This window comes from Streptomyces sp. NPDC028722 (assembly GCF_040637655.1).
In the GTDB taxonomy this organism is placed as follows: Bacteria; Actinomycetota; Actinomycetes; order Streptomycetales; family Streptomycetaceae; genus Streptomyces.
The window spans coordinates 285,217-341,090 of record NZ_JBEZWU010000004.1 but is presented as its reverse complement, the minus strand read 5'-3'; the positions used below and the strand labels follow the sequence as shown (position 1 = coordinate 341,090).

The window sequence follows — 55,874 nt, the reverse complement described above, 5'->3', positions numbered from 1 at the left end:
TGGTTGTAGAGCGAAGGCCCGCTCACCCCCAGCTCGGCGGCGAGCCGGCGGGTGGAGACGGCGGCCAGGCCCTCCCGGTCCACGAGGTCCCGGGCCGTCTCGACGATCCGGTCGGGGCTGAGGAGGGGCTTGCGCGGTCGGGCCATGGCGCACATAGTAGGGCTGCGATCAGAAACTAGCAGTGCTAATTTAAATGTACGGCTTTCAAGATACGTCTGGTGTGGGGTGATCTCGTGGTGAACCTGGGACTCAGCGAGGAGCAGACGGCCGTACGGCAGCTCGCCCGGGACTTCGTGGAGCGCGACATCGCCCCGCACGTCGTCGCCTGGGACCGGGCCGAGGAGGTCGACCGGGGCATCGTGAAGAAGCTCGGCGAGATCGGCTTCCTCGGCCTGACCATCGACGAGGAGTACGGCGGCTCGGGCGGCGACCATCTGGCGTACTGCCTGGTCACGGAGGAGCTGGGGCGCGGTGACTCCTCGGTCCGCGGGATCGTGTCCGTCTCCCTCGGGCTCGTCGCCAAGACGATCGCCGCCTGGGGGAGCGAGGAGCACAAGCGGCGCTGGCTGCCCGGGCTCACCTCCGGCGCGTACGTCGGCTGCTTCGGCCTGACCGAGCCGGGCACCGGATCCGACGCGGGCAGCCTCACCACCCGGGCCGTCCGCGACGGCGGTGACTACGTCATCAACGGCACCAAGATGTTCATCACCAACGGCACCTGGGCCGACGTCGTCCTGCTCTTCGCCCGCTCCACCGACGCCCCCGGCCACAAGGGCGTCTCCGCCTTCCTCGTGCCCGCCGACACGCCCGGCCTGACCCGCCGTACCGTCCACGGCAAGCTCGGCCTGCGCGGTCAGGCCACCGCCGAACTCGTCCTCCAGGACGTGCGCGTCCCGGCGTCCGCCCTGCTGGGCGAGGAGGGCAGGGGCTTTACCGTGGCCATGTCCGCGCTCGCCAAGGGCCGGATGTCGGTGGCCGCGGGCTGCGTCGGCATCGCCCAGGCCGCCCTGGACGCGGCCGTGCGGTACGCCGGCGAGCGCGAGCAGTTCGGCAAGCCGATCGCCCGCCACCAGCTGGTGCAGGAGCTGATCAGCGACATCGCCGTCGACGTGGACGCGGCCCGGCTGCTGACCTGGCGGGTCGCCGACCTCGTCGACCGCGGCGAACCGTTCGCCGTCGAGTCCTCCAAGGCCAAGCTGTTCGCGTCCGAGGCCGCCGTGCGCGCCGCCAACAACGCCCTCCAGGTGTTCGGCGGCTACGGCTACATAGACGAGTACCCGGTCGGCAAACTCCTGCGCGACGCCCGGGTGATGACCCTCTACGAGGGCACCAGCCAGATCCAGAAGCTCCTCATCGGGCGTGCCCTGACCGGTGTCTCGGCGTTCTGAGTACGCCCCTGAGTATCCCGGCGGATGTCGCGCCGGCCGCGTCCGCCGATGCTGTGTCCCATGAGTGACACACCGGTCAAACAGCAGAGCACGGCCGCCTTCCACGGCCAGGCCGTCGCCTCCTTCGCCGTCGCCCTGGCGGCCACCGCCATCGGCGTCTACCGGCTGGACGCCGGCGCCTGGGTCCGCGGCTTCCTCGCGATCGCCGTCCTCTACCTCGTCACCTCCGCCTTCACCCTCGCCAAGGTCGTCGGGGACCGCCAGGAGGCCGGGTACCTCGTCAGCCGCGTCGACCAGGCGCGCCTGGAGAAGCTGCTCGCCGAACACGACCCCTTCGACAAGCCCTGAGGTTCCGCAGGCCCCGGTGACCTGGCCGGGCGGCTACGCTAAGCGCCCGCTCACCGTCGGCGGTATGGTGGTGCTCCTGTCACGAGAGGGGCGAACCAGCGATGAGTACGGCGGAGGAGACGACCGGCGGCGAAGTGGAGCCGTGGGAAGAGGTCACCCCGGACGCGGCCCGGCGGCTGCTCGTCGCCGCCGTGGAGGCCTTCGCCGAGCGGGGCTACCACGCGACGACGACCCGTGACATCGCGAGCCGCGCCGGCATGAGCCCGGCCGCGCTCTACATCCACTACAAGACCAAGGAAGAGCTGCTCCACCGGATCAGCCGGATAGGCCACGACAAGGCCCTCGACATCCTGCGCACGGCGGCCCGCCGCGAGGGCCGCGCGTCCGAGCGGCTGGCCGACGCGGTCAGCTCCTTCGTCCGCTGGCACGCCGGCCGGCGGACCACCGCGCGGGTCGTGCAGTACGAACTCGACGCCCTCGGCCCCGACGCCCGCGCCGAGATCGTCGCCCTGCGCCGCCAGGTGGACGCCGAGGTGCGCGGGATCATCGAGGACGGCGTGGCGTCGGGCGAGTTCGACGTGCCGGACGTGAAGGGCACCACGCTCGCCGTGCTGTCACTGTGCATCGACGTGGCCCGGTGGTTCACCGTGAACGGCCCGCGCACCCCCGAGGAGGTCGGCGCGCTCTACGCCGACCTCGTGCTGCGGATGGTGGGGGCGAGGTAGTCCGCCCCCCCGGGTCAGAGGTAGTACCGGGACACCGACTCCGCGACGCACACCGGCTTGTCGCCGCCCTCGCGCTCCACGGTGAACGCGACCGTCACCTGCACCCCGCCGGTGACGTCCTCCACGCCGGTGATCGTCCCGGTGGCGCGCAGCCGGGAGCCGACCGGCACCGGGGCGGGGAAGCGGACCTTGTTCGTCCCGTAGTTGACGCCCATCTTCACGCCGTCGACCCTGATGAGCTGCGGCCCGAACAGCGGCAGCAGCGACAGGGTGAGGTAGCCGTGGGCGATCGTGGTCCCGAACGGCCCGGCGGCGGCCTTCTCCGGGTCCACGTGGATCCACTGGTGGTCCCCGGTCGCCTCGGCGAACAGGTCGATCCGCTTCTGGTCGACCTCCACCCAGTCGGTGTGTCCCAGCTGCTCGCCCACGGCCGCCCGCAGCTCGTCGGGGGAGGTGAAGATCCTCGGTTCTGCCATGTTCCCGGCCTCTCGCTCGCGTCTCTAAGCAACTGCTTAGCATGGTCGGGTGGGAGGACGATGTCAACGGACGGCCCGGCCGGCCGGGTGGGTAATCTCTGGGGAGTGCCCCAGATTCCGGAGAAGATCCACGAGCTGACCGTCGGCCAGTTGTCCGCCCGCAGCGGCGCCGCGGTCTCCGCCCTGCACTTCTACGAGGCCAAGGGCCTGATCTCCAGCCGGCGCACCCCGGGCAACCAGCGCCGGTACAGCCGCGACACCCTGCGCCGCGTCGCGTTCGTCCGCGCGGCCCAGCGGGTCGGCATCCCCCTGGCCACGATCCGCGAGGCGCTCTCCGGACTGCCGGAGGAAAGGACGCCGACCAGGGAGGACTGGGCGCGGCTGTCGGAGAAATGGCGCTCGGAACTGGAAGAGCGGATCCAGCGGCTGAACCGCCTGCGGGACCATCTCGCCGACTGCATCGGGTGCGGATGCCTGTCCCTGGAGAACTGCGTCCTGTCCAACCCGGACGACGTCTTCGGCGACCGCCTGACGGGCTCCCGGCTCCTCGCCGAGGACCGCTGACCGGCACACCCCTACCGGGACAGCGCCGCCGCGACCAACTGGGCGTTGGATTCCGCCGGTCGGCCGTCCGGCAGGAACAGGGTGTCCTCCAGGCCGACGCGGGTGGCGAGACGCAGCCGCCGGGCCAGCCGGAGCACCGGCCAGGTGCCGCCCTCCTCGCCGTGCAGCAGCACCGGGCGGCCGTGCGCCCTGCCCAACTCGGCCAGCAGCGCCCGCGCCGACGCCTCGGCGGTCGCCGGGTCCGCGTCGGTCACCTCGGCCAGCACCCGCAGCACCCGCGGCCCGAGCCGCGAGACCGCGAACCGGCGTGCGCCCCCGGTACCGGACCAGATGCCCGCCTCCACACCGACCCCCCGGTCGAGCAGTTCCCGTGCGACCTCCTCGGCGCCGTCCTCGTGCCAGTTGACCGAGGCGAAGTCGGGCAGCACCGGCCAGGCGCGCACCCGGGCGCGGCGGGCGGCCGGATCCGGTTCCGCCCAGGCGCCGGTGGTCACCCCGACCGGCACCCGCACCCGCGCCCGTATCGCCTCCAGCGCCGGCGTGAGGACGCGCGGGGAGAGGCTGTCCCGCCCGCACGGTGCCCTGGGATGGACATGGACCGAGGAGGCACCGGCCGCCACCGCCTCCGCGGCGGCACACGCCAGCCCCTCGGGGGACATCGGGACCCTCGCGCCGTCGACGGCCGAGCGGCGCCCGTTGAGACATACCTGAATCACGATCCGATGATGCCGGACGCCGCCGGCGACGGCCCCGGTCCCCGGGCCGGCCGCCTCGCGGAAGGGGTGCGGCATCCCCTGCGCACCCCGCACCGGGTGCCCGCCCGCCGCTCGGACCGCGCCCGGTGACACCCCACCGCTCAGGCCGACATGAGCAGGCGCTCCCGCCTGGCGTACTCCAGGGCCCGCGAGTTGAGCACGGGACGGGGCACGAGGATGCCGCAGTCCGCGCAGACCGGGCCGGACGACGGCTCGTGGTCCAGGCCGTACCTCCAGACCAGGCGTTCGCCGTCACACACCGGGCAGGACGAGCCCGGTGCCCGCTCCAGCGCGGCGATCAGCCGGCGCAGCACCACCGCCAGCGGTTCACCGGGGTGGACCCGTGGGTCGTCGCACCAGGCGACCCCGAAGCCGCCCCAGGTCAGCCGGTGCCAGTCGTCGACACTGCCCGGCCGGCGCAGCCCGTCGTGCTTCTCCTTCTTGCGTCGCTCCGTGAAGTCGGTCTCGTAGGCGAGCCAGACGTCACGGGCCTCCTCCAACTCCTCCAGCGCGGCCACGAGCCGCGCCGGATCGGGGGAGCGGTCCTCCGGGCCGAAGCCCGCCCGGGAGCACAGATGGTCCCAGGTCGCGCGATGCCCGTAAGGGGCGAACTTCTCGAGGCACTTGCGCAGTGAGTACCGCCGCAGCGCCAGATCACAGCGCGGATCGCGTACTTGTCTCGCCAGACTCCGGAAACCTGCCATCGTCCTGCACCTCCGTCACACCTGCACCTGCACTTCGGTCACTTCGGCGTCGTCGTCGCACGGACGTCGCCGAATAGACGTATCGACAGGCGATTCGGCTCCATCTCTTCTCCGGTTCTCCTCGCGGACTCCCGAAAGTGACGCATGTTCACCTTTGAACCTGGGGATACCGCCGGTAACGTTCGGCCACCCCCTGTCGCTAGGAGCTGCCATGCCACGGCGAAGTCCACGTACTGCCCCTGACAGACTGAGAACGTCCCGACGCCTTCACGGGTTCCTGAAGACCGCGTCCGTATGCGCCCTGGTCGCCGGTCTCCTCGTTCCCTTCACTCGGACAGCGGCGGCGGCGGCCGACGCGAGCGCCCCGAACGACTACTGCGGCGGCCAGTGTTCGGACATCGTGCCGCCCGGCGAGAACGGCAACGCGACCCTCGCCCAGATCCTGCTCAACCAGGCCTTCGGCACCCAGCCGTCGCACGCCGAGGACCAGCTCGGCCCCTACGCCGGCCTGGCCACCGGCTACAAGGGCCTGACCGACGCCACCATCAACACCTTCTTCAACGACGCCTCGTTCGGCGTCCCCTCCGGCCAGGTCGCCTCCAGCGAGAAGCCGGCCGGCCGAGGCGACGTGACGATCGTGCGCGACAAGAAGGCCGGCGTGCCGCACATCACCGGCACCACCCGGTACGGCACCGAGTTCGGCGCCGGTTACGCGGCGGCCGAGGACCGGCTGTGGCTGATGGACGTCTTCCGGCACGTGGGCCGCGGCCGGCTGACCTCCTTCGCGGGTGGCGCCCCCGCCAACCAGGGCCTGGAACAGCAGTTCTACCGCGAGGCGCCCTACACCGAGGCCGACCTCCAGGCGCAGATCGACAACGCGGTCGCGAAGAACGGCGCGCGCGGCCGGCAGGCCCTCGACGACGTCAACGCCTACCTCGCCGGGATCAACGCCTACATCGACGCCTCCGACAGCGGCCGTTACTTCCCCGGCGAGTACGTCCTGACCGGCCACAAGGACTCGATCACCAACGCCGGCACGATAGACCACTTCAAGGTCACCGACATGGTGGCCCTCGCCTCCGTCGTCGGCTCGCTGTTCGGCTCCGGCGGGGGCGGCGAGGTCGCCAATGCCCGGTCCCTGCTGGCCGCCCAGGCCAAATACGGCGTCGAGGAGGGCACCCGGGTCTGGGAGTCCTTCCGCGAACGCAACGACCCCGAGGCCGCCCTCACCGTCCACGACGGCCGCAGCTTCCCGTACGCCGCCAAGCCCGCCGACGCGCAGGGCGGGGCGCTGCCCGACGCCGGCTCGGTCACCGAGGAACCGCTCGTGTACGACCGCACGGGCAGCGCGGCCACGGCGAGTGCCGAGAAGATGTCCGCCACGGCCGCCGGGACGGCGCTCGGCTCGGCCCGCCGGGGCATGTCCAACGCCCTCGTGGTGAGCGGCGCACACACCGCGAGCGGCCACCCGGTCGCCGTGTTCGGCCCGCAGACCGGCTACTTCGCGCCACAGCTGCTCATGCTCCAGGAGATACAGGGCCCGGGCATCAGCGCCCGCGGCGCGTCCTTCGCCGGGCTGGGCATGTACGTGGAACTCGGCCGCGGCCAGGACTACTCCTGGAGCGCCACCACGTCCGGCCAGGACATCATCGACACCTACGCCGTCGAACTGTGCCAGGACGACCACCACTACCTGTACCACGGCACCTGCACCGCCATGGACCAGGTCGAGCAGAAGAACGCCTGGTCGCCCACGGTGGCCGACGGCACGGCCGCGGGATCGTACACCATGCGCGTGTGGCGCACGAAGTACGGTCCGGTGACCTACCGGGCGACCGTCGGCGGCAAGAAGGTCGCCTACACCTCCCTGCGCTCCTCCTACCTGCACGAGGCCGACTCGATCATCGGCTTCCAGATGCTCAACGACCCCGACTACGTCAAGGGGCCCCAGGACTTCCAGAGCGCCGCGCAGCACATCAACTTCACCTTCAACTGGTTCTACGCCGACTCCCGGCACACCGCCTACTACAACAGCGGTGACAACCCGGTCCGGGCGGACGGCGTCGACGCCGAGTTCCCCGTCTGGGGCCGGCCGGCGTACGAGTGGCGGAACTGGGACCCGGCCACCAACACGGCCGACTACACCCCGGCCGCCGCGCACCCCAACTCCGTCGACCAGGACTACTACATCTCCTGGAACAACAAGCAGGCCGAGGACTACACGACCGCGTCCTGGGGCGACGGCTCCGTGCACCGCGGCAACCTGCTGGACGACCGCGTCAAGAAGCTCGTCGCGGCCGGCGGGGTGACCCGGACGAAACTGGTGCAGGCCATGGCCGACGCGGGCCTCGCCGACCTGCGCGCCGAGGACGTGCTGCCCGAGCTGCTGAAGGTGGTCGACTCCGCGCCGGTGAGCGACCCCACGGCCGCCGCGGCGGTGGGCAAGCTCAAGGCCTGGGTGGCCGCGGGCGCCAAGCGCACCGAGACCTCGGCCGGTTCCAGAACGTACGCCGACGCCGACGCGATCCGCTTCCTGGACGCCTGGTGGCCGCTGCTGGTGAAGGCGGAGTTCGAGCCGGGGCTCGGCAGCGACCTGTACAGCGCGATCACCGGCAACCTGCCGGTCGACGAGGCGCCGTCCGCCGGACACGGTCCGACCGGCTCGCACGCCGGAAGCTCCTTCCAGTACGGATGGTGGAGCTATGTCGACAAGGACATCCGCGCGGTGCTCGGTGAGCCCGTGCGGGGCGGCCTCGCGCACACGTACTGCGGCGGCGGCAGCCTCGGCGCCTGCCGGGACGCCCTGCTCGGCACGCTGAAGCAGGCGGCCGGCCTGACCGCAGCGCAGGTCTACCCGGGCGACGACCAGTGCTCGGCCGGTGACCAGTGGTGCGCCGACTCGATAGCCCAGCGCACCCTGGGCGGCATCAAGCACGGCAGGATCAGCTGGCAGAACCGGCCGACGTTCCAGCAGGTCGTGGAGTACACCTCGCACCGCTGAGGTGACACGGGCGGCGGGTCAGCCGATGCGGCCCGCCGCCACCACCAGCCGCGCCAGTTCGGGGTGCACGATGTCGCTGTGCGCCCCGGTCGGCGCGCCCCCGCGCCGCACCACGGACGCCGCGTCGACGTTCACGCACCCCGACGCGGGCAGCGCACCTCCCAGGGCCGCCGCCAGGTCCAGCCGGGCGGTGCCCGGCACCCCCTGCGCCCCGTCGTGACCCAGGGCGCCCCACCGCGGCCCCAGCACGGCCGCGATCTCGCTGCCCACGCAGGAACGGTCGTCGCCGGCCAGCCGGGAGGCCAGCGGGTAGAACGTGCCCAGAGCCGTGTCGAAGCGCGAGTAGCAGCACACCAGCGGGCCGTCGACGCGCCGCTGCCGGTCCCTGAGCGTCCCCGACCGGTCCGGGGCGTGCGGCAGCCGGGCGGTGAACGCGTAGTGCGAGAAGGCCCCTTGGAGCAGGGTCACCGACTTGACGGTGTCCACCCCCTCGGGCAGCCCGCGCAGCGCGAACGCCACCAGCCGGCCGCCGAAGCTGTGCCCGACCAGGTGCACCCGCACGTCGGGCGCCCCCGCCGCCAGCCGCCCGAGCAGCGGCCCGAGCCCCCGTTCGCCGACCGTCCCGGCCCTCCCCTTCATCTGGTGGTACGTCAGTTGCCGCAGCAGTTCCTTGGCACCGTCCCACGGGTTCGGCAGGCTGAACCGTGCGGCGCCTCCCGCCGGGTCGAGCGCCGCCAGCGCCTCGGCGAACTGCTCGCACGCGGCCACCGGCTCCCCGCCGGACACGGCCGGTTCGCCGCCCTCGTCGGTGTCGGCGGTCCCCGCCGGCTCCCCGTCCGGCAGCAGCCGCGCCAGCCGGCAGAACTCCGTCAGTCCCGCGGCGCCGTCCGGCCGTTCGTCGAGCATCCGGGCCAGCCGGTCGACCACCGCCGCCCGGCCGGGGTAGGTCCGCGACAGCGCCCGCCGGGTGTCCTCGTCCAGTCCCCGGCACGGCGCCGCCGCCTCCGCGGCCGCGACGGACGCCGGGAAGTCCGGGATCGGCTCGTCGCTGAACCGCATCGACGGCCAGATCACGCCGGCGTACCCGAGCCGGGCCTTCGGCGCGAGCCGCGGGAACGGGGCGAAGAAGCGGCGGTACAGCGCGGTCGCGCCCGAGCGGTCGTTGTTCCAGCCGTGCGAGAAGACGACCAGGTCACGCACGCCGTGCTCGGTGATCTGCGTCAGCAGCCGGTCGCGTTCGGAGCCGTCCCCGTCCCCGTCCGCGTCGAAGGTCAGCTCCCAGTAGGGAGTCACGCCCGTCCCAGGATCCGTCATGCCAGGCTCCCTCGTCCCGCACCACGGTGTGATGCGTCCGTATCGTCCTGCGGGGACGAGGGGTTGGCCATACGGCGCGGCTCACTTGTAGAGGAGGTAGTTCCTCCGGGTGCGCCGGAACGCGGCCAGCTCGTCCTGCCATGCCCCCGTCACCTCGTCGGTGCCGGCACCCGCGTCGATCATCGTGCGCACCCGGGCCGAACCGGTCAGCTTGTCGATCCAGTCGTCGGACCGCCAGGCGAAGCCGTCCCAGACCTTCCTGGCGGTCACGAGCAGCGCGACCCCGGTGCGTACGGGGTCGTAGGCGGCCCGGTCGGTCACATGGATCTGCACCCCGCCGACCGTCCTGCCCTGGAACTTGGAGAACGTGGGCGTGAAGTAGGCCTCCCGGAACCGCACGCCCGGCAGCCCGAGCCCGTTCACGGCGGCGGCCCAGCGCCCGTCGACGCCCTCGGCGCCCAGGAGTTCGAACGGCCGGGTCGTGCCGCGCCCCTCGGAGAGATTGGTGCCCTCGAACATGCAGGTGCCGGAGTACACCAGCGCCGTGTCCGGGGTCGGCATGTTGGGGCTCGGCGGCACCCAGGGCAGGCCGCAGTCGTCGTAGAACGCGTCGCGCCGCCAGCCCGACATGCGGACGGTCTCCAGGCCCACGGGGGTGGCCAGGAACTCCCCGTCGAACAGGCGGGCCAGCTCCGCGACGGTCATCCCGTGCGCCTGCGCGATCGGCTGCCGGCCGACGAAGGTGGCGAACTCCCGGTGCAGGACGGGTCCGTGGGCCTCGCGGCCGGTCACCGGGTTCGGGCGGTCCAGGACGACGAACCGCAGGCCGGCGAGCTGGGCCGCCTCCATGCAGTCGTACAGGGTCCAGACGTACGTGTAGAACCGGGCGCCGACGTCCTGGATGTCGAAGACGACCGTGTCGACACCGGAGGCGGTGAAGACGTCGGCGAGTGCCCGGCCGCTCTTGAGGTAGGTGTCGTAGACCGGGAGGCCGGTCGCGGGATCGTCGTGGCGGCCCTCGGAGCCGCCCGCCTGCGCGGTGCCCCGGAAGCCGTGTTCCGGGCCGAAGACCGCGGTCAGCGCGACGCGGGGGTCGGCGTGCAGGACGTCGACGATGTGGCGGGCGTCCCGGGTGATGCCGGTGGGGTTGGTGACGACGCCGACGCGCCGGCCCTCCAGCAGGGCGTACCCGTCGGCCGCGAGTCTGTCGAAACCGGTGCGTACGCGCTCGCCGTGCCGGGCGGCGCCGGGGACGGCCGCGGGTGCGCCGGGCCGGGGTACGGCGGGGACGGCCGCCACCGCCGCCGATCCGAGCAGATTCCGTCGGGACAGGTGCATGGGATGGCCTCCGTGGGGATGGAAGGTACCGGCAGGTCCGTGGTCGCTCGCGCGGTTCCCCGCGTCCCCCGAGGGTGGCGCAGTCACCCTTTCCCTTATACATACCGACTGGTTAGTCTGTCCCGGAAGAGCCGCGCGCGCCGCGCGAAAGTCGTGTCGAAGGAGACCGATGGTGGAAGCCGTGCAGGATGCGGGAGTGATCGTCACCGGAGCGGGCGGTGGGATCGGGGCCGCCCTGGCCCGGCGGTTCGCCGCCGAGGGCGCCCGGGTCGTGGTCAACGACCTGGACGCAGGCAAGGCCGAGGCCGTGGCCGGGGAGATCGGCGGGATCGCCGTGCCCGGCGACGCCTCGACGATCGTCGGCCCGGCCCGCGAGGCGCTCGGCGGCACGGTCGACGTCTACTGCGCCAACGCCGGTGTCGCCTTCGAGGACGGCGACCTCGGCGGCACCCTGGACGAGCACTCCTGGGCGACGTCCTGGGACGTCAACCTGATGGCCCACGTCCGCGCGGCCCACGCCCTGCTGCCCGGCTGGGTGGAGCGCGGCGGCGGCCGGTTCGTGTCCACCGTCTCCGCCGCCGGGCTGCTGACGATGATCGGCGCGCCCTCCTACAGCGTGACCAAGCACGGCGCCTACGCCTTCGCCGAGTGGCTGTCGCTGACGTACCGCCACCGGGGGATCAAGGTCCACGCCATCTGTCCGCAGGGCGTCCGCACCGACATGCTGTCCGCGACCGGCAGCGCGGGTGACCTGGTGCTCCAGCCCACCGCGATCGAACCGGAGGACGTGGCCGAGGCGCTGTTCCGGGGCATCGCGGAGGACCGCTTCCTGATCCTGCCGCACCCCGAGGTCGCCGGTTTCTACCAGGCGCGGGCCGGCGACCCCGACCGCTGGCTCGCCACCATGAACCACATCCAGCAGAAGTGGGAGGCCGGCCGGTGACCGCCTCCATCTACGCCGCCCGCCCCTGGCTGGCGCTGCTCGACGAGGCCCAGCGCGCCCCGGTCACCCCCGCCGACTCACTCGTGCACGCGCTGCGCGAGGCCGTGGCCGCGGCACCGGACCGCACCTTCCTCGCCTACTTCGACGCCCGCCTGAGCTACCGGGAGGCCGACGAGCTGAGCGACGGCGTCGCCGCCCACCTCGCCGCCCGCGGCCTGACCCGCGGCGACCGGGTGGCCGTCCTCCTCCAGAACTCCCCGCACTTCGTGCTCGCCGTCCTCGGCGCCTGGAAGGCGGGCGCGACCGTCGTCCCCGTGAACCCCATGTACAAGGCGGGCGAGGTGGGGCACGTCCTGCGGGACGGCGAGGTGGCCGCGCTGATCTGCTCCGACCGGGCCTGGGACGCGTACCTGCGCGACACGGCCGCGGGCTCGCCGGTGCGGATCGTCCTCACCGCGTGCGAGCGGGACTTCCAGACGCGCGACGACCCGCGCGTCCTGTCCTTCGAGCGGCTGCCCCCGGCCGCGGACGCCGACGACCTGGTCACCGTGGCCCGCCGCGGCGGCCCGGCCCCCGAGGACCGCGCGCCGCGCCCGGACGACATCGCGCTGATCAGCTACACCTCGGGCACCAGCGGCACCCCCAAGGGCGCCACCAACACGCACGCCAACATCATGCACAACTCCGAGCGGCAGGCCACCGGGCTCGGCCTGCCCCAGCCGCCCGTCTACCACGCCCTCGCGCCGCTGTTCCACATCACCGGCATGGTCTGCCAGTTCGGCGCCTGCCTGAACAGCGCGGGCACCCTGGTCCTGACCTACCGTTTCGAGCCCGGCGTCGTCCTGGAGGCCTTCGCCGAGCACCGCCCGCACTACACGGTCGGCCCCTCCACCGCCTTCATGGCGCTCGCCGCCCACCCCGGCGTCACCCGCGAGCACTTCGCCTCCTTCACCAACATCTCCTCCGGCGGCGCCCCCGTGCCGCCGGCCCTGGTGGAGAGGTTCCGCGAGCGCTTCGGGCCGTACATCCGCGTCGGCTACGGCCTCACCGAGTGCACCGCCCCCTGCGCCTCCGTCCCGCCCGGCCTGGAGGCGCCCGTGGACCCGGTCTCCGGGACGCTGTCCGTCGGCCTGCCCGGCGCGGACACCGTGGTGCGCATCCTGGACGAGCAGGGCGCGGAGGTGCCCTTCGGGGAACAGGGCGAGATCGTCGTACGGGGCCCCCAGGTGGTCCCCGGCTACTGGCGGCGCCCCGACGCCACCGCCGAGACCTTCCCCGGCGGCGAGCTGCGCACCGGCGACATCGGGTTCATGGACGAACAGGGCTGGCTCTACGTCGTCGACCGCAAGAAGGACATGATCAACGCCTCCGGCTTCAAGGTGTGGCCGCGCGAGGTCGAGGACGTCCTGTACACCCATCCGGCGGTGCGCGAGGCGGCTGTCGTCGGCGTCCCCGACGGGTACCGTGGCGAGACCGTCAAGGCCTATATCAGTCTGCGTCCGGGAGCCGAGGCGGACCCGGACGAACTCGCGGGGTACTGCAAGGAGAGACTGGCCGCCTACAAGTACCCGCGTCAGGTGGAGATCCTGCCCGAACTGCCCAAGACGGCGAGTGGGAAGATCCTCCGTCGGGAACTGCGTTCCCGCACCGACGACTAGCAGCAGACCGGAAGGCAGGTGGCGGCAGTGCCCAGGACGACGGACGGTGACGGTACACCCGTCCCGCAGCGGCTGCTGGCCGCCGCCACCCGGCTCTTCGCCGACCGCGGTTACGACCGCACCTCCGTGCAGGAGATCGTGGAGGCGGCCGGCGTCACCAAGGGGGCGCTGTACCACTACTTCGGCTCCAAGGACGACCTGCTGCACGAGGTGTACGCGCGCGTGCTGCGCGTCCAGCAGGAGCGGCTGGACCACTTCGCGGGCCTGGACGCGCCCGTGGAGAAGCGGCTCAGGGACGCGGCGGCCGACGTGGTCGTCACCACGATCGACAACCTCGACGACGCGATGATCTTCTTCCGCTCCATGCACCACCTGAGCCCGGAGAAGAACAAGCAGGTCCGCGCCGAGCGCCGGCGCTACCACGAGCGGTTCCGCGCGCTCATCGAGGAGGGCCAGAAGGCGGGGGTCTTCTCCACCGCGACCCCGGCCGACCTGGTGGTGGACTACCACTTCGGCTCCGTCCACCACCTGTCGACGTGGTACCGCCCCGGCGGCCCCCTCACCCCCCAGGAGGTCGCCGACCACCTCGCCGACCTCCTGCTGCGGGCACTGCGCCCGTAGGCCGGCCGGCGCCCGCCGGCTAGTCGATGATCTCCCGGAAGAACAGGACGGCCGTGGCGGACGTGCCGCTGCCCACGCTCACCGCCACCGGCCAGGCGTTGCCGGCCAGCGCCGCCAGGACGGTGGCCCCGATGCCGGCCAGCGCGGCCAGCAGGAACACCATGGCGGCGCGCTGCGTCAGGAGCGGCCCGGCCCGCTCCGGCCGTGTCCGGTCCCGCCGCGGCCGGTCCCGTTCGGGCGACGGCCGGCCGGCCGGGGGCACCCCGGTGCTCCTCACCGGGCGTCGCCGGCCCGCACGGGCACCGGGTCATGGGACAGCGGGTCCACGCCGTCCCGCTCCGTCAGCTGCCACGGGTCCTGCGCCGGACGGACGACGCCGAACGCGACGCCGCCGTCCGCGCCCGCCCGGACGCCGTACACGGCGGGCTCGGGGAGGCTGTTGTACTTGAACGGCGTCGAGAAGTAGTAGGCGCCGGTGTCCGGCACCACCACGAGGTCGCCCGGTTCCAGCGGGGGCAGCGCGCGGTCGCGGGCCAGCAGGTCGCCGGCGAAGCAGGCGGGCCCCGCGATGTCCTGGCGTACGGGCCGCCCCTGCTTGGCCGTGCCGGACGGGTCGTGCGCCTCGACGCGCAGCGGCCAGGCGTCGGGACCGAACACCGTCCGGGTGGCGACCTGGACACCGGCGTGGGTCACCGCGATCGGCCGGCCCCCCGCGCTCTTGGTGTACTCGACGTAGGCGGCCATGAAGCCGTTCTTGGCGAGGAGGGACCGGCCGAACTCGGTGACGACCTCGTACCGGCCCTCGAAGAGCCGCGGGGCGTGCGCCCTCAGCTGCTCGACGTACATCCCGAACGTGGGGGTGACCTCGTCGTCGGCGAAGTTGACGGGGAGCCCGCCGCCGATGTCGATGCCCGCGATCCTGCCCTCCCCGAACGCGGCCGTCACCTGGTCGGCGAACTCGACGGCCTGCGCCACCCCGCGGGCCATCAGGTCCAGGGGGCAGCCCTGGGAACCGGTGTGCGTGTGCACCCAGGTCAGCCACGGGTACGTGTCGAAGGCCCGCATCAGCCGCTCCCGGTTGCCCGGATCCGTCAGCGGGACGCCGAACTTGGAGGTGCTCGTGGCGGTGCTCATCGCGGCGATGGCACCCCCGCCGACCTGGCAGTTGAGGCGCACCCCGATCCGGGGGGCCGGAACCCGGCCGCCTAGCAGCCGGTCGATGCGCTCCAGTTCCTGGAAGCTGTCCGCGTTGACGGCCACCCCCAGGTCCAGCGCCCGCTCCAGCTCCGCCCGGGTCTTGGCGGGGGAGTCGAAGACGATCCGTTCGGCCGGGAACCCGGCCGCCAGCGCCCGGGCCAGCTCACCGGCGGTCGCGACCTCGCAGCCCATGCCGTGCCCCGCCAGTTCCGCCAGGACGGGCACGAGGCAGTTGGCCTTCGCGGCGAACGTGTGCAGGACACCGGGGATCTCGGGGGAGCCGGGGAAGGCGTCGTGCAGGGCCTGGACGGTGGCCGCGACGCCGTCGAGGTCGACGAAGGCGGCCAGCAGGGACTGCTCCGGGTCCAGCAGCCTCTGCCGCACGGCCTCCTGGAGAACACGTTCGCGCCGTACGGCGTCGAGGGGCACAGCGGTCATGGTGAACCTTCCGGTGTGGGACGAGGCGGCCGGGGCCGATTCCCCGGGCGTGTTTCCAGGTTGCGGGCCGCCTACCCGCACCGTCATCGTCGGTTGTTCAAAGGCTCGCCCCCCGCGCCGCCGGCCGCACCGGGGGGCCGGCCCCGGCCTGCCGCGCCGTTGTGCGCGGCGACGAGGACGGCGCCCCGCGTTGGTGCGGGCGCACAAAACACGCTTGCGGGCACACCCTCACGACCCGGCCCCCGCCTCCCCGTCCGGGTCCCCGAGCCGTAATTGCAGCTGTGCCAGCAGGCGGGCGTCCGGACTGCCGAGATCCAGGTCCGAGACCGTGGTGATCCGGCCCAGCCGGTACCGCAGGCTGTTGGGGTGGACCGAGAGCGCGTGCGCCGCCGCGGACACGTCTCCGAAGTGGTCGAGGTAGGCCCGCAGCGACTTCACGAGGTGGCCTCCGCCCGGTCCGGCGTCGGAGGCGGCCAGCCGCGCCACCGAGGTCCCCGGCGGCAGCTCCAGGTCCCGCAGGGCCTCCAGCACCCGGAGCACGCCGATCGTGTCGGCCACGTCCGCCACCCGGGCGACGGTACGGGCGCCCCCGGTCCGGATCAGGGCCCTCAGGGCCTGTTCGGCGCTGCGGCGCGACTCGGCGGCCCGCGCCAGCGCCGGCACCACCTCGCCCAGCCCGGCGCGCACCGGCGTGCCCGCCGTGGCCGACAGCCGCTCGGCCAGCGACGTCCCCAGCCTCGTCAGCTGCTCACGGGCCCCCTCCGGATCCTGGTCCAGCGCGGTCACCAGCACCAGGGCCCTGCCGCCGGCCGGGACCACCACGACCCGGTGGCCGAGCGCCGCGCAGTGCAGGGCGAGCGGACCGTACAGCCGTGACGGGTCATCGGGCGGGGCCTGCCCGGACGCGCTCGCGCCGCGGCCCACCGCCAGCACGGCGCAGGGCTCCAGCGAGGGCAGCGACGCCCGCGCGGCCAGCACCTCGGCCGAGCCGCGGTCCTCCAGCAGCGCCCGCGCCGCGTCCTCCACCAGCCGGCTGTCCGCACCGCGCGTGCGATGGTGCAGCAGATGGGCGGCGGCCTCCCGGGACGCCGCGCGCAGGGCCTGCGACGCGTCCGGGGACAGGGGCCGGCCGCCGACCGCGGCCACCCAGACGGACCCCAGCACTTCGGTGCCCGCGCGGACGGCGCACACCAGGCGCTCGGGGCTGTCACCCTGAGCCCTGCGGTGCAGCACGTCGTCCGCCGTCCACAGGGCACGGAAGAAGCCGGTGTCCCGCATGGCCGCCACGCGCCAGGGGGGAACGCGCCGTCCGAGGATGGTCAGCCGGCGCATCTCGTCCACGTTCTCCTCGGTCGAGGAGAACGCCAGCACCCGGGACTCGGTGTCCTCGATGGTCACCGAGCCGCCGACCAGCGCGGCCACCGCGTCGGCCAGCGCGTCGAGGTCCCCCAGGGCCGGTCCCGGGGCGGCCGCCGACGGCGCGGCCCCCGCCGCGGCCAGCCCGGCCCGCAGCACCACGACCAGTTCGTCCCACCGGTACCAGGTGCGGAAGAACACCGCCGTACCGGCCTCCCGGGCCGCCGCCCGCAGGACTCCGGCGGCACCCTCGGGGCGGTCCGGGCCGAAGACCACACCGGCGGCCCCGGCGTCGCCGGCCCGGCGCAGGACGTCCACCGCCTGGGGCGAGCCGGCCCCGACTCCGACCGCGAGCACCAGCTCCCGCGGCCGGATCGCGGGATCCAGCACGTCCAGTACGGCGACACCGCCGACGGCGGTGTCCAGCCCGCCGGGGGCCGTGTCCAGCTCCAGGGCCCCGGGCCCCACCACCGACAGCAACCGCTCCAGGGTCACCTTGTGCTCCGCCGCCGCGCCCCACCCCGGCCGCTCCCGCGCATCGCCCACGCTTCCCCCCTCGCCCCACCGCCCGGCCGTGGCCCGGCCGCGTCCGGAACAGGTACGACACCACAGCCCGCGCCCGCGCTCAACAGCGCACGGAGATACGGGGGAGCACGGAGTACCGCCGGTGCGGCGGCGGGGGAGGGGACCGGCGCGGGACGGCCGCACCGGCCGGGACGGTCAGCTGTACTTCTTCAGTTCCCTGCGGGCCAGCGAGCGCTGGTGCACCTCGTCCGGGCCGTCGGCGAGCATCAGGGTGCGGGCGCTCGCGTACAGCTCGGCCAGCGGAAGGTCCTGGCTCACCCCGCCCGCGCCGTGCAGCTGGATCGCGCGGTCGAGGATGCCGACCACCGCGCGCGGCGTGGCGATCTTGATGGCCTGGATCTCGGTGTGGGCGCCCCGGTTGCCGACGGTGTCCATCAGCCAGGCCGTCTTCAGCACCAGCAGCCGCAACTGCTCGACGGTCACCCGGGCGTCGGCGATCCAGTTCTGGACCACCCCCTGCTGGGCCAGCGTCTTGCCGAACGCGGTACGGGACACGGCCCGCCGGCACATCAGCTCGATCGCCCGCTCGGCCATGCCGATCAGCCGCATGCAGTGGTGGATCCGGCCGGGGCCGAGCCGGGCCTGGGCGATGGCGAAGCCGCCGCCCTCCTCGCCGACGAGGTTGGCCACCGGCACGCGCGCGTGGTCGAAGACGACCTCGGCGTGGCCGCCGTGGGAGTGGTCCTCGTACCCGAACACCCGCATGGCGCGCCGCACGGTGACGCCCGGGGTGTCGCGCGGGACCAGGACCATGGACTGCTGGCGGCGGATGTCCGCCCCGTCCGGGTCGGTCTTGCCCATGACGATGAAGACGGCGCAGTCCGGGTTCATCGCCCCGGAGATGTACCACTTGCGGCCGGTGATGACGTACTCGTCGCCGTCCCGTTCGATGTGCGTGGTGATGTTCGTGGCGTCGGAGGAGGCCACCTCCGGCTCGGTCATCGCGAACGCCGACCGGATCTCACCGGCGAGCAGCGGCTCCAGCCACTGCTTCTTCTGCTCCGCGCTGCCGAACTGCGCGAGCACCTCCATGTTGCCGGTGTCGGGCGCGGCGCAGTTCGTCGCGGTGGGCGCGAGGTGCGGGGAGCGGCCGGTGATCTCGGCGAGCGGCGCGTACTGGAGGTTGGTCAGCCCGGCACCGTACTCGGTGTCCGGCAGGAACAGGTTCCACAGACCCTGCCTGCGGGCCTCGGCCTTCAGCTCCTCGACCACGGCCGGGGTGTCCCAGGGGGACGCCAGCCGGGCCCGCTGCTCCTCGGCCACGGCCTCGGCCGGGTGGACGTGCTCGTCCATGAAGGCGAGGAGCCTGGCGCGCAGCTCCTCGGTGCGCGTGTCGAACGCGAAGTCCATACCGGTCAGCCTTCCTGAAGAGTGGTGAGTCCGTGGTCGACGAAGACGGGGACGAGCTCGCCGATGCGGTCGAAGCCGCGGCCCACCGTCTGGCCCAGCGTGTACCGGTAGTGGATGCCCTCCAGGATCACGGCGAGCTTGAACCAGGCGAACGCCGTGTACCAGGAGACGGCGGAGACGTCGCGCCCCGAGCGCGCGGCGTACCGCTCGATCAGCTCCTGCGGGGAGGGGTGTCCCGCCGCCTCGGCGGTGGTGGAGACGGGGGACTGCGGCATGCCGAGCGGCCGGCTGTACATCACCAGCAGGCCCAGGTCGGTCAGCGGGTCCCCGAGCGTGGACATCTCCCAGTCGAGGATCGCCCTGATGCGGTCGTCGTCGCCGATCAGGACGTTGTCCAGGCGGTAGTCGCCGTGGACGACGGCCGGGGCGGGGGAGACCGGCAGCGCCCGCCCGAGGGCGGCGTGCAGCTCGTCGATGCCGGGCAGGTCGCGGTTGCGGGAGGCGTCCAGCTGCTTGCCCCAGCGGCGCAGCTGCCGGTCCAGGAAGCCTTCCGGGCGCCCGAAGTCGGCGAGGCCCACCTCGGCCGGGTCCACCGCGTGCAGCTCGACCAGCGTGTCCACGAGGGACAGCACCGCCGCGCGGGTGCGCTCCGCGCCGAGCGGGGCGAGCTGCTGGGCGGTGCGGTACGGGGTGCCCTCGACGAACTCCATGACGTAGAACGGCGCGCCCAGCACGTCCTCGTCCTCGCACAGCAGCACCGGCCGCGGCACCGGCACCCGGGTGGGGTGCAGGGCGCTGATCACCCGGTGTTCGCGCCGCATGTCGTGCGCGGTGGCCAGCACATGGCCGAGCGGGGGCCGGCGTACGACCCACCGCGAGGTGCCGTCGGAGAGCGCGTAGGTGAGGTTCGACCGTCCGCCCTCGATCAGCCGGCCGGTCAGGGGGCCGCTGACCAGACCGGGGCGCTCGCGGTCGAGCAGGACGCGCAGCCGGTCCAGGTCGAGTCCGGGCGGGTGGTCGGCGCTCATACATCACTCCTACGCACGGTGGACACTACCCGACACATGATGCCGACCGGTCGGTATGTCGTCCAGTGCGAGGGTCGGACGTGACGTAAAACGTGACGGGAGCCACGATAGGCCGTCCGCTCCCCGGACCGGGGCATCCCGGTTGCGCGGGGCCCGCGCACCCCGGAGGGTCGAGGGCATGAAGGGCATCAGCTACCGCCGTTACGGCGGACCCGAGGTGCTGGAGTACGGCGAGGTGCGCGACCCGAAGGTCGGCCCCGACCAGGTGCTGGTCCAGGTGCGCGCGGCGGCCGTCAACCCGGTCGACTGGAAGTGCCGCGAGGGGCATCTCGACGCCCTCCTGGACGCCGTCTTCCCGGTGATCCCCGGCTGGGACGTCAGCGGAGTGGTCGTGCGGCCGGGCGCCGCGGTCACGGAGTTCGGCGCCGGCGACGAGGTCATCGGCTACGTCCGTGAGGACTTCCTGTCCCGGGGCACCTTCGCCGAGTACGTGGCCGCGCCCGTGCGCACCCTGGCCCGCAAGCCGCGCACCCTGTCCTTCGAGGAGGCCGCCGGACTGCCCCTGGCCGGGCTCACCGCCTACCAGGTCCTGGTCAAGGTGCTGGAGGTGAAGCGCGGCGAGACCGTCCTGGTGCACGCGGCGGCCGGCGGCGTCGGCTCACTCGCGGTCCAGCTCGCCGCCCACACCGGCGCCCGGGTGATCGGCACCGCCGGCGAGCACAACCACGACTTCGTCCGCGGCCTCGGCGGCGAGCCGGTGACGTACGGCGAGGGCCTGGCCGAACGGGTGCGCGGACTCGCCCCCGAAGGTGTGGACGCGGTCTTCGACACCATCGGCGGCGACACCCTGAGGACCTCCGCCAACCTGCTCGCTCCCGAGGGCCGGCTGGCGTCCATCGCCGACCCGGCGGTGGTGGGCTACGGCGGCCGGTACGCCTTCGTCCGCCCGGACACCGAGGACCTCACCGCGCTCGCCGCGCTGGCCGATCGGGGAGTTCTCTCCGTCCACGTCCAGGAGACGTTCCCGCTGGAGCGCGCGGCGGACGCCCACCGGCTGAGCGAGCGGGGCCGCACCCGCGGCAAGATCGTGGTCACCGTCGGCCAGGACACCGGCGCGGGCCGCGCCTAGGGCATCCGTTCGGACGTGCCGGGCTCGCGGGCCCTGGCACCGCGCGTCGCCGCGTGGTCGTCGGAAAACCCTAGCGGACGGGGCCGAGCACCAGTACGGCCGCGCACGCGGCCGTCGCCACCGCGCACAGCACCGCCGCCGCCGCGTGGCGGGGGGTGAGCGCGGGCGGCGGGGTGCCGGCGGACAGCGCGCGGATGCGCTGGTGGGCCACCCACAGGAAGGCCAGCCACAGCCCGCAGCACACCGCGCACACGACGAGCGCGCCGGCGCCGGCGCCGCCGTGCAGCGCCGACTTCACGGCGAACACGGCGGCCACGGCCGCCGACAGCGTCGTACGCCGCCAGGCCAGCCGGGTGCGCTCGGGCTGGAGCCCCGGATCCCGGCCTGCCGGGGCCGCCCCCGCGGCCGCCGTCACGCCTCCCACCCGACCAGCACCACCACGACCATCGCCACGGCCACCACCGCGACGACCAGGCTCAGCAGCGCCGGGAACCGGGAGGCGGGCAGGTCCTCGCCGCGCCGCATCGCCCGCTCGCAGCGCACCCAGTGGTTCACCGCCCGCAGCGAACACAGCACCCCGGCGCCCAGCAGGGCGAGCGCGAGACCGGCCCGCCACGCCCAGCGCAGGTCCGGCAGGAACTGGTCCACCGCGAATCCGCCGCCGATCAGCGCGAGCGCGGTCCGCAGCCAGGCGAGGAAGGTGCGCTCGTTGGCCAGCGAGAACCGGTAGTCGGGCGTGCCGCCCTCGTCCCGCACCTGCTCCGGCGCGAACCACAGCCGGATGTTCCGTACGAACTCGATCACATGGCCGACCCTACCGGCGGCTCACCGGCCCGCCCGGAACGCCTTCAGACGCTCGTACGCGGCGAGCCCGTCCGGCACCCACTCCCACTCGGTGAGCCGCCGCCCGACCTCCTCCTCGGTGAGGAAAGCGTGCCACTGGACCTCCTCCGCCTGAGGCCGTACGGGCAGGTCGCAGCGCACCTCGTACACCGCGGACCACCAGCTCCCGCCGGCGCCGTCGTCGTACAGGAACGTGAACAGGTGGGCCGGCCGGGGCAGCCCGCTGACGCCCAGCTCCTCCTCGGCCTCGCGCAGCGCCGCCGCGTCGTAGGACTCGCCGGCGCCGACGACCCCGCCGACGAACATGTCGTACAGGGACGGGAACACCAGCTTGGTGGCCGTGCGCCGGTGCACGAAGAGCCGGCCGTCCGCGTCCCGGGCCTGGACGAACACACAGCGGTGGCGCAGGCCGCGGGCGTACGCCTCGCCGCGCGGGCACTGAGCGACGACCCGGTCGTGCTCGTCGACGATGTCGAGGATCTCGTCAGCGGGGTTCATGCCCCTCATCCAAGCAGGGCGGGCGGCTCAGCGGCGCTGGAGGTCCCGGGCCGACGCCTCCGCCCGTGTGGTGCCGCACGGCATCGCCGGGTGCAGCCCCAGCAGCACGATGCCCGCGACCACGGCCGCGAGCCCGGCCGCCTCCCAGGCGAGGGCCCCGGTGTCGGTGCGCAGCCGGTCACCGAGGAAGCCCACCCCGCACAGGATCCCCGCGAGCGGCTCCGCCGCGGTCAGCGCGGGCAGCGACATGCGCAGGGGGGCCGTCTCGAACGCGCTCTGCACCAGGACCAGCCCGGTGACCCCGCACGCCAGCACGCCGTACGGCTGCCAGCCCGTGAACAGCTCGGTGAGTCCGCCGTCGCCGAAGCGCGTGCCGCTCACCCGGGTCAGCGCGTCCTGGACGCCGTACAGCAGGCCGGCGGCGGTGGCCAGCAGCACCGGGCCCCAGCTCAGCCGGGAGCGCTTGGCGTACGCCGTCAGGATCAGCGCCACGCCGACCACCGCCCCGATGATCAGCCAGTGCCGCAGGGGATCGGCGACCGCCGTGCCGGCGCGCGGCTCACCCGCGACGAGGAACGCGCTCACCCCGCCCGCGAGCAGCAGCAGCCCGGCCCAGCCCTGACGGCCGAGGGACTGGCCGGTGCGGTACCGGGAGAGGGCCAGGGCGAACAGCAGGTTGGTCGCGAGCAGCGGCTCGACCAGCGAGATCTCGCCCTGGCCGAGGGCGACCGCGCCCAGCACCATGCCGGCCACCATCAGACCGAGGCCGCCCAGCCAGCGCGGCATCCGCATCAGGTCGAGCAGCAGCCGGAAGGACAGGAAGTCGCTGAGCGGTGCCTGCTGCGCCGCGTTCTGCTGGAGCACGAATCCGAAGCCCAGACAGCAGGCCGCGCTCACGGCGAGGACGAGAACCAGAACCGACACGCTGTGTACCTCATCATCCGGCCGGACCACGGGCGCGTAGTGGCCGACTGTAGCGTTCCCGGGACGGCATTGCCCCGGAAGCACCCGAAAACGGGCAGTTGACTCGCCATGGTCCGGTGCCGGGGTGTCCGGCGCCATGGCGTACGCCACACCGGACCGGCACGCGTTCCGTACAGCCCGTGGCATGCGCCACAGGGAAACCCGCCCGACCGCGGCAGCTGACGCCGGTCACCTGCGCCGGTTACGCCAAGTTCCGCTCTGGGCACGGCTGTTGAAACGTGGAGCGCCAGGGTTCCGCTTGACGCGAGTCGTGGGTGCGGGTTTGCTGTGCGTGATCGGTTGATGGCAGCCCGAGAAAACAGGAAGTCCCCCGGTGCCCCCTCTCCCGCCCGCGCCCGGCCTGCGCCGGGCCCCCACGGACGCGTCCGGCTGCCCCGCCGGGGACGCCACCGCCGCCTTCGACGAGGCCCTCGGCGACGCCGGACTCCGCACCGCACGGACCGCCCTGGCCCAGGGCCGCCGGCAGGCCGCCCGCTCCCTGCTGATCCACACCGGCGACGACTGGGACCGCCGCGGCCACCGCCTCACCGTCCTCGCCCGGGACCCCCGCGCCGCCGACCGGGCCGGTGACTGGCTGGCCGCCGAGCCCCGGTCCACCGACGCCGCCGCCCTCCTCGCCCTGGCCCTCGTCCACCGCGCCGTGCGCGGCAGGGACGCGCCCGCCCGGGCCCGCGAGGCCTGCGACACGGCCGCCGCGCTCGCCCCGGCCGACCCCACGCCCTGGCTCGGCCGGCTGCTGCTGGCCCGCGCCCTCGGCTCCGACCGCGAGCTGGTCGGCACCTTCACCGAGCTGCGCCGCCGCCACCCCGAGCACCACCACGCCCACCACCTGCTGATCGCCCGCCTCGCCGAACGGCCCGCGGGCGGCCGGGCCGAGGTCCACGAGGTGTACGACGTCGCCGAACTGGCCGCCGCCGAGGCCCCCGCCGACTCCCCCCTCGCCGTGCTGCCCGTCGTCGCCTACGCCGAGCGGTACCGGGTCCTGGCCGCCACCGGTCTCACCCCCGCCGACCCGGCCGCCTCCGGGCACTGGTCCGGCCCGCGGGCCCGGCGCATCCTGCGCACCTGCTTCGACTGGTGGCTGGAGTGGGAGCACGACGACCACCCGCGCCGCCACCTCGACCTCAACCACCTCGCCCTCGCCCTGTCCTGCGCCGGCCGCCCGGCCGAGGCGGCGGCCCTCTTCCGGCACATCGGCCGGCACGCCACCCGGACGCCCTGGTCCTACGTCCACCGCGACCCCTGGACGGCCTTCCGCACGGCCCGCGGCAACGCGCTCGGCCGGTAGGAAGAGATGACGAAAGTCTGACCGGTGACCCGGATCCCTGGTCCCGCGGAGCCGCGAGTGCTCGAATGGGCCATGTGAACCCTGACCAACCCGAGGAGCGGGACGGCCGGCCGGTCGGCCGCCGCATCTTCCTCGGCACCCTCGGCCTCGGCGCGCTCGGCGTCCTCGGCGCGCCCGTGCTGCAACGCGGCATGGAAGGCTTCCTCGGAGAGGTCGCGGGCAAGGACCCCACGGGCCTGACCGGGCTGCTGCCCAACGGCGGCGGATTCCGGTACTACTCCGTCGCCGCCTCCGTCCCGCGGCCCAGCGCCACCGCCTACCGCCTCACCGTCGACGGCCTGGTCGACCGCCCGCACAGCTACACCCTCGCCGAACTGCGCGCCCTGCCGCAGACCCGGCTGGTCAAGGACGTCCAGTGCGTCACCGGCTGGCGGGTCCCCGGCACCCCCTTCGAGGGCGTACGCCTCTCCCGGCTGCTGGACGCCGCCGGCGTCCACCCCTCCGCCCGAGCCCTCCGCTTCACCTGCTTCGACGGCACCTACACCGAGAGCCTCACCCTGGCCCAGGCCCGCCGCCCGGACGTCCTGGCCGCTCTGCGCATGCAGGACCACGACCTCGGCCACGACCACGGCGGCCCCGTCCGCCTCTACGTGGCGCCCATGTACTTCTACAAGTCGGCCAAGTGGCTCTCCGGCATCACGGTCACCGACCGCGTCCGGCCCGGCTACTGGGAGGACCTGGGCTACGACGTGGACGCCTGGGTGGGCCGCTCGAACGGACGCACCGATGCGCCTACCGACTGACACCCCGGCCCCGCCGGGCGCCCGCGTCCACCGCTTCACCCCAGCCGAACGCGGGGTGCACCGCGGCACCGCCGCGCTGATGGGGCTGTGCGTGCTGACGGCCGCCGTCCTCTACATCCCGCAGCTGGCGATCCTGGTCGGCCGCCGTGAACTGGTCGTCCGCGTCCACGAGTGCGCGGGCCTCGCCCTGCCGGTCCCGGTCCTGCTGGGCCTCGCCTCCCGTGCCTTCCGCACCGACCTGCGTTTCCTCAACCGCTTCGGCCCGCACGACCGGCTCTGGCTGCGCGCCGTCCTGCGCCGTGCCACCCGGCACACCTCGCGTCCGGCCGGCAAGTTCAACGCCGGCCAGAAGGTCTACGCCGCCTGGATCGCCGGCGCCACCCTCGTCATGCTCGGCACCGGTCTGATGATGTGGTTCACCCATCTCACCCCGCTGATGTGGCGCACGTCGGCCACCTTCGTGCACGACTGGCTGGCCCTGACCATCGGCGTGGTCCTGGCCGGCCACATCGGCATGGCCCTCGGGGACCCGGAGGCGCGCAAGGGCCTGCGCACGGGGACGGTGAGCGAGGAGTGGGCCCGGCGGGAGCACCCGCTGTGGCGCCCCTGACCGTGCCGGCCCGGCCCCCCGCTCACCGATTCCCCGTTCCCAGGGGCTGCTAGACGACGAGGGACAGCAGCAGGACCAGGCCGCCGCCGACCACCGAGATGATCGTCTCCATCACCGACCACGTCTTGACGGTCTGCCCGACGCTCAGCCCGAAGTACTCCTTCACCAGCCAGAAACCGGCGTCGTTGACCTGGCTGAAGAAGAGCGAGCCCGCGCCGATGGCGAGGACGAGGAGGGCGGTGTGCGTGGTCGACATGTCGGCCGCGAGCGGCGCGACCAGGCCGGCCGCCGAGACCGTCGCCACCGTCGCCGAACCGGTCGCCAGCCGGATCGCCACCGCGATCAGCCAGCCGAGCAGCAGCGCCGGGATCGACCAGTCCCTGGAGATGTCCAGGATCATCTGGCCCACCCCGGAGTCGATCAGCGTCTGCTTGAAGCCGCCGCCCGCGCCGACGATCAGCAGGATGCCGGCGATGGGCATGAGGCCCTTCTCGACGGTCTGCTGCAAACGGTCCCTGGTGAACCCGGCCGGCCGGCCCAGCGTGAAGAAACCGACGAGCACGGCGGCGAGAAGAGCGATCAGCGGCGAACCGACGATGTCGAAGACCCGCTGGGTCCGGTCCGTGGGGTCGTCCACGACGATGTCCACGAGTGCCTTGGCCAGCATCAGCACCACCGGCAGCAGCACGGTCGCGAGCGTCGCGCCGAAACCGGGGCGGCGCTCCAGCTCGTCCGACGCGCGTGTCGGCAGCATCCGGTCCGGCGCCGGTACGTCCACCCAGCGGGCCGCGACCTTGGAGAACAGCGGACCGGCGATGATCACGGTCGGGATGGCGACGAGGATGCCGAACGCCAGGGTCACGCCCAGGTTGGCGTGCAGCGCATCGATCGCGACCAGCGGGCCGGGGTGCGGCGGGATCAGGCCGTGCATCACGGACAGACCGGCCAGCGCCGGGATGCCGATGCGCATCAGGGAGTAGTTGCCGCGCCTGGCGACCATCAGCACGACCGGGATCAGCAGCACGATGCCGACCTCGAAGAACAGCGGCAGACCGATCACCGACGCGATCAGCACCATCGCCCAGGGCATCGCGCGCCCGCCCGCCCTGGCGAGGATCGTGTCGACGAGCTGGTCGGCGCCGCCGGAGTCGGCGAGCAGCTTGCCCAGGATCGCCCCGAGCGCGATCAGGACGCCGACGCCGGCCACGGTGGTACCGAGCCCGATGGTGAAGCTGGTGATGGTCTTGTCGAGCGGCGCTCCGGCGACCGCCCCGAGCACCAGTGACCCGATGGTCAGGGCCAGGAAGGCATGGAGCTTGAACTTGGTGATGAGCAGGACGATCACGGCGATGCCCACCAGGACGGCGATGCCCAGCTGGGCGTGTCCGGCGGAGGTGATCGGCGGAGGCGTGTCCGCTGCCAGCATCTCGACGCTGAGTCTGGTCACGGGGGTTCCCTTGCGGTTACGGAAACGTGTTCGGAGGTCAGGCGGATGCGGTGGGAAGGGCGTCCAGCGCCCGCACGGCGCGCTCGGTGATCTCCTGCGGGCTGCCGGCGATGTCCACGGCGACTCCCGGCTCGTCCGGCTCCAGCGGCTGGAGCGTCGCCAACTGGGAGTCCAGCAGCGCGGTGGGCATGAAGTGGCCCTGCCGCCCGGACATCCGCTCCTCGATCAGCTGCCGGTCCCCGGTGAGGTGCAGGAACACGATCCCGGGGGCCACGGCCCTGAGCCGGTCGCGGTACGACCGCTTCAGCGCGGAGCTGCTGACCACCCCGCCCAGCCCGGCCCGGCCGTGCGCCCAGTGCCCGATGGCATCCAGCCACGGCCACCGGTCGGCGTCCTCGAGCGGGATCCCGGCCGACATCCTGTCGATGTTGGCCTGCGGGTGGAAGTCGTCACCCTCGGCGTACGGGACGCCCAGCCGCGCGGCGAGCAGAGGACCGATCGTGGTCTTGCCCGTCCCCGCGACGCCCATCACGACGACGACCTGGGGGCTTCGCATCACTGCCTCGCTGTCTTCCTCGACCTCCGACGCCACTGCGGCGTCGCCACACTGAAACCCATTAGGTATGACGAATTCAAGAGTGCGTGACATATAAGTCTGACTTTTTGTCTCCGTGATCCAGGCCGTACGCTGAGTGCATGAGCACACCGGGCCGGGGCCTGCACGGCCGTGTACTGGACACTCTCGGCCCCGCGATCACGGCGGGCGAGTACCCGCCGGGCAGCGTTCTGCGCACGGACGAACTCGCACAGCACTTCGAGGTGTCCCGCTCCGTGATGCGTGAGGCGGTCCGTGTCCTGGAGTCCATGCACCTGGTCGCGTCCCGCCGCCGGGTCGGCGTCACGGTCCGCCCCAAGGCCGAGTGGAACGTCTACGACCCCCAGGTCATCCGCTGGCGCCTCGCGGGCGCCGACCGCCCGCACCAGCTGCGCTCCCTGACCGTGCTGCGCTCCGCGATCGAACCCGTCGCCGCCGGTCTGGCCGCCCGGCACGCCACGGCCGGGCAGTGCGCGGAACTCACCGAGTGCGCCCTCGGCATGGTGGCCAACTCCCGCGGCCACCGCCTGGACCAGTACCTGGTCCACGACGTCGCCTTCCACCGGGTCGTCCTCATCGCCTCCGGCAACGAGATGTTCGCCCGCCTCGGCGACGTCGTGGCGGAGGTGCTGGCCGGACGCACCCACCACGAGGTCATGTTCGAGGACCCCGACCCGGCGGCCGTCACCCTGCACGTGCGGGTCGCGGAGGCGGTCCGCGCGGGCGACGCGGTCCGCGCCGAGGAGCTGACCCGGCAGATCACCGTGGGCGCCCTCCAGGAACTGGACATCCTGGCGCCCTGAGGCGCGCCGTTCCGTCAGACGGAGATGCCCGGCCGCGGCGCCTTGCCGGGGCCGCGGCCGGCGCGGCCGGCGCGGTCGTCCCCGGCCGGTCTACTCGTCCGGGAAGTCGCCGTCCACGTACACCCACGCCCCGTCCACCCGCTCGAACCGGCTGCGCTCCAGCAGCGAGCCGCCCCGGTAGGAGGCGCGGAAGGTCACCGTGCCCGTCGTGTGGAAGGCCGAGCCGTCGGTGGAGCCGAGAACCTCCAGCCCCGTCCACCGCGTCCGCGGATCGAGGTCGAGCCGCTCCGGCCGGGTCCGGGGGTGCCAGGTGCGCAGCAGATACCCCGCGTCCCCCCGCACGAACGCGCTGTACCGCGACCGCATCAGCAGCTCCGCCGTCGGCGCGGCGGCCGGGCCGGAGTGGAAGCGGCCGCAGCAGGCCTCGTAGGACATGGGGAGCCCGCAGGGGCACGTGCGCGAGGTCATGGCCCACATTCTGCCCGCGGCCGGGCGGCGTCCGCCCGCGCGGGGGTGCACAGTGGAAGGGGCCCCACCGGCGCCCCACCGGGCCGCTGCGCGCAGGGAGGAGAGACGGACGATGACCCGACCCCTCGGCAGCCGTCCTCCCGCCATCAGGGAGTGGCGGCTGAACCTGTACCTGTCCGAGCGCGATCCGGACACCACGGCCCGGATCGTCCTGGACACCGGCGACAGCGTCCTGGAGATCCGCGCGGAGGCCCGTCGCAGCCCCTACGACCCGGCGATGCCGGACATCGGCGACGAACTCGCCGCCGGCCGCGCCCTCATGGCCCTGGGCCGCATGCTGCTGCGCGCCGCCGACGGCGACATGAGGGCGGCGGGGGCCACCGGCACGGACTCCGCCCTGACGCCGCTCTGGCTGACCCGTGAGTGACCGGGAGCCCGCACCCGCCGGGGCGACGCGAAAGGCCCCCGCATCGCGGGGGCCCTGCTGGTGTCCGAGGGGGGACTTGAACCCCCACGCCCGATAAAGGGCACTAGCACCTCAAGCTAGCGCGTCTGCCATTCCGCCACCCGGACAAGGTGTCTGTCGTACGAGATTTCCCTTTGGGCGGGGTTTTCCTCGCGGCGACGAAGGAAACATTACCAGGCTTTCCGGGGTGGCCGATCACCCCCTTCCCCCGGGTGGAGGCCCCGGCGGCACGCGTGAACGGCGTGTGACGGGCCCGGCCCCGTCTTGGGTCCGGGGTGCGCCCGGAGAGAGTATGGGGGGACCACCAGCAGTGACAGCGGGAGGAAGCAGCGTGAGCGAGACGGACACGGCCAGGAGCGTCACCGGTGAGGACGAGGTCGTGGACCTCTGCCGCGAGCTGATCCGGTTCGACACCAGCAACTACGGCGACCACTCCGGACCCGGCGAGCGCAAGGCCGCCGAGTGGGTCGCGGGCAAGCTCGCCGAGGTCGGGCTGGAGCCGGAGATCTACGAGTCGCACCCCGGCCGCGCCTCCACGGTGGCCCGCATCGAGGGCGAGGACCCGTCCCGGCCCGCGCTGCTGATCCACGGCCACCTGGACGTCGTACCGGCCAACGCCGACGACTGGACCCACCACCCCTTCTCCGGCGAGATCGCCGACGGGTGCGTGTGGGGGCGCGGGGGTGTCGACATGAAGGACATGGACGCCATGACGCTGGCGGTGGTCCGGGACCGGCTGCGCAGCGGGCGCCGGCCGCCCCGGGACATCGTGGTCGCCTTCCTCGCCGACGAGGAGGCGGGCGGCACGTACGGCGCCCGCTACCTCGTCGACCACCACCCCGAGCTGTTCGAGGGCGTCACCGAGGCGATCAGCGAGGTCGGCGGCTTCTCCTTCACCGTGAACGAGCAGCGGCGGCTCTATCTGATCCAGACGGCCGAGAAGGGCATGCACTGGATGAAGCTGACGGTGGCCGGGACCGCCGGGCACGGATCGATGATCCACCGCGACAACGCGATCACCGAGCTGTCCGAGGCCGTCGCCCGCGTCGGCCGGCACAAGTTCCCGGTGCGCGTCACCAAGACCACCCGGGCCTTCCTGGACGAGCTGGGCGACGCGCTCGGCACCCCCCTGGACCCGGAGGACATGGAGTCCACCCTCGCCCGGCTCGGCGGCATCGCCAAGCTGATCGGCGCGACCCTCAGCAACACCGCCAACCCCACCCAGCTGAACGCCGGCTACAAGGTCAACGTCATCCCGGGCGAGGCCACCGCGCACATCGACGGCCGGTTCCTGCCCGGTCACGAGGACGAGTTCCTGAGCGACCTCGACCGGCTGCTCGGGCCGCACGTCCGCCGCGAGGACGTGCATGCCGACAAGGCGGTCGAGACCAGCTTCGACGGCGCCCTGGTCGAGGCCATGCAGTCCGCGCTGCTCGCCGAGGACCCCACGGCCAAGGCCATCCCCTACATGCTCTCCGGCGGCACCGACGCCAAGTCGTTCGACGACCTCGGCATCCGCGGCTTCGGCTTCGCACCCCTGAAACTGCCGCCGGAGCTGGACTTCGCGGGCATGTTCCACGGCGTGGACGAGCGGGTACCGGTGGACGGGCTGCGGTTCGGCGTGCGCGTGCTCGACCGGTTCATCGACGCGTCCTGAGGCCGTCCTGCCCGGGCTGACCGGGCACACAATCGGGCAGCCGTGCGAGATCGCCTGAGAGGGTGAATGCGACGATAGGTTCGTAGCTTCATCAGTCCCTCCTCGTTACAGCTGATGCGCCCCCGCACCTTGGGGGCGCACTGCCAACTAGGAGGAATAATGATCAAGAAGGTCGTCGCCGCCGCGGCTGCCACCGGTGGGCTGCTCCTCGCGGGCGCGGGCCTCGCCGTCGCCGACGCCGGTGCCCAGGGTGCCGCCGTGGGCTCCCCGGGCGTGGTCTCGGGCAACGTCATCCAGGTGCCCGTGCACGTCCCGGTGAACGTGTGCGGCAACACGATCAACGTGATCGGGCTCCTGAACCCCGCCTTCGGCAACGCCTGCCTCAACAAGTGAGGCGGGCTCCCCGCGGGACTTCCCTCCCGAGGGGGCCTCTTTCCTGAGCGGTCGGCCCCGGAGCGCGCGCCATGCGCTCCGGGGCCGACCGTCTCCGCGGCCGGCCGTCCGTCCTCGACGGGGCCGGTCCTTCACAGCATCGAAGGCAGGGGGAATTCAGCATGCGACAGAGCACGCGCAAAGGCCTGATGACCATGGCCGCCGCGACCGGCGTGATCGCCGCCGCGAGCGGCTACGCACACGCCGACTCGGCCGCCACCGGCGCCGCCGTCGGCTCACCCGGCGTACTGTCCGGCAACACGGTGCAGGTGCCGGTGCACGTCCCGGTGAACGTCTGCGGCAACACGGTGAACGTCATCGGGCTCCTCAACCCGTCGGCGGGCAACGCCTGCGCCCAGCACGGCGGCGCCTCGGCGGGGCACCACGGCGGCTCCGGCGGCTCGCACGCGGGTGGCGGGAGCGCCGGCTCGCCGGGCGTCGGCTCCGGCAACACCGTGCAGGTGCCGGTCGACGTCCCGGTGAACGTGTGCGGCAACAGCGTCGACGTCATCGGGGCCGGCAACGCCACCGTGGGCGACGACTGCGGCAACGGCGGCGGGCACTCCGCGCAGCCGCCGGGCGGCGGACACGGCAACCCACCCGGGAAGCCGTCCCAGCCCGGTCACCCGTCCCAGCCCGGTCACCCGGGCCGACCTGGTCACCCTGGTGATTCCGGTCACTCCGCCCACCGGCAGACCCCGCGGCACCAGGCGCGGTGGACGGACCGCGCCGACCGGCCCCTGACCACCGCCCAGCTCGCCCACACCGGCAACGGCATGCCGCTCGGCGTCGCGCTGCCGGCCGCCGGGGGCGCGCTGCTCGCGGGCGCGCTGCTCTACCGCAAGGCGCGGTCCGCGGCGTAACGGACACACCCGGTACCGAGGCGGTACGGCCCCCGGCAGGGCGGTGATCGCCCGGAAAACGGAGCGGGCCCTGCCATGCCGGCGGGGCCCGCTCCGTTCAGTTGTCCCGCGTCACCACGTGGCACGCACCTGGCGGATGATCCGCCGGCGCAACCGCACCCTGCGGCTGCCGTCGCGCAGCAGGCTCAGTCGGTCCAACTCCCAGTGTCCGTACTCGGCATGGTCGGTCAGCAGACGTGTCGCCTCCTTGCGGGAGACCCCGCGAGGCACGTACACGTCGACAAATTCGTATTCCGGCATCGCATCTATTGTGCGGGCTGGTGCCCGGTACGGATAGCGTCTGCACTATGTCTGATGCTGCGCAGCCCACCGCTGCCGAGGTACGCGCCGCCGCCGAGGCGGTCAAGACCGCGCTCGACCGCCATCTGGCTGCGGTCGAAGGCCGGTCGGGGGAGGACGACCCGGCCGTCTCCGAGGCGTTCAACCAGCTGGCCGCTGCCGCCGAGGTGTACGACGAGCTGCTCTACGACCGCTACGACGAGGTCACGCCCTTCGAGATCCCCGGCGCGGAGGACGCCCTGCCGCCGTACGCCGGACCCGACGAACCGAACGCGATCAGTGTGCTGATCCGCCGCGACTACACCGTGGCGGAACCGCAGCGGCTGCTCGCCCAGGCCCAGCGGATCGAGGCGGCGGAGTACGACGACGGCGTGGACGACGACGAGGCCGCCCGCTCCGTCCCCGGAGCGCTGGGCATCCTCTTCGGCGAGTTCGAACCGGACGAGATCGCCTCCCGGCACAAGGAGTTCGGCCTGGAGGAGGGCGACTCCACGCTGTGGGTCACCGCGGCGGAGGAACCACCCGAGGCCGGGGAGTGGCTGGAGGCGCCGTTCGAGCACTTCGACCCGCAGCAGGTGGTGTGCCGCTTCGACGTGAGCGCGGTGTTCGACGACGAGGCCTCCGACATCGAGGACGACGACATCGACTTCGTCGAGGAGGACCCCGAGGACCACGAGGGCGAGGACAGCGACGGCGACGAGCCGGAGCCGCGCGACGCCGAGAAGTGAGCGGCGTGGCGGCGCCGTGGAGGGCTGGACCCCCTACGGCGCCGCCGGTTCCCGCCGCCGCGGGCTGACCGCCCGCGCTGCGGACCCGGGCGAGGGGTCAGGGCGTCGGGGTCTGTGCCCGCAGCAGGGCCGGCAGGCGGGTCGTGCGCGGTGTGGCGGGGATCTCCGCGACCGCCTTCGGCAGCGCCTGGTCCATGCCGTGCACCACGGACAGATGCCGGTCCGCCCGCCCGAACGCCGTGTACACCCACGGTCTGCTGAGAGCCTGCGCCGCGTCGCCGGGCAGCACCACGACCGCCGCCGGCCAGCGCGCGCCCACCGCCTGGTGCGCGGTCAGCGCCCAGCCGTGCCGCACACCGCTCTCCACCCGCTCCCGGGGTACGACGACAGGGGCGCCCGCGCACGACAGGTGCAGCCCGTCGGCGTCGGCCTTCACCACCACGCCCGGCACCGTGCGGCCCGGCGCGGGGGAGTAGGCGACCCGGTCACCGGGGTCGAAGCCGCCGAACCGGCCGGGGCCGGGATTGAGCCGTTCCTTCAGCGCGGAGTTGAGGGCACGGGTGCCCGCGGCGCCTCCGTGGCCCGGGGTGATCACCACGGTCTGGTCGGCCGGCACGCCGATCGCCCGCGGCACCGAGTCCGCGACCAGCTGCACGGTCCGGTGCACGGCCTCGCCGGCGTCCCGCACCGGCACGATCACGACCTCCTTGCCCGGGGCGGCGACCTGGGTCAGCTCGCCGACGCCGATGCCGGAGACCAGCTCCCCGAGCGGACCCGGGTCCGGCACGCGGGACACGGTCTGCGGGCAGACGCGGGCCGCGAGCAGGTCCGCGAAGACCCGGCCCGGACCGGCCGACCACAGCACCGCCGGGTCGCCGCTCAGCACCAGCCGGGCCCCGTCGGGCAGCGACTCCACCAGCATCGCGGCGGCCTCCACGTCGAGCTGGGGAGCGTCCAGCACGATCAGCAGGTCGAGTTCGAGGGCGCCCTCCGCGTCCCGGCCCGGCCCCTCGGCGCCGGACAGCAGACCGGCGACCGTGCCCACCCCCTGCTCCGCCGGGTCGCCGCCCAGCAGCGCGGCCAGGCGCCGGCGGCCGTCGGGCGTGTGGCAGACGGCGAAGGCCCGCAGGCCCGCGGCGCGGGCGGCACCGAGCAGCGCGGCCGGTTCGGCGCGGGCCGCCTCCCCGCCGGTGTGCAGCACCAGGCCGTGCCCGGCGACCGCGCGGGCCAGCTCGGCCGCACCGCCGGACACCCCGGAGGCGGCCGTCTCCCAGGCCTGACCGGGCTCCGGCGACAGGGAGTTGACCAGCCGGGCCAGGCCGTCGGCGAGGCTCTCCTCGGCCATGGCGTAGCGCTCCAGGCCGGCCAGGACCCGGACCGGCCGCTCCTGCTCCTCGTCGCCGTCCCGGGGTTCGGGGGCGCCGGTCTCCTCCAGGGCGTCCTGGAACACCAGGGCCTCGCCCTCGGCGAGCGCGCTCTGCACCGCCGCGTCCGCGTCCGGTACCGCCTGCCGGGCCAGTGCCGCGGTGAGTGCGGGCAGTTCCAGGGCGGTGTGCCCGGCCAGGGCCGCCTGTTCCAGCAGCCAGACGGTCAGCGCGCGGCCGCGCCGTTCGTCGTCGGGGCCGCAGTCGGCGCCGAGCAGTGCCCGCGCGAACCCGTCGGCCTGCTCCGGCCGGACGCCGCCGACCCGGAGCAGCTGCCAGGGGTCCTCCCGGAGCGTGGTGCCGGCGTCCTCGCCGAGGGCCGCGGCTACCTGCGCGGCCAGGCCGTCGGGCGCGCCGCCCTCGGTCAGCACCCGGCGCACGGCCTCCACGGCCTCCGGAGCGGGGGCGCCGGGCGCGGCCACGGCCGGGGCCGGCTGGGGCCTGCGCACGGGCTCCGGTGCGGGGCGGCGCGGTGCCGGCGCGGGCTCGGCGAACACCGCGGCCACCGGCTTCTCACCGCTCTCCACGGCCCGTACCGCCGCGAGCAGGTCGGCCGCCTTGCCGCTGAGCTTGGCCCCGGCGGCGACCGGGCCCCCCTTCTCGGCCTTGCGCCGCTCGATCCGCTCCCGCTCGATCCGCTGCGCGGCCAACTCGGCCTCCGCCTCGGAGACCCCGCCCGCGACGCCGCCCCCCTCGGCACCCACGCCGCCCGATGGACCGGCCTCCGCCGCGGCCTCGCCGCCGCCGTCGGCCGGCACAGATGCTTGGGCGCCGCCCTCGGCAGAGGCTTCCCGCCCGCCCGGGGAGCCGGGTGAGCCCGAGGCGTCGTCCCCCGTCGCGGCCCCCGTACGCTCCTCGGAACCAGCGGCGGAACCAGAAGCCCCCGTCCCCACCCCACCCCCGGAACCGGCGTCTTCCGCGCCCCCGGTGTCCTCCGCGCCGCCCCTGCTGCCCTGCGCCTCCGCGCCCCCGGCGTCCTGCGAGCCACCCGCGCCCGCCTGACCCTCCGGGCCCCCGGCACCCTCTACGCCGCCCGCGCCCGCCTGACCCTCCGTGCCCCCGGCGTCTTCGGTGTGCCCGGTGCCGTCCCGGTCCTCCGTGGTGGCCCGGTGCTCGGGGGCGCCCGTGCTCCCGGCCGGGGCGGCCCCCGTGTCCGGTGTCCCCGGCCCGGCGTTCTCCGTGGTCTCCGGCTCCGTGCTCACAGCGTGCTCCAGTCGTGATCGGGATAGCGGTGCACGGGCGCCGACACATCGTCCAGCGCCCGGCAGATCTCGTCAGGAAGACTAAGGGCCTCCACTGACAACACCGCCGCGAGCTGCTGCCCGTTGCGCGCGCCGACGATCGGCGCGGCCACCCCGGGCCGGTCCCGGATCCAGGCGAGGGCCACCTGGAGCGGGCTGACGGCGAGCCCGTCCGCGGCCGTCGTCACCGCGTCCACGATGCGGGTCGCCGTGTCGTCCAGGTACGGCTCGACGAACGGCGCCAGATGCTCGGAGGCACCGCGCGAGTCCTGGGGGGTGCTGTGCCGGTACTTGCCGGTCAGCACGCCCCGGCCGAGCGGGGAGGACGGCAGCAGACCGACACCGAGGTCGAGCGCGGCGGGCAGCACCTCGCGCTCCACGCCCCGCTGGAGCAGCGAGTACTCCATCTGCGTGCTGGCCAGCCGGGTGCGCGTGCCGGGCGCCGCGAGCTGCCAGGTGGCCGCCTTGGCCAGCTGCCAGCCGCAGAAGTTGGACACGCCCGCGTACCGGGCGCGGCCGCTGCTCACCGCGAGGTCGAGGGCCTGGAGGGTCTCCTCCAGCGGGGTGTCGGGGTCGTAGGCGTGGACGTGCCACACGTCGACGTACTCCGTGCCCAGGCGGGCCAGGGAGGCGTCGAGCGCGGCGAGCAGATGGCCGCGGGAGCCGTCGAAACGGCGGTCGGGATCGGGGACGCTGCCCGCCTTCGTGGAGATGACCAGGTCGCGGCGGGCCACCAGTCCCTCCATGAGCTGCCCGAGCAGGTACTCCGCCTCCCCGTCGCCGTAGACATCCGCCGTGTCGACGAGGGTGCCGCCGGCCTCCCAGAACGCCTTCAGCATGTCCGCGGCGTCGTGCTCGTCGGTGCCCCGGCCCCAGGTGAGGGTGCCGAGTCCGATCCGGGACACGCGAAGGCCGGTCCGGCCGAGATGCCTCTGCTCCATGTCCGCGAGATTACTGGCCGCACCCGCTGCCGTGGGTTGCCTGTGGACAACGTGCCCGGCCCCGCGCGAACGCCCTGGTCGCGCCCGGCGCGCGGGCTCCGGTGGCCCCCGCCGCGCGACGCTTCCGCCGTTCCGCCGCCGGCGCCCCGCCCGCACCGCGCACCGCGCGATCCACCCCGCCTGTCCCCGGCCACGCCCTGCCCCCGGCGCCCGGCCCCGCGCTAAGGTCTGCGCACAGGGACGTTACTCATCGGTAAGGGGAATCGCGCATGCAGCTCGGGATCAACCTCGGCTACTGGGGTGCCGGAATGGACGGCGACAATCTGGCCGTGGCGCAGGAGGCCGACCGGCTGGGCTACTCCGTGTGCTGGGCCGCCGAGGCGTACGGCTCCGACGCGGCGACGGTGCTCAGCTGGGTCGCCGCGCAGACCGAGCGCATCGACGTCGGCTCGGCCATCTTCCAGATCCCGGCCCGCCAGCCCGCGATGACGGCGATGACGGCGGCCACGCTGGACTCGCTGTCCGGCGGCCGTTTCCGGCTCGGCCTCGGGGTCTCCGGCCCCCAGGTCTCCGAGGGCTGGTACGGCGTCAAGTTCGACAAGCCGCTGGCCCGTACCCGCGAGTACGTGGAGATCGTCCGCCGGGCGATGACCCGGGAGCGGCTGACGTACGAGGGCGAGCACTGGACGCTGCCGCTGCCCGGCGGTCCGGGCAAGCCGATCAAGCTGACCGTGCACCCGCAGCGCGAGCACATCCCGCTGTACATCGCCGCGATCGGCCCGAAGAACCTGGAGCAGACCGGTGAGATCGCCGACGGCGCGCTGCTGATCTTCCCCAACGCCGAGCACCTGGAGGAGACCACGGTCACCCACCTGCGCGCGGGCCGGGAGAAGGCCGGCCTCACTCTCGACGGGTTCGACGTGTGCCCGACCCTGCCGATCGCCCTCGGCGACGACAAGGACGTGTCCCGGCTCGCCGACACCTTCCGCCCGTACACCGCGCTGTACGTCGGCGGCATGGGCAGCGCGAAGCAGAACTTCTACAACCAGCTCGCCCAGCGCATGGGGTACGAGAAGGAGGCGGCCGAGATCCAGCGGAAGTACCTGTCCGGGGACAAGCAGGGCGCCGCCGCCGCGGTCCCGCAGGACCTCGTCGACAGCACCACGCTGCTCGGTTCCGTCGACCGCATCGCCGACCGGATGAAGGCCTACGCCGCCGCCGGGGTCACCACCCTCAGCCTGGCCCCGGCCGGCTTCACGCTGGACGAGCGGCTCGCGTCCCTGCGGGCCGGCAGCGAGGCCCTGGAGCGGGCCGGGCTCGCGTAGGAGGAGTTCAGCGGCCGTGGTGGGGGCTCGGGGGTCTTCCCCGCCACGGCCGTCATCCGGAACAACGCGTCCGGCGCCGCGTGGTTACGACTCCCGTGGTCCTTCTTCCGGCCGATCCGGTCCGCACACCCGTCCGGCATCGCTCCCGCCCGGCCTCACAGCCAGCCGCGCCGCTTGAACAGGCGGTACAGCACCATCTCCAGGACCGCCATCACCACGATCACCACGGGGTACGACCACACCCAGTGCAGCTCCGGCATGTGGTCGAAGTTCATGCCGTAGATGCCCGCGATCATCGTCGGGACCGCGGCCATCGCCGCCCACGCGGAGATCTTCCGCATGTCGTCGTTCTGCCGCACGCTCATCTGCGCCAGATGAGCCGACAGGATGTCCGACACCAGCCGGTCCAGGGCCTCCACCGACTCGTTCACGCGCGAGAGGTGGTCGCTCACGTCCCGGAAGAAGGGCCGCGCCTTGTCGTGCACGAACGGCACCCCGCCGCCGGTCGGGCCGTTGCCGGCCAGGCGGGAGAGCGGCAGCGTCAGCGGCCCGGTGGCCCGCCGGAACTCCAGGACCTGCCGTTTGAAGGTGTAGATCCGGGACGCGGTGTTGCGCGACCCCCCGATGTCCGGCCGGAACACCTCCGCCTCCAGCTCGTCCAGGTCGGTCTGCAGCTCCGTCGCCACTTCCAGATAGTGGTCGACGGTGGCGTCCGCGATCGCGTACAGCACGGAGGTGGGGCCCTTGTCGAGCAGCTCGGGCTCCTCCTCCAGCCGGTGCCGCACGGCGGCCAGCGGGGCGCCCTCGCCGTGCCGTACGGTCACCACGAAGCAGTCACCGATGAAGATCATCACCTCGCCGGCCGAGACGGTGTCGCTGCTGGGCTCGTACACGACCGGTTTCAGCACCAGGAACAGCGAGTCGTCGTACACCTCCAGCTTGGGCCGCTGGTGGGCCTTGAGGGCGTCCTCCACGGCCAGCGGATGCAGTCCGAACTCCCTGGTGACCAGGTCGAACTCCCGCGCGGACGGTTCGTGCAGCCCGATCCACACGAAGCCGCCCGCCGCCCTCGCCTCGGCGAGCGCGTCGGACAGGTCCTCCGGGCCCTCGGTACGGTGCCCCTGCCGGTAGACGGCGCAGTCCACGATCACGCGGCGTATTCTCCCTCGGCCGATCATCGGCACATCACGTGATGCGCCTACCCTGGTCCGCATGCCCACGCTGATCCTCGTAAGGCACGGACGTTCCACCGCAAACACCTCGGGCCTCCTCGCCGGCTGGACGCCCGGCGTCGCCCTGGACGAGCGCGGCACCGCGCAGGCCGCCGCGCTGCCCGGCCGGCTCGCCGGCCTGCCGCTGCGCGAAGTGGTCGTCAGCCCGCTCCAGCGCTGCCAGGAGACCGTGCGGCCGCTGCTGGAGGCCCGCCCGGGGCTGCGCGCCCATACCGACGAACGGATCGGTGAGTGCCACTACGGGGACTGGACCGGCCGCAAGCTCGCCGAGCTGACGGACGAGCCGCTGATGGAGGTCGTCCAGGCCCACCCGTCCGCCGCCGCCTTCCCCGGCGGTGAGTCGATGCGGTCCATGCAGACCCGCGCCGCCGAGGCCGTACGCGAGTGGAACGCGCGCGTGGAGCGCGATCACGGCGCCGACGCCGTCTACCTCATGTGCTCCCACGGCGACATCATCAAGTCGCTCGTCGCCGACGCCCTCGGGCTCCATCTCGACCTCTTCCAGCGCATTTCCGTGGAGCCGTGTTCCGTCACGGTGATCCGCTACACCCGCCTGCGGCCGTTCCTCGTCCGCCTCGGCGACACCGGGGATTTCGCTTCGCTCCTCCCGCGCGAGGAACACGGCGAGGGCGACGCACCGGTCGGGGGCGGTGCGGGCGCACCGTGATCGTCGGCCGCAGTAGGGTGAAGCGGTCCGCACGGCCGCGCATCCGCGAACAGCCGTGAATCAGAATGACCCGCACCGCACCTCTCGAATCAATGGAGACAGGACGTGTCCCGTCAGGTGTTCCTCTACGACCAGCCGGACCGCTTCGTGGCCGGCACGGTCGGACTGCCCGGGCGCCGTACGTTCTTCCTCCAGGCCACCGCAGGCCCCCGGGTGACCAGCGTGGTCCTGGAGAAGACCCAGGTCGCCGCGCTCGCCGAGCGCATGGACGAACTGCTCGACGAGGTCGTACGGCGTAGTGGCGGCAGCGCCGCCGTGCCCGCCGTGGCGCCCTCGGAGAACAGCGACACCGCCCCGCTGGAGAGCCCCGTCGAGGAGGAGTTCCGCGTCGGCACCATGGCGCTGGCCTGGGACGGCGAGGACCAGCGCATGATCGTCGAGGCGCAGGCGCTGGTCGAGCTGGACGCCGACACCGAGGAGGACCTCGCCGAGGCCGAGGAGCGGCTGCTCCAGGACGAGGAGAACGGGCCCCCGATGCTGCGGGTCCGGCTGACCGGGGCGCAGGCCCGGGCCTTCGCCAAGCGCGCCCTCGACATCGTCAACGCCGGACGGCCGCCGTGCCCGCTGTGCAGCCTCCCGCTCGATCCGGAAGGACACGTATGTCCGCGCCAGAACGGATACCGCCGCGGAGCGTGACGGCGGACCCGAACCCCGCCGAGCTGCTCGCGCGCGGTGAGCTGACCGTGCGCGGGCGCATCCGCGAGGCGTCCAACGCGGCGCTGTTCTGCACGGTCGCCCTGGACGGCCGGGAGGCCTCCTGCGTGTACAAGCCGGTGGCGGGGGAGCGGCCCCTGTGGGACTTCCCCGACGGCCACCTCGCGGGCCGTGAGGTGGCCGCCTACGAGATCTCCGAGGCCACCGGCTGGGGGCTCGTGCCGCCGACCGTGCTGCGCGACGGGCCGTACGGCGAGGGCATGTGCCAGCTGTGGATCGACGTGAGCCCCGAGGCGGAGCTGCTCGCCCTGGTCGACGGCGAGGAACCCGAGCCGGGCTGGAAGGCGATCGGGTTCGCCGAGGTCGGTGAGGGACGCACCGCGCTGCTGGTGCACGCCGACGACGAGCGGCTGCGCCGGCTCGCCGTCCTCGACGCGGTGATCAACAACGCCGACCGCAAGGGCGGCCATCTGCTGCCCACCGCCGACGGACGGCTCTACGGCATCGACCACGGCGTCACCTTCAACGTCGAGAACAAGCTGCGCACGCTGCTGTGGGGCTGGGCCGGGGAACCCCTGACCGCGGAGGCCGTCGACGTCCTCAAGAGGCTGCGGGACGCCCTGGACGGGCCGCTGGGCGAGCGGCTGAGCGGGCTGGTCACGGAGGCCGAGACCGACGCCACGCGCGCGCGTGTCGACGCGCTGCTCGCCTCGGGTCTGCACCCGGAGCCGAACGGGGAGTGGCCGGCGATCCCCTGGCCGCCGGTGTGAGCGCCGCGCCCGTCAGCATATTCGGTGCCGAGATGCAAGGGCGCAGAACCGGCCGTCCGGCCAGATCCCGTTCGTACGCGCAGCTCGACGCCGGTTAGGCTCATGTCCATGCATGCCTGGCCCGCTTCCGAGGTCCCCGCCCTGCCTGGTCAGGGCCGCGACCTGAGGATCCACGACACCGCGACCGGCGGTCCGGTCACCCTCGACCCCGGTCCTGTCGCCCGAATCTATGTCTGCGGCATCACCCCGTACGACGCGACCCACATGGGTCACGCGGCGACCTACAACGCGTTCGACCTCGTCCAGCGCGTGTGGCTCGACACCAAGCGGCAGGTCCACTACGTCCAGAACGTCACCGACGTCGACGATCCGCTGCTGGAGCGCGCGGAGCGGGACGGCGTCGACTGGGTCGCCCTCGCCGAGAAGGAGACCGCCCTCTTCCGCGAGGACATGACCGCCCTGCGGATGCTCCCGCCGCGGCACTACATAGGCGCCGTCGAGGCGATACCCGGCATCGTGCCGCTGGTGGAGCGGCTGCGCGACCTCGGCGCGGCCTACGAGCTCGACGGTGACGTCTACTTCTCCGTCGAGTCCGACCCGCACTTCGGCACGGTCTCGAACCTGGACGCCGCCGCCATGCGGCTGCTGTCCGCCGAGCGCGGCGGCGACCCGGACCGTCCGGGCAAGAAGAACCCGCTGGACCCGATGCTGTGGTCGGCGGCCCGGCCCGGCGAGCCCAGCTGGGACGGCCGCACCCTCGGGCGGGGCCGGCCAGGCTGGCACATCGAGTGCGTGGCCATCGCCCTCGACCACCTCGGCATGGGCTTCGACGTCCAGGGCGGCGGCTCCGACCTGGCCTTCCCGCACCACGAGATGGGCGCCTCGCACGCCCAGGTGCTCACCGGCGAGTTCCCGATGGCCCGGGCGTACGTGCACGCCGGCATGGTCGCCCTGGACGGCGAGAAGATGTCCAAGTCCAAGGGGAACCTGGTCTTCGTCTCCCGGCTGCGCCGCGACGGCGTCGACCCGGCGGCGATCCGGCTCGCGCTGCTGGCCCACCACTACCGTGCCGACTGGGAGTGGACCGACCAGGTCCTCCAGGACGCCGTGGCCCGTCTCGGCCGGTGGCGCGCGGCCGTGTCCCGGCCCGACGGCCCGTCCGCCGACGCGCTCGTGGAGGAGATCCGCGAGGCACTGGCCGACGACCTGGACGCACCGGCCGCGCTCGCCGCGGTGGACCGCTGGGCGGCCCGGCAGGAGCGGGACGGCGGCACCGACACCGGCGCCCCCGGCCTGACCTCCCGAGCCGTCGACGCCCTGCTGGGCGTGGCGCTCTAGAAAGGCCCCCTACGGCCGCTCACACCCACGCGAGCGACCGCAGGTACCAGCGCGACCGTCCGTGCCGGGCCGGCGCGACCGTCCGCGCCGGGTCCGTGCGACCGGCCGTGACCGGTCCGCGCGGGTCCGTGCGACCGGCCGTGCCGGCTCGGCGGGACTGGTCGTAACTGGTCGTAACCCGGTCCGCGTGCGCCACGTGACCGGCCGTGCCGGCTCTGGAGGAGCGGTTGCGCCGGTCGGCGGAGCGGCCGGGACGGGGTCCGTGCGGCCGGCCGTGACGCGCTCGCGCGGCTGAGGCGGCTGAGGCGCGGCACCGGTCCGCGCGACCGGCCCCGGAGGGCAGGCGGTCGCGGTACGGCGCAGAGGGGCGGTGCGCGCGACGCGCACCGCCCCTCTCCGTGTGTCCGCTCAGTCCTCGGCGCCGTCGCCCTTGTCCTGGTCGTCGCCCTCGGCCGCGTCCGGCCTGGACGGCTTCGCCGGGCGGGTCCGGCCGCCCGGGTTGTCCCGCAGGAACGAGCCGCCCTCCCCGCCCTCCGCGGTGGCGTGCCCGCCCGGCGGGCCGACGTCCCGGCGCCGCAGGTACCGCTCGAACTCGCGGGCGATGGCCTCGCCCGACGCCTCCGGCAGCTCCGCGGTGTCCCGGGCCTCCTCCAGCGACTGGACGTACTCGGCGACCTCGCTGTCCTCGGCGGCCAGCTGGTCCACGCCCACCTGCCAGGCCCGCGCGTCCTCGGGCAGCTCACCCAGCGGGAGCCGTACGTCGAGCAGGTCCTCCAGACGGTTGAGGAGTGCCAGCGTGGCCTTGGGGTTCGGCGGCTGGGAGACGTAGTGCGGTACGGCCGCCCACAGCGAGACGGCCGGGACACCGGCGTGCGTGCACGCCTCCTGGAGGACGCCGACGATGCCCGTCGGGCCCTCGTACTTGGTCTCCTCCAGGTCCATCCGCTGGGCCAGGTCCGGGTCGGAAGTGACCCCGCTGACCGGCACCGGCCGCGTGTGCGGGGTGTCCCCGAGCAGGGCGCCCAGGATGACCACCAGTTCCACGCCCAGCTCGTGCGCGAACCCCAGCAGTTCGTTGCAGAAAGAGCGCCAGCGCATCGACGGTTCGATCCCGCGCACCAGCACCAGGTCCCGCGGCTTGTCGCCGCCGACGCGGACCACCGACAGCCTGGTCGTCGGCCACGTGATCTTTCGCACACCGCCGTCCATGAACACCGTGGGGCGGTTGACCTGGAAGTCGTAGTAGTCCTCGGCGTCCAGCGCCGCGAACACTTCGCCCTTCCACTCGCGTTCGAGATGCGCGACCGCCGTGGAGGCGGCGTCGCCGGCATCGTTCCAGCCCTCGAACGCGGCCACCATGACTGGGTCGATCAGCTCGGGAACCCCCTCCAGCTCGATCACCCAGTGCCTCCTTCCGACGTGCCCTCGCTTGACTCACCAACCTTACGGCGTCCGGCGGGGGCGCCCGCAGCCCCCTCGCACGGGGGAGTGAACGGATCACTGCCCCGTTCCCCGACCGGGAACACCCCGGTCAGCACGCGGAAGGGCGGTCCCACCGACGTGGGGCCGCCCTTGCGCGTGCGGGTCTACTTCCGGTCGAGCAGGTCCTGGACCTTCGCGCGGACGTCGTCCGTGGCCAGGCCGCGGATGGTCAGCGTGGTCCGGCGGCGCAGCACGTCGTCCTGCGTCTCGGCCCACTCGTGGTCGCGGGCCCAGACGACCTGCGCCCAGATCTCCGGGGCGTCGGGGTGGACGCGCTCGGCCAGCTCCGGGCTCTCGTTCGCCAGGCGGGCGATGTCGAAGGCCAGGGAGCCGTAGTGGGTGGCCAGGTGCCGGGCGGTGTCGGCGGCCATGCGGGGGCCGGGTGCCGGGTTGTCCACCAGCAGGCGGTGGGCGACCGCGCGCGGGTTGGCGACACCGGGCAGCGGCAGCTTCTTCGGCAGCGAGGAGATCGGCTCGAAGTCGTCACCGAGGGGGTGCCCCGGCAGCGCCTCCAGCTTCTTCATGATCGTGCGGCCGATGTGGCGGAACGTCGTCCACTTGCCGCCCGCGACGGACAGCATGCCGCCCCGGCCCTCGGTCACCACGGTCTCGCGCTTGGCCTTGGCGGTGTCGCCGGGGCCGCCCGGCAGCACCCGCAGACCGGCGAACGAGTAGGTGATGAGGTCACGCCGGAGCTGCTGGTCCCGGACGGAGAAGGCGGCCTCGTCCAGGATCTGGGCTATGTCCTTCTCGGTGACGGACACGTCCGCCGGGTCGCCCTCGTACTCCTCGTCGGTGGTGCCGAGCAGCAGCATGTCCTCCCAGGGGAGGGCGAAGGTGATGCGGTACTTGTCGATCGGGGTCGCGAGCGCGGCCTTCCACGGGGAGGTGCGCTTCAGCACCAGGTGCGCGCCCTTCGACAGGCGGATGGACGGGGCCGCGTTCGGGTCCTCCAGCTTGCGCAGGTGGTCGACCCAGGGGCCGGTCGCGTTCAGCACCAGGCGGGCGTTGACCCCGAACTCGTCACCGGAGGTCCGGTCCTTGAGCTCGGCGCCGGTGACCCGGCCCCGGGTGAAGCGCAGCCCGGTGACCTCGGCGTGGTTCAGGACGACCGCGCCGGCCTCGACGGCCGCGCGGACCGTCATCAGCGCCATGCGGGCGTCGTTCATCTGGTCGTCGCCGTACACGGCCACGGCCTTGAGGTTCTCGGTGCGCAGCTCGGGCACGTCCTGCGCCGCCCTGGCGGGCGAGAGCAGGTGGCCGACGCCGTCGCCGAACGCGGAGAGCGCGGAGTAGGCGAAGACGCCCGCGCCGAGCTTCGCCGCGCCGTGCGGCCCGCCCTTGTACACGGGGAGGTAGAAGGTGAGCGGGTTCGCCAGGTGGGGGGCCACCTGGCGGGAGACCGCACGGCGCTCGAAGTGGTTCTCCGCCACCAGCTTCACCGCGCCGGTCTGGAGGTAGCGCAGACCGCCGTGGAGCAGCTTGGAGGAGGCGGAGGAGGTGGCGCCGGCGAAATCGCCGGCGTCGACCAGCGCCACCCTGAGTCCGGACTGCGCGGCGTGCCAGGCGGTGGAGATGCCCAGGATGCCGCCGCCGATCACAAGAAGGTCGTACGACGCCTTGGCGAGCTGCTCCCTGGTCTCGGCGCGGCTCGGGTTGGAGCCGGAGGCCGGGTGCGTCCCCAGGGCAGGCACGGACTTCAGGGTGGACTGACTGGTCATGTCGGGTACTTACTCCTCGTCAGAGCTGACTGAGCCGGGGGGAACCGCTCAGTCCTCGTCTTCGAGCCAGCCCATGGTCCGCTCTACGGCCTTGAGCCAGTTCTTGTACTCACGGTCGCGGGTCTCCGCGTCCATGCGGGGGGTCCATTCGGCGGCCCGGCGCCAGTTGGCGCGCAGTTCGTCGGTGCTGGACCAGAAGCCGACGGCGAGGCCGGCGGCGTAGGCGGCGCCGAGGCAGGTGGTCTCGGCGACCATCGGGCGCACCACGGGGGCGTCCAGGACGTCGGCGAGGTTCTGCATCAGCAGGTTGTTGGCGGTCATGCCGCCGTCGACCTTCAGGGTCACCAGCTCGTCGCCGGAGTCCTTGACCATGGCGTCGGCGATCTCCCGCGTCTGCCAGGCGGTCGCCTCGAGGACGGCGCGCGCGAGGTGCGCCTTGGTCACGTACCGGGTCAGGCCGGCGATCACACCGCGGGCGTCGGAGCGCCAGTGCGGGGCGAACAGGCCGGAGAAGGCCGGCACGAAGTAGGCGCCGCCGTTGTCCTCGACCGAGAGCGCGAGCGTCTCGATCTCGGCGGCGGTGGAGATCAGGCCCATCTGGTCGCGCATCCACTGCACCAGCGAGCCGGTGACGGCGATGGAGCCCTCCAGGGCGTACACCGTCGGCTGCTCGCCGATCTTGTAGCCGACGGTGGTCAGCAGACCGGCGTAGGAGTTGATGATCTTGGAGCCGGTGTTCATCACCATGAAGGTGCCGGTGCCGTAGGTCGACTTGGTCTCGCCCTCGGAGAAACAGGTCTGGCCGAACAGGGCCGCCTGCTGGTCACCGAGCGCGGAGGCGACCGGGATGCCGCCGAGCAGCTCGCCGAGGCGGCCTCCGGTGACCTCGCCGTAGACCTCGGCGGAGGAGCGGATCTCGGGCAGGATCTGGAGGGGCACGCCGATCGACTCGGCGATCTTCTCGTCCCACTGCATCGTGTGCAGGTTCATCAGCATGGTGCGCGAGGCGTTGGTGACGTCGGTGACGTGCCGGCCGCCGTCGACACCGCCGGTCAGGTTCCAGATGACCCAGCTGTCCATGGTGCCGAAGAGGATGTCGCCCGCCTCGGCGCGCTCCTTCAGGCCGTCGACGTGGTCGAGCAGCCAGCGGGCCTTGGGCCCGGCGAAGTAGGACGCGAGCGGCAGCCCGGTCTCGCGGCGGAAGCGGTCCTGGCCGACGTTGCGGCCCAGCTCGCGGCAGAGGGCGTCGGTGCGGGTGTCCTGCCAGACGATGGCGTTGTGGACGGGCTCACCGGTGTTCTTGTCCCACAGCACGGTGGTCTCGCGCTGGTTGGTGATGCCGATGGCCTTGATGTCGTCGCGGGTGATGCCGGCCTTCTCGACGGCTCCGGCGACGACCTCCTGGACGTTGGTCCAGATCTCGTTGGCGTCGTGCTCGACCCAGCCCGGCTTGGGGAAGATCTGCTCGTGCTCCTTCTGGTCGACGGAGACGATGCGGCCGTCCCGGTCGAAGACGATGCAGCGCGAGGAGGTCGTGCCCTGGTCGATGGCGGCGATGAACGGGCCTGCGGTGTGGGCGTCGGTCACTGTGTGCTCCTGAAAGGTCCGTGGTGGTGGGGCTGTACGTACGGCGCGTACGCGAAGTCTCGGGGGCTTCCTAGGCGAACGCGACGTTGTAGATGCCTGCGGCGATCGCGGCGCCGATCAGCGGGCCGACCACCGGGATCCAGGCGTAGCTCCAGTCGGAACCGCCCTTGTTGGGCAGCGGCAGGAGGGCGTGCACGATGCGCGGGCCCAGGTCACGGGCCGGGTTGATGGCGTAGCCCGTCGGGCCGCCCAGGGAGAGACCGATCGACACGACCACGAGCGCGGTGATCAGTCCGCCGAGGACGCCGAGACCGTTGCCCTTGTCGTTCAGGCCCTGGGTGAGGACCGCGAGGATCAGCACGATGGTGCCGATGATCTCCGTGGCGAGGTTCTGCACCACGTTGCGGATCTCCGGACCGGTGGAGAAGACGCCGAGGACCGGGCCGGCGCCCTTCTCCTGGGCTTCCACGGCCTTGGCCGAGGTGGCCTGCGCGCCCGGACCGCCGACGATCTCCTTGTCGGTCAGGTGCGCCTGGAACTGTCCGTAGTAGGCGACCCACACCAGGGCCGCGCCGATCACGGCACCGAGCAGCTGGCCGCCGAAGTAGGTCGGGACGTTGCTCCAGTCGCTGTCCTTGATGGCCAGGGCGACGGTGACGGCCGGGTTGAGGTGGGCGCCGGACAGCGGTCCGGAGATGTACACGGCCGTCATGACGGCGAAGCCCCACCCGAAGGCGATGGCGAGCCAACCGGCGTTACGGGCCTTGGAGGCCTTCAGCGTGACGGCGGCGCAGACGCCGCCGCCGAGCAGGATGAGTATGGCGGTACCGATGGTCTCGCCGATGAAGATGTCGGAGCTGGACACCCGCGACTCCTTTGTCCTTCGTCCAGGGGTAGCCGGACCCCGGTTCCCGCCGGGGGTCTGGCGCCCTCAGGGGGTGAGAGCTGGCCGGCCTCTGGCGTTGTCACACTCTAGCGCGTATTGCCGGTAGGTGTTCGACAATGCCGACCGATGGACGGGAGTCTTGCTTCGGCGTTACGCGTGCGTCAAGAGTTCTGTTATCGAAAACAGGATCGTTATTGATCGCTACGGCTTATCGGCCTTCGGGCGCAGGACGGGTGTGGGCATACATTCTGATCCCGTTTGTCCATTTCAGGGTAGGTCGGTAGCCGGAACGTCGCCTGACGTTCCGGTCGTTCCGTGCCTCAGTGCCTGCTCAGAACCGTCCGGCGCCCAGATCGCGGGAGACCGCGCGGGCACAGTCCCGCACCGCGGCGATCAGCTCGGGGTGCAGCTCGCCCTCCCGGCACAGCCGTTCCACGGCCCCGGTGACGCCGACCGCGCCCACGGGCATGCGGCGCCGGTCGTGGATGGGGGCGGCGAGCGAGGCCACGCCCTCCCAGGTCTCCTCCACGTCGGCCGCGTACCCACGCGCGCGCGTGACGTCCAGGAGGTGCTCGAAATCGCCCGCGTCGCACACCGTGCGGTCCGTGAACGCCTTCCGGTCGGCCTCCAGCGCCTCACTGTGCGCCACCGGGTCGTACGCCGACAGGACCTTGCCCAGTGCCGTGGAGTGCAGCGGCTGCATGGCGCCGATCTCCAGCACCTGCCGGCTGTCGTCGGGCCGGAAGACGTGGTGCACGATCAGGACGCCCTGCTGGTGCAGGACGCCCAGATAGACGCTCTCGCCGCTGGAACGGGCCAGGTCGTCGGCCCACACCAGGGCCCGGGCCCGCAGTTCGTGCACGTCCAGGTAGGTGGTGCCGAGGCGCAGCAGCTCCGCGCCCAGCTGGTAGCGCCCCGAGGCGTCGTCCTGCTCCACGAAGCCCTCGTGCTGGAGGGTGCGCAGGATGCCGTGTGCGGTGCCCTTGGCGAGGCCCAGCGACGAGGCGATGTCCGAGAGGCCGAGCCGCCGCTCGCCGCCCGCGAGCAGCCGCAGCATCGCGGCCGCCCGTTCGAGCGACTGGATGTTCCGTGCCATCGCCGTCCTGCCTCCGTCCCCTTCGACTGCCGTAGGCACCATGCCCAATCCGCCGTTCGGCAATGCCGAACACTACCGGTCCTTGCCGATCTCCCGCCAATGGTCGGACGACACCTGTTACACAGCCTCCGGCCCGGGCCGGAGGCGTCCGTTCCGTGGACGCAGGTGCCCATCCAAGCCCACTCCCGGCTACTGTGGCGCCGTGCGGCAACCCTGCCTGCCGGGGAAACCGCATAGCCGACAGCCGTCGCAGCCCAGGGAGCCCCTTCATGGCCTCGTTGCCCACGTCCCCTTCCGCCGACAGCCGGACCCGGGTGTCCGAGCTCCGCGAGGCACTCGCCACCCGTGTGGTGGTGGCCGACGGAGCCATGGGCACCATGCTCCAGGCCCAGGACCCCACCCTCGAGGACTTCGAGAACCTCGAGGGCTGCAACGAGATCCTCAACATCACCCGCCCCGACATCGTCCGCTCCGTCCACGAGGCGTACTTCTCCGTGGGCGTCGACTGCGTCGAGACCAACACCTTCGGCGCCAACCACGCGGCCATGGCGGAGTACGACATCCCCGACCGCGTGTACGAGCTGTCCGAGGCCGGCGCCCGCATCGCCCGTGAGGTCGCCGACGGGTACGCCGCCGGGGACGGCCGCCGGCGCTGGGTCCTCGGCTCCATCGGCCCCGGCACCAAGCTGCCCACCCTCGGCCACATCGCCTTCACCACCATCCGGGACGGCTTCCAGGCGAACGCCGAGGGCCTGCTCGCGGGCGGCGCCGACGCCCTGATCGTCGAGACCACCCAGGACCTCCTCCAGACCAAGGCCTCCGTCCTCGGCGCGCGCAACGCCATGGAGCGGCTCGGCGTCGAGGTCCCGCTGCTCGTCTCGATGGCCTTCGAGACCACCGGCACCATGCTGCTGGGCTCCGAGATCGGCGCGGCGCTCACCGCGCTGGAGCCGCTCGGCATCGACATGATCGGCCTGAACTGCTCGACCGGTCCGGCCGAGATGAGCGAGCACCTGCGCTACCTCACCCGGCACTCCCGCATCCCGCTGCTGTGCATGCCCAACGCGGGCCTGCCCATCCTCACCAAGGACGGCGCCCACTTCCCGCTCGGCCCCGAGGGCCTGGCGGACGCCCAGGAGAACTTCGTACAGGACTACGGCCTGTCCCTCGTCGGCGGCTGCTGCGGCACCACCCCCGAGCACCTGCGCCAGGTCGTGGAGCGCGTCCGCGCCCTCGCCCCGGCCGAGCGCGACCCCCGCCCCGAGCCGGGCGCCGCCTCCCTCTACCAGTCGGTGCCGTTCCGCCAGGACACCGCCTACCTGGCCATCGGCGAGCGCACCAACGCCAACGGCTCCAGGAAGTTCCGCGACGCCATGCTGGAGGCCCGCTGGGACGACTGTGTGGAGATCGCCCGCGAGCAGATCCGCGAGGGCGCGCACATGCTCGACCTGTGCGTGGACTACGTCGGCCGTGACGGCGTCGCCGACATGGAGGAACTGGCCGGCCGCTTCGCCACCGCCTCCACCCTGCCGATCGTCCTGGACTCCACCGAGGTCGAGGTCATCAGGGCGGGCCTGGAGAAGCTCGGCGGGCGCGCGGTGATCAACTCCGTGAACTACGAGGACGGCGACGGCCCCGACTCGCGGTTCGTGAAGGTCACGCGGCTGGCGCGGGAGCACGGCGCCGCCCTGATCGCGCTCACCATCGACGAGGAGGGCCAGGCCCGCACCCCCGAGAAGAAGGTCGAGATCGCCGAACGGCTGATCGCGGACCTCACCGGGAACTGGGGCATCCACGAGGAGGACATCCTCATCGACACCCTGACCTTCACCATCTGCACCGGTCAGGAGGAGTCCCGCAAGGACGGCGTCGCCACCATCGAGGCGATCCGCGAACTGAAGAGGCGCCACCCGGCCGTGCAGACCACGCTGGGTCTGTCGAACATCTCCTTCGGCCTCAACCCGGCCGCCCGCATCCTGCTGAACTCCGTCTTCCTGGACGAGTGCGTCAAGGCCGGACTCGACTCGGCGATCGTGCACGCGAGCAAGATCCTGCCGATCGCCCGCTTCAGCGAGGAAGAGGTCCGCACGGCCCTCGACCTCATCCACGACCGCCGCGCCGAGGGCTACGACCCCCTCCAGAAGCTCATGCAGCTCTTCGAGGGCGCCACCGCGAAGTCCCTGAAGGCCGGCCGCGCCGAGGAACTGGCCGCGCTGCCGCTGGAGGAGCGCCTGGAGCGCCGCATCATCGACGGCGAGCGCAACGGCCTGGAGGCGGACCTCGACGAGGCCCTCCGGGACCGGCCCGCGCTCGACATCGTCAACGACACCCTGCTGAACGGCATGAAGGTCGTCGGCGAGCTGTTCGGTTCCGGCCAGATGCAGCTGCCGTTCGTCCTCCAGTCCGCCGAGGTCATGAAGGCGGCCGTCGCCCACCTCGAACCGCACATGGAGAAGTCGGACGCCGACGGCAAGGGCACCATCGTCCTCGCGACCGTGCGCGGCGACGTGCACGACATCGGCAAGAACCTGGTCGACATCATCCTCTCCAACAACGGCTACAACGTCGTCAACCTGGGCATCAAGCAGCCCGTCTCCGCGATTCTGGAGGCGGCCGAGGAGCACCGGGCGGACGTCATCGGCATGTCGGGGCTGCTGGTCAAGTCCACGGTGATCATGAAGGAGAACCTGGAGGAGCTGAACCAGCGCGGTCTCGCCGCCCGCTTCCCGGTCATCCTCGGCGGCGCCGCCCTGACCAGGGCCTACGTCGAGCAGGACCTGCACGAGGTCTACGAGGGCGAGGTCCGCTACGCCCGTGACGCGTTCGAGGGCCTGCGCCTGATGGACGCGCTGATCGGCGTCAAGCGGGGCGTGCCCGGCGCGAAGCTGCCCGAGCTGAAGCAGCGCCGGGTGCGGGCCGCGGCCGTCGTCGAGGAGACCGAGGAGCGCCCGGAGGAGGGCCACGTACGCTCCGACGTCGCCACCGACAACCCCGTGCCGGTCCCGCCGTTCTGGGACACCCGGGTTGTCAAGGGCATCCAGCTCAAGGAGTACGCGAGCTGGCTGGACGAGGGCGCCCTGTTCAAGGGCCAGTGGGGGCTGAAGCAGGCCCGCACCGGTGAGGGGCCGACGTACGAGGAACTGGTGGAGACCGAGGGCCGCCCGCGTCTGCGCGGCCTGCTCGACCGGCTCCAGACGGACAACCTGCTGGAGGCGGCCGTGGTCTACGGCTACTTCCCGTGCGTCTCCAAGGACGACGACCTGATCATCCTGGACGAGCAGGGCAACGAGCGCACCCGGTTCACCTTCCCGCGCCAGCGCCGCGGCCGGCGCCTGTGCCTGGCCGACTTCTTCCGCCCGGAGGAGTCGGGGGAGACGGACGTGGTCGGCCTCCAGGTCGTCACCGTCGGCTCGCGCATCGGCGAGGAGACGGCCCGGCTCTTCGAGGCCAACGCCTACCGTGACTACCTAGAACTGCACGGCCTGTCCGTGCAGTTGGCCGAGGCCCTCGCCGAGTACTGGCACGCCCGCGTCCGTTCCGAACTCGGCTTCGCCGGCGAGGACCCGGCCGCCATCGAGGACATGTTCGCCCTCGGGTACCGCGGCGCCCGATTCTCCCTCGGCTACGGCGCCTGCCCCAACCTGGAGGACCGGGCCAAGATCGCCGACCTCCTCCAGCCGGAGCGGATCGGCGTGCACCTGTCGGAGGAGTTCCAGCTCCACCCCGAGCAGTCCACCGACGCGATCGTGATCCACCACCCGGAGGCGAAGTACTTCAACGCCAGGTGACCCCCGCTGCGGGCACCCCGGGCGCCCCTGGGCCGTTCAGGGGGTGTCCGGCGGGGTGCCCCGGGGCCGCGAGTGGTGAACGAGGCGTTCCGCTCCACGGAGTCGTACACTGGTCGGTCCACCGCAGGCCGGTTCCCCGCACGGGAACCGGCCTGACCGTCCCTCAAGGAGGTGCGCCCGGATGACCAGCACGGTCCCCGCGCCCGGAACCCTTCCCCCCGCTCCCGCCGGCACCGCAGCGGGCACGACCGCGCCGCCCGAGGGCTCCGCCCTCCAGGCGGTGCTTCTCGACATGGACGGCACCCTGGTGGACACCGAGGGCTTCTGGTGGGACGTCGAGGTGGAGGTCTTCGCCCGCCTCGGCCACACCCTGGACGACTCCTGGCGGCACGTCGTGGTCGGCGGCCCCATGACCCGCAGCGCCGGTTTCCTCATCGAGGCGACCGGCGCCGACATCACCCTCGCCGACCTCGCGGTGCTGCTCAACGACGGGTTCGAGGAGCGCATCGACCGGGCCCTGCCGCTGATGCCGGGCGCCGCCCGTCTGCTCGGCGAGCTGCACCGGCACGGCGTGCCCACGGCCCTGGTCTCGGCCTCCCACCGGCGCATCATCGACCGGGTGCTGTCCGTGCTGGGCCCGCACCACTTCGCCCTCTCCGTCGCGGGCGACGAGGTCTCCCGCACCAAGCCCTTCCCGGACCCGTACCTGCTCGCCGCCGCGGGGCTCGGCGCGCACCCGGCCGGATGCGCCGTGGTCGAGGACACCGCGACCGGGGTCGCCGCCGCGGAGGCCGCGGGCTGCCGGGTGATCGCCGTGCCCTCCGTGGCGCCCATCGGCCCGGCCGCGGGGCGGACCGTGGTCTCCTCTCTGGAAGAGGTCGACCTGCCATTTCTGCACGGACTGATGACGGAAATGCGCTAGCCGTTCACCCAGCGTGCGGCGTCCATTGGGCGTGCTGGACATATATCCGGGGAAGTGCACCCCAGGGGAATTCCCGGTGAGCCGTCCGGCCGAATCGTGCTGACCGGTCACACAGTTGCGGGTGTGACGTTTCCCACGCCCATGGGGGTCGACAGTGTCGGCCGGCTGTGCTGAACGGCCCGGATCGGGTGGTGTGGACGGGTCTTTGTGTCCCGATTGATGGGATGCTGCACTAATCCTGCCGCTGTCGGGTTTTCGGTGTGTCCGCGACCGGTTCCACTGCGTGATGAGGGGTCAACTCACGGGGCCGTGAAGCGTGCTGCGAGCGCGGACTAATCTCGTCGCGAGAACATCACCGCGAACCCCCGTGATCCGTCGCACCACCCATGCATGCCGGATACACGGACCCGAACAGCTCTGGAGAAACTCCCGCATGAACCGCAAGACTTTGGTGCTGCCGGCGGTGGCCGGCCTGCTCACCCCGGTTCTCGCCGCGTGCGGCGGATCCGACAGCGGGAGCAAGAGCGGTGACGCCATCGTCGTCGGTACCACGGACCAGTTCACGGCCACCAAGGCGGCTCCGGCGCCGCTCGACCCGGCCTACGCCTACGACGTCGGCACCTGGAACATCCTGCGCCAGACCGTGCAGACCCTGATGGCCCAGCCCAAGGGCGAGGGCGACCCCGTGCCCGAGGCCGCCGAGAGCTGCTCCTTCACCGACAGCGGCAGCGAGCGCTACGTCTGCAAGCTGCGCAAGGACCTGAGGTTCGCGAACGGCGACAAGGTGACCGCCGCCGACGTCAAGTACTCCATCGAGCGTGCGCTGCGCATCAAGGCCGACAGCGGTGTCTCCGCCCTGCTGAACACCCTCGACACCATCGAGACGCAGGGCGACCGCGAGGTCGTCTTCCATCTGAAGACGGCCGACGCCACCTTCCCGTACAAGCTGTCCACTCCGGTCGCGGGCATCATCAACCCGAAGGACTACGACAAGGACA

At 72.9% G+C, this 55,874-nt stretch carries 53 protein-coding genes and 1 tRNA gene (2 of these 54 only partly in view); 26 read left to right on the top strand and 28 right to left on the bottom strand.

All coding sequences use genetic code 11. The annotated features are described in order from the left end of the window. A protein-coding gene (locus AB0F03_RS09190; RefSeq protein WP_361988052.1) for a TetR/AcrR family transcriptional regulator crosses the window boundary here: on the bottom strand, positions 1–146 show its beginning. The gene continues 496 nt to the left of window position 1, outside the view; 146 of the gene's 642 nt are visible here — the first part of the coding sequence; the start codon lies at positions 144–146; the stop codon falls past the left edge of the window. A gap of 90 nt (positions 147–236) precedes the next feature. On the opposite strand from AB0F03_RS09190, the gene AB0F03_RS09185 reads away from it, so the two are divergent. The 3 genes from AB0F03_RS09185 to AB0F03_RS09175 all read left to right on the top strand — a co-directional run bounded on the left by AB0F03_RS09185 (position 237) and on the right by AB0F03_RS09175 (position 2,461). Continuing rightward, positions 237–1,388: an acyl-CoA dehydrogenase family protein gene (locus AB0F03_RS09185; RefSeq protein WP_361988225.1), complete on the top strand. Its 1,152-nt coding sequence runs from the start codon at positions 237–239 to the stop codon at positions 1,386–1,388. A 60-nt stretch (positions 1,389–1,448) separates the two neighbouring features. After that, a complete protein-coding gene (locus AB0F03_RS09180) occupies positions 1,449–1,736 on the top strand; it encodes a YiaA/YiaB family inner membrane protein (protein WP_361988051.1) in 288 nt (95 codons plus the stop codon). A 101-nt stretch (positions 1,737–1,837) separates the two neighbouring features. Beyond that, a complete protein-coding gene (locus AB0F03_RS09175) occupies positions 1,838–2,461 on the top strand; it encodes a TetR/AcrR family transcriptional regulator (protein ID WP_361988049.1) in 624 nt (207 codons plus the stop codon). Between the two features lie 14 nt (positions 2,462–2,475). Here AB0F03_RS09175 and AB0F03_RS09170 read toward each other — a convergent pair whose 3' ends face one another. After that, positions 2,476–2,937, bottom strand: a complete 462-nt coding sequence (locus tag AB0F03_RS09170) for a MaoC family dehydratase (protein WP_356821802.1) — start codon at positions 2,935–2,937, stop codon at positions 2,476–2,478. A gap of 105 nt (positions 2,938–3,042) precedes the next feature. Between AB0F03_RS09170 and soxR the strand changes: the two genes are divergently transcribed. After that, positions 3,043–3,501 carry a redox-sensitive transcriptional activator SoxR gene (soxR, locus tag AB0F03_RS09165; protein WP_361988047.1) on the top strand — a complete coding sequence of 153 codons (459 nt, stop codon included), beginning with the start codon at positions 3,043–3,045 and terminating at the stop codon, positions 3,499–3,501. An 11-nt stretch (positions 3,502–3,512) separates the two neighbouring features. Here soxR and AB0F03_RS09160 read toward each other — a convergent pair whose 3' ends face one another. Together AB0F03_RS09160 and AB0F03_RS09155 are read right to left on the bottom strand one after the other, a co-directional pair. Next, entirely contained in the window at positions 3,513–4,217 is a 705-nt protein-coding gene (locus AB0F03_RS09160; RefSeq protein WP_361988045.1) for a 3-keto-5-aminohexanoate cleavage protein, read from the bottom strand. 140 nt (positions 4,218–4,357) lie between these two features. Then, positions 4,358–4,960, bottom strand: coding sequence for a hypothetical protein (locus AB0F03_RS09155; protein WP_361988044.1), 603 nt, complete (start codon positions 4,958–4,960; stop codon positions 4,358–4,360). 211 nt (positions 4,961–5,171) lie between these two features. On the opposite strand from AB0F03_RS09155, the gene AB0F03_RS09150 reads away from it, so the two are divergent. Continuing rightward, on the top strand, positions 5,172–7,961 hold the full coding sequence (locus tag AB0F03_RS09150; protein ID WP_361988042.1) for a penicillin acylase family protein: 2,790 nt from the start codon (positions 5,172–5,174) through the stop codon (positions 7,959–7,961). Positions 7,962–7,979: 18 nt separating this feature from the next. Here AB0F03_RS09150 and AB0F03_RS09145 read toward each other — a convergent pair whose 3' ends face one another. Together AB0F03_RS09145 and AB0F03_RS09140 are read right to left on the bottom strand one after the other, a co-directional pair. Then, on the bottom strand, positions 7,980–9,275 hold the full coding sequence (locus AB0F03_RS09145) for a serine-threonine protein kinase (protein WP_361988040.1): 1,296 nt from the start codon (positions 9,273–9,275) through the stop codon (positions 7,980–7,982). A gap of 81 nt (positions 9,276–9,356) precedes the next feature. Beyond that, positions 9,357–10,613: a DUF1343 domain-containing protein gene (locus tag AB0F03_RS09140; RefSeq protein WP_361988038.1), complete on the bottom strand. Its 1,257-nt coding sequence runs from the start codon at positions 10,611–10,613 to the stop codon at positions 9,357–9,359. Between the two features lie 169 nt (positions 10,614–10,782). Between AB0F03_RS09140 and AB0F03_RS09135 the strand changes: the two genes are divergently transcribed. The 3 genes from AB0F03_RS09135 to AB0F03_RS09125 are packed head-to-tail and all read left to right on the top strand — an operon-like array spanning position 10,783 to position 13,835. Continuing rightward, positions 10,783–11,556, top strand: coding sequence for an SDR family oxidoreductase (locus AB0F03_RS09135; protein ID WP_361988036.1), 774 nt, complete (start codon positions 10,783–10,785; stop codon positions 11,554–11,556). Continuing rightward, positions 11,553–13,214, top strand: a complete 1,662-nt coding sequence (locus AB0F03_RS09130; RefSeq protein ID WP_361988034.1) for an AMP-binding protein — start codon at positions 11,553–11,555, stop codon at positions 13,212–13,214. Before AB0F03_RS09135 ends, AB0F03_RS09130 begins: the two co-directional genes overlap by 4 nt. 27 nt (positions 13,215–13,241) lie before the next feature. Then, entirely contained in the window at positions 13,242–13,835 is a 594-nt protein-coding gene (locus tag AB0F03_RS09125) for a TetR/AcrR family transcriptional regulator (protein ID WP_361988032.1), read from the top strand. A 19-nt stretch (positions 13,836–13,854) separates the two neighbouring features. On the opposite strand, the gene AB0F03_RS09120 is transcribed toward AB0F03_RS09125, so the two are convergent. The 5 genes from AB0F03_RS09120 to AB0F03_RS09100 all read right to left on the bottom strand — a co-directional run bounded on the left by AB0F03_RS09120 (position 13,855) and on the right by AB0F03_RS09100 (position 19,789). Then, the gene (locus AB0F03_RS09120; RefSeq protein WP_361988030.1) at positions 13,855–14,097 is read right to left on the bottom strand and encodes a hypothetical protein; all 243 of its coding nucleotides are present in this window, start codon (positions 14,095–14,097) and stop codon (positions 13,855–13,857) included. Positions 14,098–14,108: 11 nt separating this feature from the next. After that, the gene (locus tag AB0F03_RS09115) at positions 14,109–15,470 is read right to left on the bottom strand and encodes a diaminopimelate decarboxylase (RefSeq protein WP_361988029.1); all 1,362 of its coding nucleotides are present in this window, start codon (positions 15,468–15,470) and stop codon (positions 14,109–14,111) included. A gap of 228 nt (positions 15,471–15,698) precedes the next feature. Continuing rightward, positions 15,699–17,372, bottom strand: a complete 1,674-nt coding sequence (locus AB0F03_RS09110) for a helix-turn-helix domain-containing protein (protein ID WP_361988027.1) — start codon at positions 17,370–17,372, stop codon at positions 15,699–15,701. Between the two features lie 174 nt (positions 17,373–17,546). Continuing rightward, positions 17,547–18,761 (bottom strand): acyl-CoA dehydrogenase family protein, encoded by a 1,215-nt coding sequence (locus AB0F03_RS09105; protein WP_361988025.1) that lies wholly within the window; start codon positions 18,759–18,761, stop codon positions 17,547–17,549. Positions 18,762–18,766: 5 nt separating this feature from the next. Next, on the bottom strand, positions 18,767–19,789 hold the full coding sequence (locus AB0F03_RS09100; RefSeq protein WP_361988023.1) for a phosphotransferase family protein: 1,023 nt from the start codon (positions 19,787–19,789) through the stop codon (positions 18,767–18,769). Positions 19,790–19,967: 178 nt separating this feature from the next. Here AB0F03_RS09100 and AB0F03_RS09095 point away from each other — a divergent pair, with 178 nt between their 5' ends. Continuing rightward, positions 19,968–20,918, top strand: a complete 951-nt coding sequence (locus AB0F03_RS09095; RefSeq protein ID WP_361988021.1) for an NADP-dependent oxidoreductase — start codon at positions 19,968–19,970, stop codon at positions 20,916–20,918. 70 nt (positions 20,919–20,988) lie between these two features. Here AB0F03_RS09095 and AB0F03_RS09090 read toward each other — a convergent pair whose 3' ends face one another. Genes AB0F03_RS09090 through AB0F03_RS09075 form a run of 4 tightly spaced genes read right to left on the bottom strand, consistent with a single transcriptional unit; the run spans position 20,989 to position 23,183 of the window. Next, positions 20,989–21,342: a DUF202 domain-containing protein gene (locus AB0F03_RS09090; RefSeq protein ID WP_361988019.1), complete on the bottom strand. Its 354-nt coding sequence runs from the start codon at positions 21,340–21,342 to the stop codon at positions 20,989–20,991. Next, on the bottom strand, positions 21,330–21,722 hold the full coding sequence (locus AB0F03_RS09085; protein ID WP_361988017.1) for a DUF202 domain-containing protein: 393 nt from the start codon (positions 21,720–21,722) through the stop codon (positions 21,330–21,332). The genes AB0F03_RS09090 and AB0F03_RS09085 overlap by 13 nt, the downstream gene beginning before the upstream one ends. Before the next feature lie 21 nt (positions 21,723–21,743). Then, positions 21,744–22,259: an NUDIX domain-containing protein gene (locus tag AB0F03_RS09080; protein ID WP_361988015.1), complete on the bottom strand. Its 516-nt coding sequence runs from the start codon at positions 22,257–22,259 to the stop codon at positions 21,744–21,746. A 27-nt stretch (positions 22,260–22,286) separates the two neighbouring features. Then, positions 22,287–23,183 carry a DMT family transporter gene (locus AB0F03_RS09075; protein ID WP_361988013.1) on the bottom strand — a complete coding sequence of 299 codons (897 nt, stop codon included), beginning with the start codon at positions 23,181–23,183 and terminating at the stop codon, positions 22,287–22,289. A gap of 400 nt (positions 23,184–23,583) precedes the next feature. Between AB0F03_RS09075 and AB0F03_RS09070 the strand changes: the two genes are divergently transcribed. From AB0F03_RS09070 to AB0F03_RS09060, 3 genes are all read left to right on the top strand, one after another. Next, positions 23,584–24,531 (top strand): hypothetical protein, encoded by a 948-nt coding sequence (locus AB0F03_RS09070; RefSeq protein WP_361988223.1) that lies wholly within the window; start codon positions 23,584–23,586, stop codon positions 24,529–24,531. Between the two features lie 74 nt (positions 24,532–24,605). Next, positions 24,606–25,334 carry a molybdopterin-dependent oxidoreductase gene (locus AB0F03_RS09065; protein WP_361988011.1) on the top strand — a complete coding sequence of 243 codons (729 nt, stop codon included), beginning with the start codon at positions 24,606–24,608 and terminating at the stop codon, positions 25,332–25,334. Beyond that, the gene (locus AB0F03_RS09060; RefSeq protein WP_361988009.1) at positions 25,318–25,944 is read left to right on the top strand and encodes a cytochrome b/b6 domain-containing protein; all 627 of its coding nucleotides are present in this window, start codon (positions 25,318–25,320) and stop codon (positions 25,942–25,944) included. The genes AB0F03_RS09065 and AB0F03_RS09060 overlap by 17 nt, the downstream gene beginning before the upstream one ends. Before the next feature lie 49 nt (positions 25,945–25,993). Here the strand turns inward: AB0F03_RS09060 and AB0F03_RS09055 are convergent, their stop codons facing one another. Both AB0F03_RS09055 and AB0F03_RS09050 read right to left on the bottom strand, forming a co-directional pair. Next, entirely contained in the window at positions 25,994–27,391 is a 1,398-nt protein-coding gene (locus AB0F03_RS09055) for a gluconate:H+ symporter (protein WP_361988007.1), read from the bottom strand. 37 nt (positions 27,392–27,428) lie between these two features. Beyond that, positions 27,429–27,947 carry a gluconokinase gene (locus AB0F03_RS09050; RefSeq protein WP_361988005.1) on the bottom strand — a complete coding sequence of 173 codons (519 nt, stop codon included), beginning with the start codon at positions 27,945–27,947 and terminating at the stop codon, positions 27,429–27,431. 140 nt (positions 27,948–28,087) lie between these two features. Here AB0F03_RS09050 and AB0F03_RS09045 point away from each other — a divergent pair, with 140 nt between their 5' ends. After that, positions 28,088–28,789 (top strand): FadR/GntR family transcriptional regulator, encoded by a 702-nt coding sequence (locus AB0F03_RS09045; RefSeq protein WP_361988003.1) that lies wholly within the window; start codon positions 28,088–28,090, stop codon positions 28,787–28,789. 90 nt (positions 28,790–28,879) lie between these two features. On the opposite strand, the gene AB0F03_RS09040 is transcribed toward AB0F03_RS09045, so the two are convergent. Next, the gene (locus AB0F03_RS09040) at positions 28,880–29,257 is read right to left on the bottom strand and encodes a YchJ family protein (protein ID WP_361988001.1); all 378 of its coding nucleotides are present in this window, start codon (positions 29,255–29,257) and stop codon (positions 28,880–28,882) included. A 112-nt stretch (positions 29,258–29,369) separates the two neighbouring features. Between AB0F03_RS09040 and AB0F03_RS09035 the strand changes: the two genes are divergently transcribed. Then, a complete protein-coding gene (locus tag AB0F03_RS09035) occupies positions 29,370–29,684 on the top strand; it encodes a dsRBD fold-containing protein (protein ID WP_361987999.1) in 315 nt (104 codons plus the stop codon). A gap of 58 nt (positions 29,685–29,742) precedes the next feature. On the opposite strand, the gene AB0F03_RS09030 is transcribed toward AB0F03_RS09035, so the two are convergent. Further along, positions 29,743–29,830: transfer RNA gene (locus AB0F03_RS09030), tRNA-Leu, on the bottom strand. Between the two features lie 224 nt (positions 29,831–30,054). Here AB0F03_RS09030 and AB0F03_RS09025 point away from each other — a divergent pair. The 3 genes from AB0F03_RS09025 to AB0F03_RS09015 all read left to right on the top strand — a co-directional run bounded on the left by AB0F03_RS09025 (position 30,055) and on the right by AB0F03_RS09015 (position 32,675). Beyond that, positions 30,055–31,380, top strand: a complete 1,326-nt coding sequence (locus AB0F03_RS09025; protein WP_361987997.1) for a M20/M25/M40 family metallo-hydrolase — start codon at positions 30,055–30,057, stop codon at positions 31,378–31,380. Between the two features lie 159 nt (positions 31,381–31,539). Further along, positions 31,540–31,773 carry a chaplin ChpH gene (chpH, locus tag AB0F03_RS09020; RefSeq protein ID WP_361987995.1) on the top strand — a complete coding sequence of 78 codons (234 nt, stop codon included), beginning with the start codon at positions 31,540–31,542 and terminating at the stop codon, positions 31,771–31,773. A gap of 161 nt (positions 31,774–31,934) precedes the next feature. After that, complete coding sequence (locus tag AB0F03_RS09015; RefSeq protein ID WP_361987993.1) at positions 31,935–32,675, top strand: chaplin; 741 nt, start codon at positions 31,935–31,937, stop codon at positions 32,673–32,675. 111 nt (positions 32,676–32,786) lie between these two features. On the opposite strand, the gene AB0F03_RS09010 is transcribed toward AB0F03_RS09015, so the two are convergent. Beyond that, positions 32,787–32,975 carry a DUF5703 family protein gene (locus tag AB0F03_RS09010; RefSeq protein WP_014671721.1) on the bottom strand — a complete coding sequence of 63 codons (189 nt, stop codon included), beginning with the start codon at positions 32,973–32,975 and terminating at the stop codon, positions 32,787–32,789. A 47-nt stretch (positions 32,976–33,022) separates the two neighbouring features. Between AB0F03_RS09010 and AB0F03_RS09005 the strand changes: the two genes are divergently transcribed. Continuing rightward, positions 33,023–33,742, top strand: coding sequence for a hypothetical protein (locus AB0F03_RS09005; protein WP_361987991.1), 720 nt, complete (start codon positions 33,023–33,025; stop codon positions 33,740–33,742). Positions 33,743–33,839: 97 nt separating this feature from the next. Here AB0F03_RS09005 and AB0F03_RS09000 read toward each other — a convergent pair whose 3' ends face one another. Together AB0F03_RS09000 and AB0F03_RS08995 are read right to left on the bottom strand one after the other, a co-directional pair. Further along, positions 33,840–36,368 carry a helix-hairpin-helix domain-containing protein gene (locus AB0F03_RS09000; protein WP_361987989.1) on the bottom strand — a complete coding sequence of 843 codons (2,529 nt, stop codon included), beginning with the start codon at positions 36,366–36,368 and terminating at the stop codon, positions 33,840–33,842. After that, positions 36,365–37,348 (bottom strand): aldo/keto reductase, encoded by a 984-nt coding sequence (locus AB0F03_RS08995; protein WP_361987987.1) that lies wholly within the window; start codon positions 37,346–37,348, stop codon positions 36,365–36,367. The genes AB0F03_RS09000 and AB0F03_RS08995 overlap by 4 nt, the downstream gene beginning before the upstream one ends. Positions 37,349–37,617: 269 nt before the next feature. On the opposite strand from AB0F03_RS08995, the gene AB0F03_RS08990 reads away from it, so the two are divergent. Next, positions 37,618–38,673 carry an LLM class F420-dependent oxidoreductase gene (locus AB0F03_RS08990; RefSeq protein WP_361987985.1) on the top strand — a complete coding sequence of 352 codons (1,056 nt, stop codon included), beginning with the start codon at positions 37,618–37,620 and terminating at the stop codon, positions 38,671–38,673. Positions 38,674–38,828: 155 nt separating this feature from the next. Here AB0F03_RS08990 and corA read toward each other — a convergent pair whose 3' ends face one another. Beyond that, positions 38,829–39,824, bottom strand: a complete 996-nt coding sequence (gene corA / locus AB0F03_RS08985; RefSeq protein ID WP_361987983.1) for a magnesium/cobalt transporter CorA — start codon at positions 39,822–39,824, stop codon at positions 38,829–38,831. A 61-nt stretch (positions 39,825–39,885) separates the two neighbouring features. Here corA and AB0F03_RS08980 point away from each other — a divergent pair, with 61 nt between their 5' ends. The 4 genes from AB0F03_RS08980 to mshC all read left to right on the top strand — a co-directional run bounded on the left by AB0F03_RS08980 (position 39,886) and on the right by mshC (position 43,394). Further along, the gene (locus AB0F03_RS08980) at positions 39,886–40,572 is read left to right on the top strand and encodes a histidine phosphatase family protein (protein WP_361987981.1); all 687 of its coding nucleotides are present in this window, start codon (positions 39,886–39,888) and stop codon (positions 40,570–40,572) included. A gap of 105 nt (positions 40,573–40,677) precedes the next feature. Further along, entirely contained in the window at positions 40,678–41,268 is a 591-nt protein-coding gene (locus AB0F03_RS08975) for a DUF3090 domain-containing protein (RefSeq protein ID WP_361987979.1), read from the top strand. Next, a complete protein-coding gene (locus AB0F03_RS08970; protein WP_361987977.1) occupies positions 41,232–42,056 on the top strand; it encodes an SCO1664 family protein in 825 nt (274 codons plus the stop codon). Before AB0F03_RS08975 ends, AB0F03_RS08970 begins: the two co-directional genes overlap by 37 nt. Before the next feature lie 108 nt (positions 42,057–42,164). After that, complete coding sequence (gene mshC, locus AB0F03_RS08965) at positions 42,165–43,394, top strand: cysteine--1-D-myo-inosityl 2-amino-2-deoxy-alpha-D-glucopyranoside ligase (protein WP_361987975.1); 1,230 nt, start codon at positions 42,165–42,167, stop codon at positions 43,392–43,394. Positions 43,395–43,802: 408 nt separating this feature from the next. On the opposite strand, the gene AB0F03_RS08960 is transcribed toward mshC, so the two are convergent. The 5 genes from AB0F03_RS08960 to AB0F03_RS08940 form a co-directional block, all read right to left on the bottom strand. Continuing rightward, complete coding sequence (locus AB0F03_RS08960) at positions 43,803–44,795, bottom strand: PAC2 family protein (protein ID WP_361987973.1); 993 nt, start codon at positions 44,793–44,795, stop codon at positions 43,803–43,805. A 185-nt stretch (positions 44,796–44,980) separates the two neighbouring features. Continuing rightward, positions 44,981–46,597: a glycerol-3-phosphate dehydrogenase/oxidase gene (locus AB0F03_RS08955; protein ID WP_361987971.1), complete on the bottom strand. Its 1,617-nt coding sequence runs from the start codon at positions 46,595–46,597 to the stop codon at positions 44,981–44,983. A 48-nt stretch (positions 46,598–46,645) separates the two neighbouring features. Next, entirely contained in the window at positions 46,646–48,184 is a 1,539-nt protein-coding gene (gene glpK / locus AB0F03_RS08950; RefSeq protein ID WP_361987969.1) for a glycerol kinase GlpK, read from the bottom strand. Positions 48,185–48,254: 70 nt separating this feature from the next. Beyond that, positions 48,255–49,049, bottom strand: coding sequence for an MIP/aquaporin family protein (locus tag AB0F03_RS08945; RefSeq protein ID WP_361987967.1), 795 nt, complete (start codon positions 49,047–49,049; stop codon positions 48,255–48,257). Between the two features lie 352 nt (positions 49,050–49,401). After that, the gene (locus tag AB0F03_RS08940) at positions 49,402–50,166 is read right to left on the bottom strand and encodes an IclR family transcriptional regulator (RefSeq protein ID WP_361987966.1); all 765 of its coding nucleotides are present in this window, start codon (positions 50,164–50,166) and stop codon (positions 49,402–49,404) included. Positions 50,167–50,435: 269 nt separating this feature from the next. On the opposite strand from AB0F03_RS08940, the gene metH reads away from it, so the two are divergent. From metH to AB0F03_RS08925, 3 genes are all read left to right on the top strand, one after another. Further along, positions 50,436–53,954 carry a methionine synthase gene (gene metH, locus AB0F03_RS08935; RefSeq protein WP_361987964.1) on the top strand — a complete coding sequence of 1,173 codons (3,519 nt, stop codon included), beginning with the start codon at positions 50,436–50,438 and terminating at the stop codon, positions 53,952–53,954. A gap of 181 nt (positions 53,955–54,135) precedes the next feature. After that, a complete protein-coding gene (locus AB0F03_RS08930) occupies positions 54,136–54,876 on the top strand; it encodes an HAD family phosphatase (protein WP_361987962.1) in 741 nt (246 codons plus the stop codon). Between the two features lie 433 nt (positions 54,877–55,309). Next, a protein-coding gene (locus AB0F03_RS08925) for an ABC transporter substrate-binding protein (RefSeq protein WP_361987960.1) crosses the window boundary here: on the top strand, positions 55,310–55,874 show its beginning. It continues 1,040 nt past the right edge of the window; only the first 565 of its 1,605 coding nucleotides appear in the window; the start codon lies at positions 55,310–55,312; its stop codon lies beyond the right edge, outside the window.

Bases quoted from the DNA above. Each gene is read 5' to 3' on its own strand.
- AB0F03_RS09040 (WP_361988001.1), bottom strand. From the start codon at position 29,257: ATGACCTCGCGCACGTGCCCCTGCGGGCTCCCCATGTCCTACGAGGCC.
- AB0F03_RS08930 (WP_361987962.1), top strand. From the start codon at position 54,136: ATGACCAGCACGGTCCCCGCGCCCGGAACCCTTCCCCCCGCTCCCGCC.
- AB0F03_RS08970 (WP_361987977.1), top strand. From the start codon at position 41,232: ATGTCCGCGCCAGAACGGATACCGCCGCGGAGCGTGACGGCGGACCCG.
- AB0F03_RS09010 (WP_014671721.1), bottom strand. From the start codon at position 32,975: ATGCCGGAATACGAATTTGTCGACGTGTACGTGCCTCGCGGGGTCTCC.
- AB0F03_RS09095 (WP_361988021.1), top strand. From the start codon at position 19,968: ATGAAGGGCATCAGCTACCGCCGTTACGGCGGACCCGAGGTGCTGGAG.
- AB0F03_RS08995 (WP_361987987.1), bottom strand. From the start codon at position 37,348: ATGGAGCAGAGGCATCTCGGCCGGACCGGCCTTCGCGTGTCCCGGATC.
- AB0F03_RS09080 (WP_361988015.1), bottom strand. From the start codon at position 22,259: ATGAACCCCGCTGACGAGATCCTCGACATCGTCGACGAGCACGACCGG.
- AB0F03_RS09150 (WP_361988042.1), top strand. From the start codon at position 5,172: ATGCCACGGCGAAGTCCACGTACTGCCCCTGACAGACTGAGAACGTCC.
- AB0F03_RS09145 (WP_361988040.1), bottom strand. From the start codon at position 9,275: ATGACGGATCCTGGGACGGGCGTGACTCCCTACTGGGAGCTGACCTTC.
- AB0F03_RS09135 (WP_361988036.1), top strand. From the start codon at position 10,783: ATGGTGGAAGCCGTGCAGGATGCGGGAGTGATCGTCACCGGAGCGGGC.
- metH (WP_361987964.1), top strand. From the start codon at position 50,436: ATGGCCTCGTTGCCCACGTCCCCTTCCGCCGACAGCCGGACCCGGGTG.
- AB0F03_RS09105 (WP_361988025.1), bottom strand. From the start codon at position 18,761: ATGGACTTCGCGTTCGACACGCGCACCGAGGAGCTGCGCGCCAGGCTC.
- AB0F03_RS09175 (WP_361988049.1), top strand. From the start codon at position 1,838: ATGAGTACGGCGGAGGAGACGACCGGCGGCGAAGTGGAGCCGTGGGAA.
- AB0F03_RS09115 (WP_361988029.1), bottom strand. From the start codon at position 15,470: ATGACCGCTGTGCCCCTCGACGCCGTACGGCGCGAACGTGTTCTCCAG.
- AB0F03_RS09180 (WP_361988051.1), top strand. From the start codon at position 1,449: ATGAGTGACACACCGGTCAAACAGCAGAGCACGGCCGCCTTCCACGGC.
- AB0F03_RS09100 (WP_361988023.1), bottom strand. From the start codon at position 19,789: ATGAGCGCCGACCACCCGCCCGGACTCGACCTGGACCGGCTGCGCGTC.
- AB0F03_RS09015 (WP_361987993.1), top strand. From the start codon at position 31,935: ATGCGACAGAGCACGCGCAAAGGCCTGATGACCATGGCCGCCGCGACC.
- AB0F03_RS08980 (WP_361987981.1), top strand. From the start codon at position 39,886: ATGCCCACGCTGATCCTCGTAAGGCACGGACGTTCCACCGCAAACACC.
- mshC (WP_361987975.1), top strand. From the start codon at position 42,165: ATGCATGCCTGGCCCGCTTCCGAGGTCCCCGCCCTGCCTGGTCAGGGC.
- chpH (WP_361987995.1), top strand. From the start codon at position 31,540: ATGATCAAGAAGGTCGTCGCCGCCGCGGCTGCCACCGGTGGGCTGCTC.
- AB0F03_RS09140 (WP_361988038.1), bottom strand. From the start codon at position 10,613: ATGCACCTGTCCCGACGGAATCTGCTCGGATCGGCGGCGGTGGCGGCC.
- AB0F03_RS08940 (WP_361987966.1), bottom strand. From the start codon at position 50,166: ATGGCACGGAACATCCAGTCGCTCGAACGGGCGGCCGCGATGCTGCGG.
- AB0F03_RS09155 (WP_361988044.1), bottom strand. From the start codon at position 4,960: ATGGCAGGTTTCCGGAGTCTGGCGAGACAAGTACGCGATCCGCGCTGT.
- AB0F03_RS08990 (WP_361987985.1), top strand. From the start codon at position 37,618: ATGCAGCTCGGGATCAACCTCGGCTACTGGGGTGCCGGAATGGACGGC.
- AB0F03_RS09005 (WP_361987991.1), top strand. From the start codon at position 33,023: ATGTCTGATGCTGCGCAGCCCACCGCTGCCGAGGTACGCGCCGCCGCC.
- AB0F03_RS09045 (WP_361988003.1), top strand. From the start codon at position 28,088: ATGAGCACACCGGGCCGGGGCCTGCACGGCCGTGTACTGGACACTCTC.
- AB0F03_RS09170 (WP_356821802.1), bottom strand. From the start codon at position 2,937: ATGGCAGAACCGAGGATCTTCACCTCCCCCGACGAGCTGCGGGCGGCC.
- AB0F03_RS09060 (WP_361988009.1), top strand. From the start codon at position 25,318: ATGCGCCTACCGACTGACACCCCGGCCCCGCCGGGCGCCCGCGTCCAC.
- AB0F03_RS09035 (WP_361987999.1), top strand. From the start codon at position 29,370: ATGACCCGACCCCTCGGCAGCCGTCCTCCCGCCATCAGGGAGTGGCGG.
- AB0F03_RS08955 (WP_361987971.1), bottom strand. From the start codon at position 46,597: ATGACCAGTCAGTCCACCCTGAAGTCCGTGCCTGCCCTGGGGACGCAC.
- AB0F03_RS09050 (WP_361988005.1), bottom strand. From the start codon at position 27,947: ATGCGAAGCCCCCAGGTCGTCGTCGTGATGGGCGTCGCGGGGACGGGC.